The organism is Granulicoccus phenolivorans DSM 17626 = NBRC 107789 = JCM 15570, from assembly GCF_000423085.1.
GTDB classification, from domain to species: domain Bacteria; phylum Actinomycetota; class Actinomycetes; order Propionibacteriales; family Propionibacteriaceae; genus Granulicoccus; species Granulicoccus phenolivorans.
This window is the reverse complement of sequence record NZ_AUHH01000007.1, coordinates 1-56200: the sequence shown is the minus strand read 5'-3', so window position 1 is coordinate 56200 and position 56200 is coordinate 1. Positions and strand designations below refer to the sequence as shown.

Sequence of the window (56200 nt, the reverse complement as noted above, 5' to 3'; positions counted from 1 at the left end):
GGCTTGATCCCGTCCATCCCCTTGAGGATCTCGGTCAGGTCGGCCTGGGCATCGGCGCTGGCCGGGATCTGGGACAGATCGGTGTTGCTGAGCGCCTGGGTCAGCCGGGTCACGTCCTCGGCCGGGTCGGGGCCGGACAGCCCGGGCAGCGTCCCGCCCTTGGTGCAGCCTGCGAGCACCAGCGCGACGGTGATTGCCGCGCTGGCGGTGAGTACGCGTTGGGGGCTCAGCACGGGGCCACCCTACAGACCCGGGGCAATCGCTGCCGGTAATCCGCCGGCCCGGTTCAGCCGAGCAGGTCGGCGTACGCGGGGTGGTGTTCGGGACGGATCAGGGCGCGCAGGAACAGGGCCTGCTGGCGGGTGATATAGGTCTCCAGGGACATCTTCCGGGCGAAGTACCAGTGCTTGAGGGCCCAGGTGTGCGCCAGCACCATCGCGTCGTAGGCGGCCAGTTCCGGATCCACCTGGTGGAGTACGCCGGCGCGGACCCCGGCCCGGATCGAGGCGACGATCGGGGCGAGATCCTGCAGTTCGAGGTCCTTGATCCGGGCCCGGGACACCTCGTTGAGCGCCCGGGTCTCGCGGTAGGACAGCACCGCGGAGATGCGGTTCTGGTCGGTTTCCCGGATGGCAGCCTCGAGGGCCGCGGCGACCTGGCGTACCGGATCGGGGCCGGCCTCGGCGATCGCGCGGGTGACCTGGTTCAGCAGGTTGGTCAGCACGTCCTCGATGATCGACAGCAGGATGGTCTCCTTGCTGTCGTAGTAGCGATAGATCAGGCCTACGCTGACCCCGGCCTCCTTCGCGATCGCCAGCATGGACACCGCGCGGGAGCCCGACCGCTCGATCAACCGGGTGGCTGCGGCGAGCAGTTGCTCGCGGCGCTGGGCGGCGACGAGGTTCGGCTCGGTGTCCTCAGGGGTGGCTGACTCCCCGGCGGGGGAGATCGGCGTGGTCTTCCCGGTCATGCCGTGAACATACATTCATTCCGGGGGTAATGCCGATCCGGGCGAAAATCAGGGGGCTCAGAAGGGGTTGCTTATACCCCTATGGGGTATAAGATCAAGACCATGGACATGTCGCACCAGATGGACCACGACCAAAAGATGGACCACGACCAAAAGATGGACCACGACCAAAAGATGGACCATGACCGGATGAGCCATGGGCAGATGGATCACGGGCAGATGGATCACTCGGGTCATGCCGGGCACATGGATCACTCCGGTCACGGTGGGCAGAAGGACCACTCGGGCCATGGCGGACACATGGATCATTCCGGTCACGGTGGGCACATGGATCACGTCGCGATGTTCCGACGGCTGTTCTGGATCATGCTCATCCTGGCGATCCCGACGGTGGCGTTCAGCCCGATGTTCGCCTCGATCCTGGGGTACTCGTTGCCGGACCAGCCCTGGGTGCAATGGGTCTCGCCGATCCTGGGCACCGTCATCTACGTGTGGGGCGGGCGGCCCTTCCTCACCGGTGGGGTCAGCGAGATCCGCTCCCGCAAGCCCGGGATGATGCTGCTGATCGCGATGGCGATCACCACCGCCTTCATCGCCTCTTGGGGTAGCAGCCTCGGTCTGCTGAGTCACGAACTGAACTTCTGGTGGGAACTGGCTCTGCTGGTGGTGATCATGCTGCTCGGCCACTGGGTCGAGATGAAGTCGCTGGCCCAGACCTCCTCGGCCCTGGACTCGCTGGCCGCGTTGCTGCCCGACGAGGCCGAAGTGATCGACGGTGAGCAGATCCGGACCGTGGCGCCGGCCGACCTGGCCATCGGGGACGTGGTGATCGTGCGGCCAGGTGCCTCGGTGCCCGCCGACGGGGTGATCATCGACGGCACGGCCAGCATGGACGAGTCGATGATCACCGGTGAATCCCAGACCGTGCGCAAGGGGCCCGAGGACGAGGTGGTGGCCGGCACCGTCGCGACCGACTCGGGGCTGCGCGTGCGGATCAACAAGATCGGCGAGGACACCGCCCTGGCCGGCATCCAGCGCCTGGTCGCCGACGCCCAGGCCTCGTCGTCGCGGGCCCAGCGGATCGCCGATCGCGCCGCCGGGTGGTTGTTCTGGTTCGCCCTGGTGGCAGCCGTGATCACCGTCATCGTCTGGTCGCTGGTGGGCCGGCCGGACCAGGCCATTATCCGCGCCATCACCGTGCTGGTGATCGCCTGCCCGCATGCCCTGGGCCTGGCCATCCCGCTGGTGGTGTCGATCGCCACCGAGCGGGCCGCCAAGGGTGGCGTACTGATCAAGGACCGGTTGGCCCTGGAATCCATGCGGAACGTCGACACGGTCCTGTTCGACAAGACCGGCACCCTGACCAAGGGCGAGCCGACCGTCACCGGTATCGAACCGGCCCCCGGGCACGACGCCGACGAGGTGCTGGCGCTGGCTGCCGCCGCGGAGATGCCCTCGGAGCATCCGCTGGCCCGGGCGATCGTGGCGGCTGCCGCGGCGCGCGAGCTCGAGGTGGCGCACCCCCAGGACTTCTCCTCCTCCCCGGCAGTCGGGGTCCGGGCCGAAGTCGCCGGCCGGATCATCGAGGTCGGTGGACCGAACCTGCTCGAGCAGCATGCCGCGGCCGAACTTCCGGTGGCCGACCAGTGGCGGGCCCAGGGTGCGATCATCCTGCACGTGCTCGCCGACGGCACGGTGATCGGGGCGCTGCGACTGGCCGATGAGATCCGGCCGGAGTCCCGCGAGGCGGTGGATGCCCTGCACAAGCTCGGGATCCAGGTCGTGATGATCACCGGCGACGCCCAGGCGGTCGCGGCCACCGTGGCCGAGGAGCTCGGCATCGATCGGGTGTACGCCGGGGTCCGGCCCGAGGACAAGGAGGCCAAGGTCGCCGAGTTGCAGGCCGAGGGGCGCCGGGTTGCGATGGTCGGCGATGGGGTGAACGACGCCCCGGCGCTGGCCCGCGCGGATGTGGGGATCGCGATCGGCGCGGGTACCGATGTAGCGATCGGGTCGGCCGGGGTGATCCTGGCCTCCTCCGATCCCCGGTCGGTGCTCTCGGTGATCGAACTGTCCCGCGCGACCTATCGCAAGATGGTGCAGAACCTGTGGTGGGCGGCCGGGTACAACCTCATCTCGGTGCCGCTGGCGGCCGGGGTGCTGGCCCCGATCGGGTTCGTGCTGCCGATGAGCGTGGGCGCGATCCTGATGTCGCTGTCGACGATCGTGGTGGCGCTCAACGCGCAGCTGCTGCGGCGGCTGGACCTGTCCCCGGAGGCCTCGGCGCAGCGGATCCTCCAGCGCTGAGCCGCCGGCGCCCGGTGCGGTGGCCCCGGTGGGCCGATCTTGACTCCAGTCGGGTCGAATCGGCCGCACGGGCCCCGGCAGCGGCCTCTGGTGGCAGGATCGGCCCACGTGACGGCGCGCACATCGCCGTGACGGCTGGCTTGTCCCCTGAAAATTGTCCCCTTGACGGCCTGCGGTTCACCCGGACCAGATGTCACACTGGCACGTATGCCAATCAGCCCCAGGTGCGTACAGGTGATCGTGACCGAGGACGTGGCGCGCGCCCTTGACGTCGCGGCACGTCGATGGCCGGCCGCGTGTCGCGGTGAATTGCTGGCGCGACTGGCGGTGGAACGGGCCGAGGAGATCTCCCGGGCCCGCGAGCGCCGGGCCCATCAGGTGGTCCAGTTACTGGATCAACTCGACGGAGCGCTCCCGCCGCAGGTCCTGGCCGATCTCGAGGACTGGGACCAGTGACCCGCGACGGGAGACGGCTCAGTGCCCGAAGACGTCGGAGTCCTGCATCGGCTCCGCCGCGGGACCGGCCTGCAGCTTCGACAGTTCGGCGATCTCCTCGGGGGTGAGGCTGAAGTCGAACAGGTCCAGGTTCTCGGCCTGCCGGCCCGGGTTCCCCGACTTCGGCGCGGTCGCCGCGCCCAGATCAATGTCCCAGCGCAGGATGACCTGGCTCGGGGTCTTGCCGTACTTGTCGGCCAGATCCTTGATCGCGGCCTCCTCCCGCAGGCCGTTGTCGCGGCCCAGCGGGCTCCAGGCCTCGGTGGTGATCCCCTTCGACGCGTGGTACTCCCGCTCGGCGGCGCGGTCGTAGTAGGGGTGCATCTCGATCTGGTTCACATCGGGGGTGACGCCGGTGGCGGCGAGGATCCGCTCGATGTGCGCCGGCTTGAAGTTGGACAGGCCGATCGCGCGGGCCAGGCCCTGCTCCTTCAACTCGATCAGGGTCTCGAACGCCTTGACATACAGGTCCTGATCCGGGTTCGGCCAGTGGATCAGCAGCAGGTCGACGTAGTCCAGCCCGAGCCGCTCCAGGTTCCCCCGGGCGCCGGCGGCGGCGTCCCCGTGCCACTTCCGGTTGAACTTGGTGGTCACGAACAGTTCGGAGCGATCGATCCCCGATTCGCGGACCGCCTTGCCGACCGGGGCCTCGTTCTCGTAGTTCTCCGCGGTGTCGACGTGGCGGTAGCCGAGGTCGAACGCGCTGCGGACCGCCCGCTCGCACTCCTGCTCGACCATCGGCCAGGTCCCCAGGGCCACCTGGGGCATCTCGACGCCGCTGGCCAGGGTCAGCGTGGGGGAAAGATTCGTCATCAGGACTCCTGTCGTCGGTTCCCGGGAAACACTACTCATCCGCGTGCCCGCCGGTCAGGTTCCGACCCTGGGTCAGTCCAGCAGGGCCTGGAGTGTGCTGGTGAGCACGGCGGGATCCTCGATGTTGACGAAGTGCCCCACCCCCGGCAGGTACTGCGCGTGGGCGTCCGGGGTCGCGTCGACGATGATCTGGGCGGCCTTCCAGGGGCAGGATTCGTCCAGTTCGCCGATCAGGACCTCGACGGGTCCGGTGATCGCGGACAGCCGGTCGGTCAGCCGCGCCGCCTTCAGCGACGCCATGGCGCGGGCGCCGTTGGCGTACCCCCGGCCGTCGCCGATCGCCTCGACCCGCAGCGCGACCTGATCGGCCCAATCGGCCGGGCGGCGCAGCACGGCCGTCTCGAGGTTGGCCCGCACGGCCTCGGCGGCGTACTCGGGACCGCGGTCCTCGACGTCCTGGGCGAGGGTGCGATACAGCTCGGCCGCCCGGGTGCCGACCACACTGGAGGAGCACACCACCACGGTGCGGCGGATCAGTGGGTCGGGTTTGGCCGCCGCAGCCAGGACGATCGCTCCGCCCATGGAGAAGCCGACACAGGTACTCGGCCCGGCGACCTCGGCCAGAAAGCCGCTCAGGTCGTCGGCCAACTGATCCAGCGTGCCGTCGGCCGCGCCGAGCGAGGACCGGCCGTGGCCCCGCACGTCCACCGCGTAGACTCGGCGCTGCGCCGCGAAGTGGGACAGCTGCGCCTGCCAGGTCCGCGAGTCCTCGCCGAGGCCGTGCACGAACACCAGGGGGTCCCCCTCGCCTCCCTCCGGTCCGGCGGTGCGGAAGGCGATGTCGAGGTCGCCGATGTGAACGGTGCGGGGAGAATCCATGCGATCAGTCTGGCGGTGCCGGTACGCCGCCGCGCACCCGCCCCCGCGGCGGGCACCCCGGTCGGCGAACGGGCTTCCGGCGGCGCCGTTTGTTAGGCTGAGCAGCGACCCGCCCAGGGTTCGCGGACGAGGGAGCTGTACCCGCACGGACAAGACGGCCACCGAAGGGAGTTTTGTCTGTCATGGCGTGGATCATTCTGATTGCGTCCGGCGTCCTCGAGGCGGTGTGGGCGATCGCGCTGTCGGCGTCCGACGGCTTCAAGAAGCCTCGCCCCACCATCGTTTTCGTCGTCGCGATGGTGGTGAGCATGCTCGGCCTCGCTTTCGCCATGCGGGAGTTGCCGACCGGTACCTCCTACGCGGTCTGGGTCGGGGTCGGGGCGACGTTGACGGTTGTCTGGGGCTTCGCGACCCGGCAGGAGCAGCCGACGCTGGCGCGCATCCTGCTGCTGGTCCTGCTGGTCGGCTCCGTGGTCGGCCTGAAGGTGGTGAGCTGACATGCGAGCTTCGCTGGCGTGGCCGGTGCTGCTGATCAGCGCGGTCTTCGAGGCGGTCTGGGCCACCGCGCTCGGGCTGTCGGCCGGGTTCACCCGACCGATTCCGACCGTTGTGTTCCTGGTCGGGCTGACCTGCAGCATGCTGGGGCTGGGTTGGGCCGCCCGGCACATTCCGATCGGGACGGCGTACGCGGTGTGGACCGGGGTCGGCGCCGCGCTGACGGTGGCGTACGCCATGGCGACCGGCACTGAGACCATCTCGGTGGGCAAGGTCATCTTCCTCACCGGGATCATCGCCGCGGTGGTGGGGCTCAAGCTGGTCCCGAGCAAACCCGTCGCACCGGCCGACCGGGACTGACCCCGGACCCGGCCCGCTGCAACGGGCCGGACTCAGTGCGGCGGGTGCAGGGCGGTGTGCGGGGCGCCGAGCTGGTGCAACAGCGCATGGGCCACCGAGGCGTCGGCCAGTCGCCAGTGGGCGTACCGGCCCTCCACCCGGCGCAGCAGGATCCCCGCATCGGCGAGTCGGCTGAGCGCCTTGGTGGCATTGTTCGGGGTGATTCCGGCGGCCTCGGCCAGCACCCCGGTGGTCGCTCCCGGGGCGGCGTGGATGGCGAACAGCAACTGCAAGCGGGTGGGGTCGGCCAGGGCGGCGGTCAGCGCCTGGGCGTCCGGTCCGACGGCGGCGCTGGCCGAGGACGCGGCGGCCAGGTGGCCCGCGGGCCCGGGCTGCGCTGATTCGGGATGCACGCCGCCTCCGTCCCGTAATGTGTGCCTCGACAGGCATACATTATCGAGGGGGCCCTGGATGCAGCGTAGGACATTCCTGCTCGCCGGTGCGGCGCTGGCGGTCGCTGCCGTCGCGGGAGTCAGTGGCTGCAGCACCAACGAGGCGGGCACCGACAATCCGGTCGACCGGTTGACCCTGGCCGAGGGCACCGAGCCGGCCAGCCTGTCCCCGTTGGCCGCCATGTACGGCCTGGCCGACAAGTTCTACGAGGGCCTGTACACGATCTGGGGCGAGGGCAAACTGCAGTGGGCGCTGGCCGATGCCGACGCCGTCGCGAACAGCGACAACACCCGCTGGGAGGTCCGCCTCGCCGGCGGTCGCCGCTTCTCCAGCGGTGCGGAGGTGACACCGGCCGACGTGGTGGCGACCTACCGCGCGATCATCGATCCCGCGGTCGGCTCCCCGCTGGCCGGGCATTTCACCATGCTCAGGTCGGTCACCGCGCACGACTGGAAGATCGCCTTCGAGCTGTCCGAACCGTACGCCGGCTTCGACACGCTGCTCACCGTCGGCATCGCGCCCGCCGATCTGATCAGCCAGCCCGTCGACAGCTCACCGCTGGTGCACACCCCCGTCGGGTCGGGCCCGTACCAATTGGCCGACTGGCGCGCCGGTGAGTCGCTGGTGCTGGAACCCAACCCGCACTATCGCCAGAAGCTCCCGATCCCGCACCTGATCATCGCCTTCGTCCCCGACCAGAACGCGGTGCTGCAGCGGGCCGCCGCGGGATCGATCCAGGGCGCCCAGGTCGCCCCCGCGCTGGCGGCGACCTTCGACCGGCGCGGCTGGGAGGTCTGGCGCAACGCCTCGGCCGACGTGCGCGCGGTCACCTTCCCCCGCAACCATCCGGGGCTCAAAGATCCCCGGGTACGCCGGGCGCTGAACCAGGCGGTGAACCGGGACGCGATCCTCAAGGGGGTGCAGCACGGCTACGGGCAGGTGGCCTACACCCCGTTCACCGCGGCGCAGGGGGAGGTGTTCGACCCGGACGCGCGCTTCGGTTACGACACCGCGGGCGCCCAGGCCCTGCTCGACGAGGCCGGCTGGCCCCGCGGCGCGGACGGGAACCGGGTCAACGCGCAGGGGCAGTCGCTCGGCTTCCGGCTGATGTACTTCGCCGACGACATCGGCCGGCGCGACATGGCGGTCGCGGTGGCCGGCGATCTGGCCGCGATCGGGGTTCCGGTCGAGGTGGTCGCGGTGCCGCACGCCCAGGTCGGCGCCCGGATCCCCGATGACGCCCTGCTGTTCGCCGGGGGCGACATGCCCTATCACCCCGACCAGCACATCTCCCCGCTGCTGGACGGCCGGGGCGCGACCTTCGATCCGGCCGATCCGTACCGCAATCCCTCCGGGTACGCCAACCCGCGCATCGACGAACTGCTGCAGGTCGGCCGGGTGAGCTCGGGGGAGCAACGGACCCAGGCGTACCGGGAGATCCAGCAACGCTACCTGGACGATCCGGCGCTGCTGTGCCTGGTCGCGATCGACCACGTCTATCTCGCCGCCGGCCTGAATCAGTGGCTGGACGTGCAGCACATCACCGAACCGCACGAGCACGGTGCCGCCTGGGGGCCGTGGCGCAGCATCCAGTCGTGGCTGCGCAAATAGCCCGCCCGGCTCGGGGGCGGCCGGCGGCGTACGCGCGGGTGGTCGGGTTGCGGTTGCTTACCGGGGCGGCCGGCATCATCGGGGTCACCGTGCTGCTGTTCGCGCTGATCCAGTACGCCCCGATCGACCCGGTCGCGGCGTACCTCGGGGCCGCGAACGAGTTCGCCGACGGGCCGACCCGGGCCCGGATCGCCGAACGGCTCGGGACGCAGCTGCCCTGGTGGCAGCACTGGTTGGACTGGGCCGGCGGGGCATTGCGCGGCGACTGGGGCTGGTCGGCGACCTACCGCCGACCGGTCGCCGCCGTGTTCGCCGACCGGGCTCCCTGGACGGTCCTGCTCGGGGCCGGCGGACTGCTGCTCGCCGGACTGGCCGGCTGGGCCGCGGCCCTGGCGGCGGCGCGGCGTCCCGGGGGTGTTCTGGACCGGTTGCTCAATTCGTTGGCGGCGGTGGTGGCGGGTACGCCGGCGTTCATCCTCGCGCTGGCGGCGATCGCGGTGTTCGCGGTGAACCTGGGCTGGGCGCCGGCCGGGGGACTCACCGAACCGGGGGCCGCGCTGACCCCGGCCGAGGTCCTCGCCCATCTGGGACTGCCGATGCTGGTGGTCGCGGTCAGCGCCTGGCCACAGATCACCGTGCACACCCGGGCCGCGCTCAGCGATGCCTGGCAATCCGAGGCAGTCACCGGCGCCCGGGCCCGCGGCGTCGGCGAAGCGACCGTCCTGGCCCGCCACGTCGTCCCGCTCGCCGCCGGGCCGTCGGCGATGGTGCTCGCCGCCCGGATTCCGGAGCTGATCACCGGAACTGTCCTGGTGGAGTCGGTCTTCGGCTGGCCCGGGCTCGGGCAGGCGACCGTGCAGTCGGCCCTGGGCGGGGATTTCGCGCTGCTGGCCGCGCTCACCGTGGCCTCGGGCGCGGTGGTGGTCTCGGCGAATCTGTCCGGCGATGTGCTCGGCTGGGTGCTCGATCCGCGGACCCGCCCGACCGGGCGAAGCGGCCGGATCGCACCCCGACCGCCCGCCTCGACGTACGCCGACGCGGTGGTCGGGGATCCGGTGGTCGGGGATCCGGTGATCGCGGACCCGGAGGTGGCGCGATGAGCGGGCTGACCGCGCTGCGCTGGCGGTCGGTGCCCTGGCAACCGGGCCGGCCGGTCACCCCGTGGGCCGCCCGCGGACCGCGGCTGCTGGCGCTGGTGGTGCTGGCGCTGATCGCGGCGTGGGCGGTGTTCGGTGCGGTGGGGTATCAGCCGCTGGCGATCGACTACTCCCGGGCGTCGCTGCCGCCGAGTGCGGCGTACTGGTTCGGGACCGATCCGGCCGGCCGATCGGTGTTCGCCGCGACCGCGGCGGGGCTGCGGATCTCGCTCACCGTCGCACTGCTGGGGGCGGCCGGGGCGACCGTCCTGGGCCTGGTGCTGGGTACGGCGGCCGGCGCGTCCGGCGGGCGGGTCGATGCGGTGGTGGTGTGGCTGATCGACGTCGCCGGGACCGTGCCGCATCTGATCGCCGGCATCGTGATCGTGGTGTTCTTCCGCGGCTCGATCCCGGCGATGGTGCTCGCGATCGCACTGACCCACTGGCCCCAGTTGGCGCGGGTGGTGCGCTCGGCGCTGGCCGCGGCCCGGTCCTCGGAGGTGGTCTGGGGCGCGCTGGCGCTGGGCGCGACCCGGCTGCGGCTGGCCCGGCACTTTCTGGTGCCGGCGGTGGTGCCGCACGCCGCGGCGGCGTTCACGCTGATGATTCCGCATGCGATTTGGCATGAGGCGACGCTGAGTTTCCTCGGGGTCGGCCTGCAGCCGCACCAGCCCTCGCTCGGGGTGCAGCTGAATGTGGCCCAGCAGGCGATCTTCAGCGGCGCCTGGTGGCAGCTCGCGGTTCCGGTGGCGGCACTGGTGTCGGTGACCGTGGCGATCACCGCGCTCGCCCGGCCCGGGCGGGGGCGGAGCCTGTGACCGCGGGGTCGGTGGTCCCGGCGGGAGTGGCCGAGGTCGCCCGGACGCTGCCCCGGGTGGGCGTACGCCGGTTCGCGGTGCGGCTGCCACACCCGCGGCAGCGGGGGCGATGGGTGCCGGTACTGGGCCCGCTCGACCTGGACCTGGGGCCGGGGGCCACGGTGGTGACCGGTCCGTCGGGGGCCGGGAAGACGATGCTGGTGCGGGCGCTGTCCGGGCTGCTGCCGGCCGGTGCCCAGACCACCGGGACGCTCGCCGCGGAACTGGCCGGGCAGGCGTACGAACTGACCCGGCTGAGCGCGCACGGGTGGCAGCGGCTGCGCGGCCGACACCTGGGCGTCCTGACCGCCGAGGCGGGGTTCACCGCGACGCGGACCGTCGCGGCCCAACTGCGCGAGGCCACCCCCGGAGTGGATCTACCGGCGCTGGCGGCGCGGGTCGCGCTGTCCCCCGATCGGTTCGACCGGCGTCCGGATCAGCTCTCCGGTGGGGAACTGCGTCGGGCCGCGCTGGCCGCCGCCGTGGCCGCCGACCCCGAGGTGCTGCTGTGCGACGAGCCGACCGCCGGGCTCGATCCCGCGACGGCGTACGCGATCGCGGCGGCGATCGGGGCCCGCGCCGCGGCGGGCGCGCTGGTGCTCGTGGTCACCCACGATCCGGCGGTCGCCCGGGTGGTCGGCGAGTACGCCGCGGCCGGATCGGGCGCCCGGGTGATCGGGCTGGCCGACGGGCTGATCCAGCCCGGGGCCTGACCCGGACGGGACCGCTCCGGCCCGGGGCGTACTCGGGTCAGGCCTGCTGGGGCACCGCGGCGAACTCGCGCAGCAGCGCGGCGGTGAAGGCGGTGAGGTCGGCCGGGGTGCGGCTGGAGATCAGGCCACGATCGACCACGACCTCCTCATCGAGCCAGGTGGCGCCGGCATTGGTGAGGTCGGTCCGCAGACTCGGGTAGCTGGTCATCGTGCGCCCGTCGACGCCGTCGGCCTCGATCAGGATCCAGGCGCCGTGGCCGATCACCGCGATCGGTCGGTCGGTCTCCACGAAGCCGAGGACCAACTCCACCGCGTGGCGATCGGTCCGCAGGTGATCGGCGCTGACGACGCCCCCGGGCAGCACCAGGGCCGCGTACTCCGAGGCATCGACATCCTTGGCCTGGGCGTCGACGGTCTGGCTGTGGCCGTCCTTGCCGTGCACCGGTCCGTGCTTCGGCGCGATGAGCTGCGGCGAGCCCCCGGCGGCCCGGAGCATCTCCCACGGGCGGGCGAGTTCGAAATCCTCGTACCCGTCGGTGAGCAGGATCGCGATCTTCTTACCGGTGAGGTCGGTCATCGGTCCTCCTTCGGTGGGGCCGGGCCCGATGGGTCGCGCCCGGGTCTGGTTCCACGGTACGCCGGGCGGCGACGACCCGCGAGGGCGCGGGGATCAGGATTCGCGCAGCGCGGCGATCCGCTCGATCGCGAACTGGTATCCCTGGATCCCGCAGCCCACGATCACCCCGGCGGCGATGTCGGACAGGTAGGAGTGGTGGCGGAACGCCTCGCGGGCGTGCACGTTCGAGATGTGCACCTCCAGCAGCGGGCTCTCCACGGTGACCAGGGCATCCCGCAGCGCGATCGAGGTGTGCGTCCAGGCGCCGGCGTTGACCACGAAGCCGGCCGCCTCGGCCCGCCACTGGTGGATCCGGTCCAGCATCTCGCCCTCGTGATTGGTCTGCAGGAACTTCACCGCCAGTCCGTACCGCTCGGCGGTCTCGGTGCACAGGTGCTCGACCCGGGCGAGGGTGTCCGAGCCGTACACGGCCGGTTCCCGGGTGCCCAACAGGTTCAGATTCGGTCCGTTCAGGACGGCAATGAAATCGCTCACCCCGGCAGGCTACGGCCGGGCGGCCCGGCGCGGGAATAGGCTCGAGGCATGCGCTGGTCGACCCGTCGTCCGTGGCTGTTCCTGGTGCTGACCCTGGTGGCGTCGGTACCGTTCTATCTGCTCAATCGCCTCGACCTCAGCGTCCCGTTCGGGCTGCCGCCCAGCGTGGTGATGATCGTGGTGCCGTTCCTGGTGGCCGGGGGCCTGATCCTGGCCGATGACGGCCCCGCGGGCGTACGCCGGTGGCTGGCGTCGGCCTTCGATGTGCGGCGGATCCGGCGTACCCGGTGGTTGGTGGTGTCCCTGGCCATCGTGCCCGCGCTGCTGCTCGTCGCGTACGCCGTGGACCGGGTGCGCGGCGTCGCTGCGGGTGGATCGCCGGTGCACCCGGGGGTGGCGCTGCTGGTGGTGGCGGTGTTCTGGGTCGGGGCGATCTTCGAGGAGCTCGGCTGGACCGCGTACGCCACCCACCCGCTGCAGCAGCGCTACGGCGTCATCCCCGCGGGCCTCATCATCGGGGTGGTCTGGGCCGGGTGGCATGTCGTGCCCTACCCGGCGCAGGGTCACGACGTCGGCTGGATCGTGCTGCAGTGCGCCATCACCGTGGTCACCCGGGTGCTGATGGGTCTGCTATTCCGGCTGACCGACGAGACCAGTTTTCCGGCGATCGGGTTCCATGCGCTGCTCAATGCGACCCCGGAGTTGTTGCCCGGGGGCTACGCCGCCTTCGATCTGCGGGTCTATGCGGTACTCGTGCTCGTGGCGACGGTCGTGATCGGCCTGGTGTCGCTGCGGCCCGGCGTACGCCAACAACGGGTTCGCTGAGGCCGTCTCCGCAGCTCCTTCTCTGCACGTGAAAGTGAAATACCTTAGGGTCTAGATACCAAAAGGTACTGTACTGTAGGCTCGCTCTCGGAGCCGGGAGCTCCTCCACTTTCAACGTTGCAAGGGATCGAAAATGAAGACGAAGATCGCTATCGCCATGGCGGTATTGCTGAGCCTGTTTGTGAGTGCCTGCGGTTCGGCGACATCCGGCAGCAAGAGCGGTGGTGGCAGCGGCGAGACGATCAAGATCGCGGTCGTCTCGCCCACCAGCGGTTCGCTCGCCAAGACGGGCACCGACGCGGCGAACGCCTGGAAGACCGCCGCCCGGCTGTACAACGAGAAGGGCGGCGTCCTGGGCCGAAAGATCGAACTGATCCAGAAGGACACCGACGGCGACCCCTCCACCACCCTCCAGGGCGTCCGCGAGGCCGTCACCAAGGGCGGTGCCAAGTTCGTCGGGGGCGTGATGACTTCCCCGGAGAACGCCGCAGTCAGCGCGCAGGCCAAGGGCCTGGGCGTGGTCGCGATGAACGCGATCGGCAAGGACGACGTGCTGCGCGGCAAGCAGTGCTCCCCGAACCAGATCAACGTCGTGCAGAGCAACAGCATGTCGTTCAAGGCGATCGAGCAGGCGCTCAAGGACATGCCGGGGCAGAAGTGGGCCATCCAGGCCGTGGACTTCTCCACCGGGCACAGCGCTTCGGAGAAGTTCACCGAGGCGATCAAGGCTTCGGGCAAGGAAGTCGTGCTGCAGCAGTACGCCCCGCAGGGCACCACCGACTTCGGTCCCTACATCACCAACATCAAGAACTCCGGTGCCGACGCGATGCTCGCGGTGGTCTACGGCTCCGACCGTGAGGTGCTGGTGCAGCAGATGCAGCAGTTCAACCTGGGTTCGCAGGTGAAGACCGTGGTCGGCTCGGACACCTTCGTCGAGTCGCTGTTCCCGGTCATGGGCGACGGCATCATCGGCTACTACAACAACGTCGGTTACGACGTGAATGCCGACAACGCGATGAACAAGGAGTTCGTCCAGGCCTTCATCGCCGATCACGGCAACCAGCCCGAGTTCATCCCGGCCGACAACTACCTCGCCGCGCAGTTGCTCTTCGGCGCCATCGAGAAGGCCGGCTCGACCGACACCGACAAGGTGCTGGCCGCGTTGAAGGGAATGAAGATGGACACCATCGACGGTGAGGTGTCCATTCGCCCCGAGGACAATCAGGTGCTGCGCAACATGTACGTCGGTCGCGTCGTGAAGAAGAACGACAAGCTCGCCTACGAGATCATCTCCACCACCGGGCCCGAGGTCAGCACCCCGCAGGCCAACCCCGATTGCGTCATGTCGTGACGCCCGCCGACGCTCTTCTGGCAGGAACCACCTGATCATGGAACAACTCCTCAACGGCGTCGCCCTCGGCGCGCTGCTCATGGTGCTCAGCTCGGGCCTGGCGATGATCTACGGCCTGCGCGGAGTCGCGAACTTCGCCCACGGCGCGTTGTACATGCTGGGTGCCTACCTGGCGTACACGGTGACCGAACGGATCGGCTTCGGGCTGGCCCTGCTGGTCGTCCCGATCGCTCTCGCGCTGGTCGGCGTGGTCCTCGAGCTCGTCTTCTTCCGCCCGCTGCAGCACCGCTCGCACATCGAACTGGGCCTGGTCACCTTCGGCCTGGCCATGATGGGCGAACGCCTGGTCACCCTGATCTGGGGTGAGGGAACCCTGCGGGTGCTGCCGCCGGAGTTTCTGCAGGGGACCACGTCGATCCTCGGCAGCGACTACCCGACCTACCGGTTGGCGATCATCGTGATCGCGCTGGTGATGGCGGCGGTGCTGGTGCTGTTGCTCCGGTTCACCACGATCGGTCTGCACATCCGCAGCGCCAGTCAGGACATCGAGACCGCCGCCATCATGGGCATCGACGCCAACCGCGTCAGCCTGATCGTGGTCAGCGTCGGCAGCGCGCTCGCCGGCCTGGCGGGCACGTTGGCGGCACCGTACATCTCGCTCAACCCGGGCATGGGCGATGTCTTCCTGATCACCTCGCTCATCGTCGTCGTGGTCGGCGGGGTGGGCAGCATCGCCGGCGCCATGGTGGCCGGCATGGGCGTGGGCATCATCCAGACGATCGGCGCGGTCTACCTGCCGAGCTTCGCCGTACTGCTGCCGTACGTCCTGCTCGTGGTCGTCCTGCTGTGGCGGCCGCAGGGACTCGCCGGAAGGAAAGTGTGATGACGCTGTACTCAACACCGGACACCGACGCGGTCGTCGCGGCAGAGAACCGTCCGAAGGCCCTGCACCGCAATCGCAAGGGCCGTGGCATCGGTCTGGCCATCGGGGCCGGGCTGCTGCTGATCGGGCTGGTGGTCCCGTACGTGGTGAACGACAACTTCACCATGTCGCTGCTGGTGACCTCCTCGCTGATGAGCCTGATGGCGCTGGGGATCGGCTTCCTGGCCCGCTACCTGGGGTTGTTCAGCCTCGGCCACGGCGCCTTCTACGGGTGCGCGGCGTACGCGGTCGCGATCGCCACCACCAACTGGGGCTGGGGGCCGCTGCCCGCGGTCATCTTCGGCACGGTGTTCGGGGCGCTGGTCGCCCTGATCATCGGGGTGCTGGTGGTGCGGGCGTCGGGCTTCGGCTTCCTGATGCTGACCCTGGCGCTGTCCCAGGCGCTGTACCAGATGAGCAACCAGACCGTGATGCGGCCGCTCACCGGGGCCCACGACGGCAAGCTCATCACCTACACCGGCAACGCGACCTTCTTCGGGCTGTCGATGTCGGACATGATGGATCCCGGCCTGTTCTGGCCGGTCGCCTGGGTGGCCCTGGTGGTCACCGGAGTGATCCTGTGGCTGTTCGGGCGTTCCCGGTTCGGGACGACGCTGGAAGGGATCCGGGAGAACGAGGAGCGGATGCGCTTCTCCGGCTTCAACACCTTCCGGCCCCGGCTGGCCGCGTTCGTCCTGACCGGTGCCGCGGCCTCGTTGGGCGGCGCCCTGTTCGCCCTGAACGTGGGGTACATCTCGCCGGACATCCTCAGCTTCGGCAAGGCCGGTGACTCCCTGGTCGCCGCGCTGATCGGTGGCCTGGGGACGCTGGTCGGGCCGGTGCTGGGCACCTTCCTGTTCGTCTATGCGCAGGCGAACTTCAACTTCGGCGGCAACATCCACCTGCTCACCGGGGTGCTGCTGATCGTCGTGCTGGTGTTCGCCCCCGGCGGCATCACCGGGGCGCTGACCAAGCCGTACCGCTACTGGCGCGCGAAGTTGACCCAGCGCGGGAAGGGAGCCGAGAAATGAGTGTCTTCGAAGGATCCGGGGTCAGTGTGAAGTACGGGGCGGTGACGGCGCTGGACAGCGTCGACATCGCGCTGGAACCGGGCATCCTGCACGGGGTCATCGGTCCCAACGGTGCCGGCAAGTCGACGTTCATCGACGCCTTGTCGGGGCGCAAGCGGGTGTCCTCGGGCCGGGTGACGCTGGACGGGGAGGACATCACCCGACGCAGCCCGCGCTGGCGTCGTGGGCACGGGGTCTCCCGGTCGTTCCAGCGCACCAGCGTGTTCGGTTCGATGACGGTCCGCGAGCAGTTGGAGATGGTCGCCCGCAAGAATCACGAGCCCGATCTGGACGACGTGATCGAGACGCTGGCGCTCGGCGATGTCACCGAGCGGGTCTGTTCGGAGATCGCGTACGGCACCCAGCGGCTGGTCGACCTGGCCATCTCGCTGGTGGGACGCCCCCGGGTGGTCCTGCTCGACGAACCGTGCGCGGGGCTGGTCGCCGACGAGTCTGCCCAGATGCTCACCCACGTCCGGACCCTCTGCAAGGAACGCAACGTGGCCGCCATGGTCGTCGAGCACGACGTCGACGGGGTGTTCGGCAACTGTGACGTGATCACGGTGCTCAACCTCGGCAAGGTGCTGGCCACCGGTACGCCGGCGGAGATCCGGGCCGATGAGACCGTGATCAAGGCCTACCTGGGGAGCGCGGCATGAGCGTACCGATTCTCGAATTCCGCAATGTCACCTCCTCCTACGGCGGCGCGGTCATCCTGCGGGATCTCTCCTTCAGCATCCATGAGGGCGAGACCGTCGGGTTGGTCGGACGCAACGGCGCCGGCAAGTCGACCACGCTCATGTCGGTCTACGGGATCCCGACCGTGCGGGGCGACATCCTCGTCGGCGGCGTCAAGCTCAAGGGCGGGGCGCACCTGGCCACCACCCGCGGCGTCTCGCTGGTGCCCCAGGGCAAGCGGATCTTCCCGAACCTGACGGTCGAGGAGAATCTGGTGCTGGGCCGGGCCTCCCGGCGCAAGGGGACCTGGACGCTCGAGGCGATCTACGAGCTGTTCCCGAACCTGGCCCGCGGCAAGAAGCGGCCGGGAACCTCGTTGTCGGGTGGTGAGCAGCAGATGCTGGCGATCGGTCGGGCCCTGATGGCCGAACCGTCCCTGTTGATGCTGGACGAGCCGACCGAGGGCCTGGCCCCGGTGGTCATCGACACCATCATCGACGCGTTGAAGGAGATCCGGGAGCGGGGTACCGCCCTGCTGCTGGTGGAACAGCACATCGGGATGATCCAGAAGCTGGCGAGCCGGTTCATGGCGCTGCGCAGTGGCGAGTTGGTCGCCGACGGACCCATCGCCGATCTGGAGAGTCGCGAGGTGCAGGAGATGATTGCGTTGTAGTGACAGCTCCCTGTGATCCGCGACGCGGTCAAGGTGCCCACCGGGTCACCTTGGCCGCGTCGGCGTTTCCGGGCCGCCTAGGGTGGGCCCATGAGCAAAGACGGAATGACCCTGCGGGATGCGACCGACGTGCAGACCGCCCCGGTCGTCGCCCTCGGGCTGGTCGGGGGCTACCTGGCCGCCCGGGAAACCGGCATCCGGCCGCTGGGTGGCGTCCTTCTCGGAGCGGCCGGCGTCCTGGCCGGCCGGACCTGGCTGGCCAAGCGCGGCCCCGGAGCAACGGTCGCCCTGAGTGCGCTGTACCTGCTCGGGTTCGGCCTCTCCCACCCGCTGGCCAAGAAGATCGGCGCCTGGCCGTCGGTCGCGGTGGTGACCGCCGCCAACGTGGCGGCCAACCACCTGCTGGTCGACCGGGACCAGGACTGACGATCGAGCCGACCGCCGCGCTGCCGCGGCGGCCGGCTCAACGGGGTCAGGCGAGGCTGGCGGTCAGCGTGATCGGTACGCCGGCCAGTGCCTGGGAAACCGGGCAGCCCGCCTTGGCCTCCTCGGCGAGCTTGCCGAACTCCTCCGCAGACAGGCCGGGTACCTGACCACGGACCGTCAGCGCGATTCCGGTGATGCCCTTGCCGGCGACGAACGACACCGCCGCCGAGGTGTCGAGCTGGGTGGGCGGAGTGCCGTTCTTGGCCAACCCGTTGGAGAAGGCCATCGCGAAACAGGTGGCGTGCGCGGCCCCGATCAGTTCCTCGGGGGAGGTGGTGCCCGCCGCGGACTCCTCGGCGCGGGCCTTCCAGTTGGCCGGGAAGGTCCCCAGCCCGGACGTCTCCAGGGTGGTCGTTCCGCTGCCGGAGATCAGGTCTCCCTGCCACGAAGCGCTGGCCTTGCTGACGATGGTGTTCGGCATATCTCCGCCTTCGGTGGATTCCGCCCGCACACCAGTGTCCGGGCGCTCACCCGCCATGCTAATCGGGCCCTCAGAAGACCACGCGGGCGGTACGCAGGCCCGCGGCCGGCGCGGGGTCTCCCTCGGTAACCAGGGCGCATTCGTCGGAGCGGCCCGACAGCAGCCGCATCAGTGCCGTGGCGTCCTCGGTGACGGTGGCCACAGGCTCCCCGGCGCCGATGGCCCAACAACCGCCGCCCCGACCGGTGAGCTCCAGGATGAATGAGGGGCCCCGCCAGCCCAGGTCCAGATCGCGAACCACCTGGGCGATGATCGCCGCCTCGGCGCCCGACTCCGGCAGGGGGATCCCGGTGGCCCGGTGCAGGTCGATGCGATGCAGCCAGGTGTCGCGGTTGTAGATCACGTCGTACAGATAGGCACCGGTGGCTCCGGGGCGCAGGCCGGCCACCCGGGGCATTCGCATCACCCGCATCACCCGGGGCTGGTGGCGGCGCCCGGCCGGGGCCCGCTCGGCCCAGTGCCGCAGATCGGCGCCCAGGGCGGACTCGTCGAGGTCGGCCCGCTCGGCGATCTGGGCATCCCCGACGAAGTCCACCCAGTTGCGCTCACCCCGGCTGCGCAGGGCTCCGCTCAGTCCGGCGTACTGGTGCCGCAGCGCGACCCCCGTCCGGCTGGCTTCCTCGGCGGCCCCGGCGAGGTGGGCGACCAGGTCGCGGACCCGCCAGGCGGTGCAGTCGGTCGGCCGGTGCCAGTCGGCCGGTGCCAGGGCGTCGACCATGGTGAGCAGGGCCGCATATTCGGTAGAACTGTCGTGCTCGGCCTGGGCCGGACTGGGCACAGGGACGTTACTCGCCCGCTTGGTGAAGGTGATCATTCCGGACTCCTGGGTGCGTAGTACGTGAGGAACATCCCGGCGATGTCGTCGAGGTGTTGCGAGGACCGGCCCGCGTCGAGCGGGACCCCGGGCTCGTTGGAGAGTTGTTGGCTGACGATTCCGGCGCCGAGGGTGGCGAAGATCTGGGTGAGTTCGCCCGGATCGACCTCCGGGTCCAACTGGCCGGCGCGCTGGGCCCGGATGATCACCTGGGCGGTGAGCTCCAGTGCGGCCACCGCGGGGGCGAATGCTTCGGGGGAGGGCTCCCAACCCGCGATCGGGCGCCACTGCATGAGTTGGGCATAGCCGGGATTGGCCAGGGACCAGGCAACGAACTCGCGCAGCCCCTCGGTGAGCGCCCGGGCCGGGTCGACGGGGTCCTCGGCCAGGTGCTCGCTCTCCCGCACCAGTTCGGTCCACCCGCGTGCGAACAGTTCGTCGCACAGGGCCGCGCGGTTGGCGAAGTAGCCGTAGAGGGAGGGAGTGCGGACCCCGACCCGGCGGGCCACCGCCCCGAGGGTCAGTCCGGCCGCGCCTTCTTCGGCGATGACGTCGAGGGCTGCCGCGACGATCCCATCAATCGTGCGGGCCCGCCGCTCCGCGACCTTTCCCATGGGCACCAGTATTCTCCTAACACCCTTAGGAGAACAAGAGTGTGGGCCGATTTTGCCACCAGCCGAGCCGGATCGGCCGATCGGGCCCGGTTGAGGTGGACTGGAGTCACTTTCGGGACACGATCGGGATGATCCCGTCTCCCAACCCGTGCATCCGCCGTGATTCTGCGGATAGATTCATGGCATGTTCGGATCGCAGAAGCAGAAGCAGATCGATGAGCTCCAGAAGCGGGTTCGCGACCTCGAAGGTTTGGTCGACCTGCTTGCCGAGCGGGGGAACGTGCCCCGGGGGGAACTCGAGGCGTTGCGCGGGCAGCACCGCATCCCGGAGGCATCGCGGGTGCTGATCCAGCAGGGCAAGACGATTGAGGCGATCAAGGTCTACCGCGAGCGCACCGGCGCCGGGCTGCGGGAGGCCAAACAGGCCATCGACGAATATCGCGACCGTCGTTCCTGATGTAGCAGAAACCGCGAGAGTCCAGTCAGGGCCGGTTTCGGGGCCCGGTCGCGGTGTTTGCTGCATCCAGAACGACGGTCAGCCCCGGAGCCGGGCCCGCGGCGCCCGGGAATAGGGTGAGGGCACCCGAGCCGAAGGAGCACCCGTGTCCGAAACCGCACAGCCCTGGCAGGACGAATCGCTGGAGCCCCGAGAGCGCGCACGCCGCCTGGTCGCGGCGATGACCCTCGAACAGAAGATCGCCCAGCTGCACGGTGCGATGGAGACGGTCAACATCTACGCGCTGAGCAACGCCGCCTTCGAGGCCGGCGAGGACCTGGACCAGTTGACCACCCAGATCCGGATCGAACGCCATGTCGAGGCGATCGACGAGCTCGGCATCCCGCGGTTCCGGATCACCAACGGACCGGTCGGGGTCGGCATGGGCGACGGCTACCCGAGCCCGCCGGCCACCTCCCTGCCGATGACGATCGGCCTGGCCGCCGGCTTCGACGCCGACCTCGCGCGCAAGTACGGCGACATCATCGGCTCGGAGACCGCCACCCTCGGCCAGCACGTCTTGGAGGGCCCCGGCGTCTGCCTGCATCGCACCACGATCGCCGGTCGCAACTTCGAATACTTCTCCGAGGACCCGTACCTGTCCGGGGTGATGGGTGTCGAGGTGGCCAAGGCGATCCAGGCGCACGACGTGATCGCCATGGGCAAGCACTTCGTGGTCAACGATCAGGAGTACGAACGCTTCCGCGCCAGCGTCGAGGTCGACGACCACGTGCTGCGCGAGCTGTACCTGCTGCCGTTCGAGATGTTGGTCAAGGACGCCGAGATCGCCGCGATCATGAGCTCCTACAACCGGATCCGCGGCGTGTACGCGACCGAGTATCACTACACCCTGACCGACATTCTGCGCACCGACTGGGGCTTCCAGGGCTACGTGCAGTCCGACTTCTGGTCCGCCCGCTCGGCGGCTCCGTCGCTGAATGCCGGCATGGACCACGAGATGCCGGATGCGAAGTGGCTGAACGAGGCGAACGTGAAGGCCGCGCTGGAGGACACCAGCCTGGAGATCGAGACCGTGGATCGGGCCCTGGTCCGCCGCTACACCCAGATGTTCCGGTTCAACCAGTTCACCCGCCCGTACGCCCCCGGCGAGATCGACGCCGCCGCGCACGGGGCGATCAGCCGGGAAATCGGCACCCAGATCGCGGTTCTGCTGAAGAACGACCCCGTCGCCGGTCGGCCGGTGCTCCCGCTGGACCCGCAGGTCGGCACCATCGCGGTGATCGGGCAGGCGGCGTACGTGGACCAGGCGTGCCTGGGCGGCGGCGGCTCCTCCAAGGTCGACCCGCTCTACACCGTGACCCCGTTGGATGGGCTGCGCGACGTGCTGTCCGACCTCGGTTCGAGCGCCGAGCTGACCCCGGTGATCGTGGCCGACGACCTGGCCAACCTGGCCGAGGCGCGGGCGGCCGCGGCGGGCGCCGACGCGGTGGTGCTGATGGCCGGACTGGTCGCGACCGAGGGCCAGGACCAGAACGACGCCACCATGCTCAATGACCAGAACACCATGCTGGCCGAACTGCTCGGGGCCAACCCGAACACCGCGGTGGTGCTCAAGGACTCCAACCCGATCCTGATGCCGTGGATCGACCGGGCGCCGGCGGTCCTGGAGGTGTGGAACCAGGGCAGCGAGGACGGGCACGTGGTTGCCGACCTGCTGTTCGGGGTGGCGAACCCGTCCGGCAAGGTGCCGACCAGCTACCCGCGTACCGCCGAGGACACGCTGTACGCCAACAACCCCGAGCGCTATCCGGGCACCGATGAGGGCGCCGGCTACCCGGTGATCCGCTACAGCGAAGGCCTCCAGATGGGCTATCGCTGGTTCCAGGGGCAGGGGATCCAGCCGCTGTTCGGGTTCGGGCACGGCCTGTCGTACACCACCTTCGAGCTGAGCGGGGTCGCGGTGGACGCGCCGCAGGCGGCGGCCGGGCCGGTCACCGTCCGGGCGACGGTGACCAACACCGGCAGCGTCGCCGGCGCGGAGGTGGTGCAGGTCTACCTCGGCATCCCCGTCGCCGGCCAGCCGCCCAAGCGCCTGGTCGGGTTCGCGAAGGTGTCGGTGGCGGCCGGCGAGTCCGCGCCGGTGGAGATCGTGATCGATCCGGCGGCGACCAACCACCCGTTCGGGGTCTGGGATGTCGTGGCGCACGATTTCGTGATCCGGCCCGGGGCGTACGCGGTCCACGTCGGCACTTCCGCCGACGACACCCCGCACACCTTCACCGTCACCGTCGAGTGAGCCGGCCTGCGCGAGTGAGGTGACGAACTGCGGTCCGGTCGGGGCCGCCGCGTGGCAGCATGACGTCATGGGAGAGCCTGACCCGACGATGCAGCCGGGGATCGAGACGATGCAGCCGGGGATCGAGACGATGCAGCCGGGGATCAAGACGATGCAGCCGGGGATCGAGAAGTACGCACTGCTGGCCGACCGGCAATCCGCGGCGCTGGTGGCCGAGGGCGGGATCGACTGGTGGTGTCCGCCCCGGTTCGACGCCCGGGCGGTGTTCGCCCGGCTGCTGGGCGGGGCCGACAACGGTCGCTGGGTGCTGCGTCCGGTCGCGGGTCGGGTGACCGGACGCGGCTACCGGACCGGCAGTTTCGTCCTGGACACCGACTGGGCGGGTCCCACCGGGACCGCGGTGAGCACCGATTTCCTGTGTGCCCGGGTCGCCGGCTTCGACGGCATCGGCGAGACGCTGATCCGGCGGATCACCTGCACCGCCGGGAGCATCGAGGTGGACTCCGAACTGGTGATGCGCTTCGACTACGGCCGCGTCCGGCCGTGGGTGCGGCGGCGCCGGGATGCCGGTGGGAACCCGGTGCTGCACGCCCTGGCCGGACCGGATTCGCTCACCCTGCACGGCCCGGCGCTGGCCCCCGACGGGTACGTCCATCGGGGCCGGCATCGCCTCACCGCCGGGGAGAGCCTGACCTGGACGCTGGCCTGGCTGCCGGCGTACGCGGGGGTGGCCGAGGCGCTCGAGGTGGACCCCGAACTGGAGCGGGCGGTCGAGCACTGGCGGGCCTGGCGCGATTCGGTCCCGCTGAGCTGCGGCTATGCCGAGGCGGCCGCCGACTCGCTGACCGTGCTGCGGGCGCTCACCTCGCGGCGGACCGGCGGGATCGTCGCGGCACCCACCACGTCCCTGCCGGAGCTGATCGGCGGTGAGCGGAATTGGGACTACCGCTACACCTGGCTGCGGGATTCGGCGTTCACGATCCAGGCGCTGGTCGGGCACGGGCACCATCGGGTCGCCGTGCACTGGCGCGATTGGCTGCTGCGCGCGATCGCCGGGGATCCGGAGGACCTGCAGATCATGTACGGCCTGGACGGGGAGCGGCAGTTGCCCGAGCAGACGCTGGATCATCTGGCCGGCTATCGCGCGTCCCGGCCGGTCCGGGTCGGCAATCAGGCGTACACCCAGTACCAGGCCGATGTGGTCGGGGAGATCATGATCGCGCTGGATCAGCTCCGCCGGGCGGGCCTGGAGAACGGGGAGGGCGAGTTCGCCTGGGCGTTGCAGCTCAACCTGCTGGACCTCACCGAGCGACGCCTCGACGTGCCCGATCGGGGCATCTGGGAGGTACGCGGGGACCCGCAGAAGTTCACCCACGGCCGGGTGATGATGTGGGCCGCCTTCGACCGGGGCATCCGCGCAGTCGAGGAGCACGGGCTGACCGGGCCGGTCGAGCGCTGGCGTGGGCTGCGCGAGCAACTGCGCACCGAGATCCTGACCCACGGCGTACGCGCCGGAGCGTTCGTGCAGCACTATGCGACCGATGAGGTGGATGCGGCGCTGCTGCAGATTCCGCAGACCGGCTTCGTCGCCGCCGACTCCGACCTGATGCGGGCCACGGTGACCCGGATCGAGCAGGACCTGCTGGATCCGCACGGGTTCGTCCGGCGCTACCGCCCGACCGGGGCCGACGGGCTCAGCGGCGGGGAGGGGGCGTTCGTGATGTGCTCGTTCTGGTTGGTCGAGCAGTACGCCCGGTCCGGCCGGCGTACCGACGCGGTCGCGCTGATGGAGAAACTGCTGGCCACCCGCAACGATGTCGGGCTGCTGGCCGAGGAGTACGACGCCGAATCCGGGCGGCTGTTGGGCAACTTTCCGCAGGCGTTCAGCCACCTGGCGCTGGTCCGGGCCGCCGAAGCGCTGGGGTGAGCGGCCGCCCTGGGCCCGTGCGTCAGGGTGCGACGGGATAGTGGCTGCGGATCGCGATCCGGTTCCAGGCGTTCATCACGATCGCCAGCCAACTCACCGCCGAGATCTGGTGCTCGGTGAGGGAGCCGTTGTCCCAGTCGGTGCGTTCGGGGACCGAGAGGCGGGTGACCTCCTCGGCCAGGCCGAGCGCGGACTGTTCCTGGTCGGTGAAGTACTGCGATTCCCACCAGGCAGCCAGGACCGCGAGCCGGTCGGCGGTCTCGCCCTTGGCGATCGCGTCCCGGGTGTGCATCCGCAGGCAGAACGCGCACCCATTGAGCTGGGAGACGCGGATCTTGACCAGTTCGGCAAGTTTCGGGTCGAGGCCGGCGGCGAGGAAGGCCTCCTCGGCCTGCTTGTTCAGGTCGATCACCGCGGCGTAGGCCGCCGGGTGCTGTTTGCTGAGGTTGACATGGCGCATAGGGTCAGCCTGTTAGGGCGGTCGGATCAGGTCTGCGCCGGGGCGTCCGTGCGGGCCGCCCAGGAGGCGAGGAAGCGCAGCGCGGCGTAGGTGGGACTGTCCGGCGGCGCGGTCCACATGACCAGGGACTGCTCGGAGTCGTGGGCCTCGATCAGGGTGTCCCAATCGAGGACGAGCTCGCCGGCGACGGGGTGGTTGAGTGTTTTGGTGCCGGTGGTCAGGCTGGCCACCCCGCGCGCGGCCCACCACTGTGCGAACTGCCGGTCGAGCACCGACAGTTCGCCGACCAGGGCGGTCAGCCGGGGATCGTCGGGGTACTTGGCCGCCTCCATCCGCAGTTGCGCCACCGCGGTCTGCGCGACGGTTTCCCAGTCGGCGTACAGCGCACGCAGCACCGGATGGGTGAACAGCAGGCGGGTGTAGTTGCGGTCCTTGGCCGGAATCTGGCCGAAGTCGACCATCATCGCCGCCGCGAGGCGGTTCCACGCGAGGATGTCCATCCGCCGGCCGAGCACGATCGCGGGGGTGGTGGACAGGTCGTCGAGCAGGCGCTGCAGTTGCGGCTGGACGCGCTGCTTGACCTGCCGCGGGGCGCGGGTGGACGGCTTGCCGGCCAGGCTGAACAGGTAGCGCCGCTGGTCCTCATCGAGTTGCAGCACGTCGGCCAGACTGGCCAGCACGGGTGCGGACGCCTTGATCCGGCCCTGCTCGATCCGGGTGTAGTAGTCGGTACTGATCGCGGCCAGCGAGGCGACCTCCTCGCGACGCAGACCGGGGACGCGGCGGGGCCGCGTCGGGTCGGGCAGACCGGCGTCGCGCGGGCTCAGGTCGGCCCGGCGGGCCTTGAGGAAGGTGCCGAGCTCGTTCATGTTGGTGTCGCCAGCCATGCGTTCAGTGTTCCACTCTCCCTGGCCGGGGTGAGGGGGAGGAAATCTTCCCAGGACCGAATCCTCCGCTGTCGCGGTCCGGGGATCGGCGGGATGATCGGAGGGCGAGTACGCGAGGAGGATGGGCGATGACGGACACGATGCGGGCGTTGATTTCGGGCCGGGGGCCGCGGTGGGTGCTGGCCGAGGTGCCGGTCCCAGCCGGGTGAGGGGCAGGTGCTCATTCGCAACCGGGCCTCGGCGACCAACAACGCCGATCTGCCGATGCTGGATGAGGCCGATCCGACCACTGGTGGGCACGGTCGGGAGTTCGTCGCCGGGTTCGAGTACGCCGGGGAGATCGCCGCGGTCGGCGCCGGGGTGGAGCGCTGGCAGGTCGGGGACCCGGTGCTGGGCACCTTCCCGGGCGCGTTCGCGGACTATCTGGTGGCCGATGCGCGCTTCGTGCAGCGGCGGCCGGTCGGGCTGGCGCCGGAGATCGCGTGTGCGCTGCCGACGGCGTTGTTGACCGAGTTCGGTGCGCTGCGGGTGGCCGGGTTCGCCGCGGGGAAGAGTGTGCTGATCACCGGTGCGTCGACCGGGATCGGGCTGATCGGCGTACAGCTGGCGAAGGTGCTCGGGGCGTCGCAGGTGATCGCGACCACCCGGACCGCGGCCAAGACCGACCTGCTGACCGGGCTCGGGGCCGACGTGGTGATCGTCACCGCCGACCAGGACCTGCCCGAGGCGGTGCTCGAGGCGACCGACGGGAAGGGTGCCGATGTGGTCCTGGATCACATCGCCGGCCAGACGTTTGCCCAGTGTCTGCCCGCGACGGCGGAGGACGGGCACGTGGTCAACATCGGCCGGCTGGCCGGGCCCGCGTCGAACATCGACCTGGACGCCCTGTCGTACCGGCACCTGACGGTGCACGGGGTGTCGTTCGGATTCTCCCGGGACTGGGAGACGGTGCCGATTCTGCAGGCCGAGGAAGCCGAGGTGCTGCCCGCGGTGGCCGCGGGGAAGATCCGGCCGGTGATCGACCGGACCGTCGGGGTTGCGGAGTTCCAGCAGGTCGACGACCGGCTCCGCTCGGGTGCGGCGGTCGGGAAGATCGTGCTGACCTTCGACGGGGAGTGACCCAAGCCGGGCGCGACGCGTCCGATCCTGCCACCAGAAGCCGGAAACCGCCGATTTGGCCCCCGTTCGGCCCGACTGGAGTCAAAATCGGCCCACGAATGCACGGGCGACCCGAGACCCTCAGTTGGGCGTCGCCCGCCGAATGACCAGGTACCCGCTGACGGCCAACACCACCGCAAGTCCGAGCCGCAGGGCCCCTGGAACCAAGTGAGGATGGCAGGCAGGCTGCGGGTGAGTAGCGCGATCGCGAGGACCGCGACTGCCAGGAGCACCGAACTCCCCGCCGTGAGCGAGCGGCCGCGAGTCGGCGGCTCGCGAGCGAAGTGGGCCGATCCTGCCACCAGAGGCCGGAAATCCGCTGATTTGCCCTTTTCGGCCCGTCTGGAGTCAAAATCGGCCCACCAACCGCCACAGACCCTTGTTCGCGGCCGGTTGTGCACGGGAATCAGTTGGTTCTGCGTAGCCCAAAGCTCCAGGAGGGCGCTTTACCGGTCGGACCCGGTCCGGAACCGGTCTCAGATCGACAGCCCCAAGGAGCGGAGGAAGCCGTCGACCTGGGTGGTCAGTTCGCCGGGCAGACCGAGCCGGGTGTCGACGTCGCCGTGTCCCAGGTCCACCGATACGACCGTCGCGGTCGAGCCATGTGCGCGTACCACCTCGGCGAAGCCCTCGGCCTGCGGGCAGACCTCCGGAATACCGCCATTGGGGGCACAGATCAACAGCACCGGCGGCGGCGTACCGGCGATCACCAGCGTGGGCGAGGCCGCTCGTTGCAGGTCCGGTTTGCCGGCGAAGACCGGGTCGTAGAGATCGAGGTGCGGGGCCGCCATGATCCGGGTCACATCGAACGCGGCACCGTCGAGCGAGACCGTTCCCAACCACGGCGATGCCCCCGCCCGCTCCCGGTACGCCGGATCGGCGGTGACCAGCGACACCAGGTGCCCGCCGGCCGAATGCCCCATCAGCACGATCCGATTCGGGTCACCGCCCCAGTCGGCCGCATGCTTCTGCACGTACGCCAGGGCGGCCGCCACATCATCGGCCTGGGCCAGCGGATCCACCTGCGGGGAGAAGCGGTAGTTCGTCGACGCCACGACGAACCCGGCGGGTAAGTAGTGCGCGACCTTGTTGTCGACCACCGCGGTCTTGTCCCCGGCCACCCAGGAACCGCCGTGCACCATGAGGATGATCGGTGCCCCCGAAGCCCCGGCGGGCGCGTACACATCCAATCGATGCCGCGGATCGGTCCCGTACGCCAGATCGCGATGCCTCACTGTTTCCGTGCGGGTCGACCCGGGCACGTCGGGCGCGGGCGCCTGGCTCGCGCACGCGGTGAGCAACAGCGCCACGGCGATCGCCATGACCCATCGAGCCAACCCCATCCCGCGCATGCGCCCATGCTAGGCAAATCCGGCCGACACTGAGATGCCTGCCCCCGATGCGTACGCCGGACCCCGAGGGCGGAAATCCACGATGCGAGCGCTTTGGGGATCCCCCTGTTGCGTGGACGAAGTCGGGGAGCGCCCCGGCGAACACTGCGTGGTTCCTGCGTCACTTCTTAGGTAGGCCGCCATGGTCACTGTTTCCCTCGAACATTCCCCGACCCCGGCTCCGGCCTCCAATCGCGTGGACGCGGATGCGTTTACGCCACAACCGCGGGCCTTCTCCGAGGTCTCCAAGGACGCGAAGGCCGCCGGTCTGTTCCAGCGCACCCCTTGGTTCTACGTCACGGTGGGCGCAGCGATCGCCGTGGTCCTCGCCGCCTGCATCACGATGTTCCTGGTCCTGGGCGCCAGCTGGTTCCAGCTCATCATCGCCGGCGTCCTCGGCATCGTCTTCACCCAGATCGCCTTCATCGGGCACGAGGCCGGCCATCGCCAGGTGCTCCGGGGCGGCCGCGCGAACACACGTCTGGCCCGACTGCTGGCCGGGAGTGTCGGGCTCAGCTTCGACTGGTGGAACACCAAGCATTCCCGGCACCACGCGAACCCGAATCATGTGGGCAAGGATCCCGACATCGAGATCGACACCATCTCCTTCGTCACCGAGGACGCCGTCAAGGCCCGCGGAATCCACCGCTGGATCACCGGCCGCCAAGGCTGGTTGTTCTTCCCGCTGCTCACCCTCGAGGGCCTCAACCTGCACTTCCTGAGCTTCAAACACCTGTTCTCGACCAAGAAGATGCGCAAACGTCATCGCTACAGCGAACTCGCGATGCTGTTCGGCAGGTTCGCGCTGATCGCGATCCCGCTGTTCCTGCTCCTCCCGCTCGGGATGGCCTTCGCCTTCCTCGGGGTGGAACTGGCCGTCTTCGGCATCTACATGGGGGCCGCCTTCGCGCCGAACCACAAGGGCATGCCTATCGTCGACGGGGACGCCCGGCTCGACTTCTTCACCAAGCAGGTACGCACCTCACGCAACATCAGGGGCGGCTGGTGGGCGACCACCCTGCTGGGTGGGCTGAACTACCAGGTCGAACACCACCTGTTCCCCTCGATGCCGCGGATCCACTTGGCCAAGGCCCGCAAACTCGTCCGGGCCAAGTGCGCCCAACTCGACGTGCCCTACACCGAGGTCTCCCTGGGCCGCTCGTACGCCACGGTGATCGAGTACCTCAACGAGGTCGGCCGGGCGGCCCGCGATCGGATCGCGCCAGCGCTGCCGGCGCCGGTCCGGTCCTAGCGAGCCGCAAACGGCGGAGGACCACCGATCGGGCTGAAATGCAGGCCGGCCAGCTGCCACTGCCCGTCGTCGCGGATCAACACCTGGGTGACCCGGAATTTCCCGTCGGCCGGATGGCCCGCGTAGCTGCCCCGCTGGGTCTGGACGCCGATCGCAATAGCCGTGTCCCCGAACTCCTGCACCTCGACGTCGCTCCACTGCACCTCCTCCAGCTTCAGCGCGCGGTCGCCGCGATAGCGATCCAGCCACTGCTCCCGATCGAGGACGAATCCGACCGGCCCGACCAGTCGAAAGCCCGTCGCTCCGAGGCGATCGAGTGCGGCCGCATCCCCGGCCTGCTCGGCGGCCACCCAGCGGCGTCCGAGGTCAAGAATTTCCTGCTGTGTCATCGTCTGCTCCTTCCCCACGGGGCCGACACCGGCCCCTCGACGATGATCCGGCGTACGCCCCGCCCGGCGCCTCAGTCCATGGGCGGATCTTCGGTTCTGCTTGCGGGTGGGCGCCGCGGCGCGCCGAGCGTGGTTCCCTGAATTCACCGGCGATTCCCGCCGAATCGGGCCTCCCGTGCCGCGCGTGAAGCGAGGAGACTGGATCGTGGCACGACCTGCGTACGCCGGTGGTCCGGGGTCGCTGCGCGCACCTGACACTGGAAGGACAAGCCAATGCAAGAGCTGATGGTGGACTACATCTCCTCTCTCGACGGCTTCGGGTCGGCCGACGGCTGGCCCGGGTTGTGGGGGATGGGTGGCCCGGAGTACCTGGCGTGGCTGGGCGAGGTGAGCACCCAGCCGTACGACGTGCTCCTCGGCGCCACGACCTATCGGATGTTCGCCGACTTCGCCGATTCCGGGGTGGACTTTCTCGACGACCTCACCGCCCGACAGAAACTCGTGTTCTCCCGGACCCTGCAGGCGCCCCTGCGTTGGGCCAACAGCACCCTGGTCGCGCACGACGCCGTCACCGCGGTCCGGGAGTTGAAGCAGTCCAGCACCGTGCCGCTGCACACGATCGGGAGCCCGAGCCTGTGCGGGTCGCTGCTGAGGGCCGGTCTGGTCGATCGGTACCGGGTCGTGGTGTTCCCGGTGGTCAACGGCGCCACCGGGCACGACCGGATCTACGACGGGTGGCCCGACGTACGCCTGGAACTGGTGCAATCGCGCACGCTGGACGGCCGACTGCAGCTGTTCGAGTTCATTCCCACTGTCCTCGACGGGCCACCCGAGGCTTCCTGAACCCGGAGGGCGCCATGCGTCACATCATCTGCCAATCCTTCGTCAGCCTCGACGGCGTCATCAATCACATGGACCGCTGGCATTTCGACTACACCGATGCCGAGGCCGAGGCCATTGCGCTGGAGCAGCTGCGTGCCAGTGCCGGCCTGCTCATGGGGCGCGGGACCTATGAGGTCTACGCCGCCACCTGGCCCGGCCGGACCGGCACCTATCCCGAGCTGATCAATCGGCTGCCCAAGTATGTGGTGTCGAGCACCCTGGGCGAGGCGACCTGGAACAACACCCGGATCATCTCCGCGGCTCCGGCCCAGGCGATTCGAGCGCTCAAGGAGGAGGACGGCCCGCAACTGCTGATGCACGGGTACGGGCCGCTGGCAAAGATGCTGCTGGCCGAGGGGCTCCTGGACGAGTTGCAGCTGTGGGTGCATCCGGTGTTGGCCGGCGTCGGTTCCGGGGACGATCTGCTGCTGCGCGAGGGGCTGAATCGGGTGCTCCGGTTCGAGCAGGCCAGGCCGCTCGCCTCCGGGGTCGTCATCCTGGCGTACCGCAATCCGGAGTCGGAACGGGGTGGCTGACTGTCCCGATCCGATGAGGTTACGGGTCGGTAGAACCAGGGGGACCCCGGCGGTAAGAAAAGTAACACGAGTGCTAGCGTGTGGGTATGGGTACGCGAGACAGTTCCGGTCGACGCTGGATCAGCACGGTACGACTCGGGCCCAAGTCGCAGATCGTGATCCCCAAGGAGGTTCGCGACATGTTCGGACTCAATCCCGGCGACACGCTCCTGCTGCTGGCCGACACCGAGCGAGGAATCGCTCTGGTCAACCCGGCAGAGCACGCCCAACTGATGGACAAGCTCCTGGGCGGCCCGCCGCCGGACGGGGGCGAAGAGCAATGAGCTCGCAGGTGGTGCTGGTCAATGTCGGGCTCGCGGTTGCGGGCCTCGTGGTCGTCTCCGGCGTCCGGGTGCTGATCACCGTCGTCTCCACCAAGGACTATTTCACCAAACACGTGCGGGTCGCGGAATCGGTGGGCTTCCGCGAGCGGCGGATCCACATCCGCGACGGACTCGAACTCAATGTCGCCGAAGGCCCGGGCGACGGCATCCCGCTGCTGATGATCCCGGGCCAGGGGAGTTCCTGGCAGGAGTACGCCAAGGCGCTGCCCCACCTGATCGACACCTACCGGGTCCTGGCCGTCGACGTGCACGGTCATGGCCGCAGCACCTGGAACCCGGCGGACTACTCGGCGGTGCAGATCGCCGATGACCTGGCCATCCTGATCCGGGAGGTGTTCGGGGAGCCCGCGGTGGTTGCCGGGCACTCCTCCGGCGGGCTGATCGCCTCGGTCATGGCAGCCCGGCACCCGGACCTGGTGCGCGCGGTGTTGTTCGAGGATCCGCCGTTCTTCGCGACCGAGCCCGACCGGGTGCCGGGGACCTACGTGGGGATCGATTCCTATCCGGCGGCCATCTCGTTCCTCGCCCAGGACACCGAACGGGACTGGGTGTGCTGGTACCTGCCGCGCAGCTACTGGAAGAAGATGTTCGGTAATCTCTGGCCGGTCCTGACCAAGCCGGTGATCCGGCAGCGTCGGGCCGATCCGGAGTGCATCCCGGTCGTGCGGTGGGTGTCGGTGCAGATCAATCGCATCTGGGAGAGCCTGAGTCATCCCTACGATCTGCGCTTCGGCCAGGGGTTCTTCGACAACTCCTGGTTCGCGGGCTTCGATCAGGCCGAGACGCTGGCCGCGATCACCTGCCCGACCACCTTTCTCAAGGCCACCACGCGCTACAACAAGGACGGCATTCTGTTGGCCGCACTCAGCGACGAGGACTTGGCCCGGGTGGAGGAACTGCTCCCCGACAACCGCACCGTCCGGGTCCGCGGCGGGCACGACATTCATTTCGCCCACACCAAGGCGTATGTGAACGCGCTGATCGGGCTCGCCCGGCGCCTGCCGTCGGTCCAAAAGGCCGGGTGACCGAGCCGGTGCGCGGGGGTGACTGCTGATGGTGTCCCGATCCTGCCACCAGACGGCCGAAACCCGCTGATTTCTCCCCTTTGGGCCCGTCTGGAGTCAAAATCCGCCCACCAACGCTGGGGAACCCTGAACAGACCGAGGCCGGCCACCGCAACGGTGGCCGGCCTTGTGGGATCAAAGGCACAGCGCGCGCCACCTTCGGAGCATCACTGATGCGGAAATGGTTTCATCGCTGATGCTATGCTGGTTTCGTGCGGACAACGGTAAGACTTGACCCGGAAGTTGCGGCAGCCGCCGAGCGGCTGCGTCGGGAACGTCACATCGGCTTGGGGGAGGCGGTGAACGAGCTTGCCCGCGCCGGCCTTGTGCAACAGAAGCAGACCACGCCCTTTCAGCAACGCACGGCCAACGTCGGGTTGAAGCTTGAGGTGACCGATGTCGCGGACACCCTTGAGTTGCTCGACCAGTACGACGCTGAGGATGCCGGGTGATCGTCGACGCCAACGTGCTGCTGTACGCAGTCGATACGGGGTCGCACTTCCATGACCAAGCCCTGTCATGGCTCGAGGGTGCGATGAACGGCGTAGAACGGGTTGGGTTTCCCTGGGTCTCGCTGATGGCATTTCAGCGCATCATCACCCATCCCCGGCTGAGTGTGAACCCCTTGACCCCGGCAGATGCCTGGGGCTATGTCACAGATTGGCTGGATGCCGATCAGGCCTGGGTGCCGCAACCGGGCCTGCGGCACCGCGAGATCCTGGGCCGACTCCTCACCTCCGGCGACCTGCGCGGAAACCTGGTGACCGATGCGCACCTGGCCGCGCTTGCCATTGAGCACGGGACTGCGATCTGCTCCTTCGACAGCGACTTCGCCCGCTTCGAGGACCTGACCTGGATCAACCCGGGCCGCCGCTGAGCCTCGGAGCGAGACCCCGCTCCCGTGGCCGGTGGGGCGCCGACGTTGCAGCGACTTCGTCAGGCAGTTCGTCAGGCAAGGGGCCTCCTGGCGAAACCGACCAGGATGGGCAAAAACGTTTTGCCTGGTCAGACTGGGTGGAGCTAAGGGGACTCGAACCCCTAACCCCCTGCTTGCAAAGCAGGTGCGCTACCAATTGCGCCATAGCCCCGTGAACCGAAGATCCATGCTAGATCCTCGGTCCGCATCCGAGCAACTCGCTCAGGGTAGCTTCGGCTGCTTCCCGGACGGGTCGTCGTACTTGCCCCCGGTCGGCTTGGAGTCCCCGGCGGCGAAGATCAGATTCGCGATCGGGATCAGGCCGAGCCAGCCGGTCTGATTGGTGTCGTGCAGCCGGCGTACCATCAACGCCGCCATCGGCACGATCGTGCCGAGCCACACGATGGTGTACAGGCTGGAGAACAGGAACGCGGCCCCGAACGCGTCGGCAGCACTGAAGGCGCTGGAGATCACGTTCAGCACGAACAACACCACCGCGTACGCCGCGAAGCCCCACCAGAACTCACTCTTGGACGCCCGGCCGTAGAACGTCGCGTAGTTCTTGAACATCAGCTTCACCGCGGTCACCGCGTCGACCTTCGGGCGGTCCGGGCCGTACGCCGGGGAGGCCGCGTTGTAGGCCGGGGGATAGGCGCCGTACGGCGCCGGTTCCATCCCGTAGCCGGGCTGCGGATACTGCTGGGGGTAGCCCTGCGCCGGATATCCCTGCGCGTTGTAACCGGGTTCGGGGTAGCCCTGCTGTTGCGGATAGCCCTGCTGCTGGGGGTAGCCGGCCTGCAGGTTCGGGTCGTCGTACTGGGAGTAGTCCACGTAGCCCTGTTGGGCCGCGCCCGGCTGGGCGTACGGATCCGCGGCGGGCTGGGCATACGGATCGTGACCGACCGGGCCGGTGTGCTCGTACCCACTCGCCGAGCCGTAGGAACCCGCCGAACCGTACGAACCCGCCGATCCGGTGGAACCCGGCGAACCGTAACCACCCGGCGCCGCCCCGTAGGTTCCGGCCGAGGACTGGGGCGTACCCGGCAGATCCAGATTCTGCGCCGGGTCGGTGCCGTAGGAGGTCTCCGAGGGTCCCTGCTGCGGCTGCCCACCCGGGTAGGGGTCGTACGCCTGGGGGTCCGCCGCCCGCTGCGGCTGCGGGTGCCCGGCCGCCTGCTCCGGACCGGCCGCGTGCTGGGGACCCGCCGCGTGCTCCGGGCCGGCCGCCTGCTCCGGACCGGTTGGGGGCACAGCGCTGTCCTGGGGGTGCGTCCCACCCGCGGGGTAACCCTCCGGGTCATGCTGTCCCGGGTAGGGCTGCTGCGGGTCCTGGGTGCTCATCGCTGTTCTCCTCTGCGGAATAACGTCGGGGTGGACTGCGACGAGGGTCCCACGCCGGGCACCCTGTTTCCACCTCAGGTCTTGAATTCTGCCACTGCGCCGATGTCGAATCGGTATCGGTCGACTCCGGCTCGTACTCTGTACTACGGACGGCCACGCGTGCTATAGCCGCGGCCGCGGCCGGAGTCACCGGTCGACCTCTGCCGCGACCCTCGCGCGGAGGACCGGGACATGGAGGAGATCGATGGCAGACGCGCCCACCACGGCCAAGCGGGGCAAACCCCGTAAACCGCGCAAGCAGGTGCACCCTGCCCGTCGCTGGGCCGTGCGCATCCTGAAGTGGGGCGGCATCGCCGCGATCGTTGTGCTGATCGCCGGGGTGATTGCGGCCGGCGTGATCTACAAGAACACCAAAATTCCCGACCCCAACAAGGAATTCCAGACGAACACCACGTTCGTCACGTACGCCGACGGCTCCCCGATGGGCAACTTCGCCATCCAGAACCGCCAGTCGATCCCGTACGCCGAGATGCCCGAGTCGATGAAGCAGGCCGTCGTCGCGGCGGAGAACCAGACCTTCTGGACCGACCGTGGCTACTCGGTCACCGGCATGATCCGCGCCGCACTCACTATCGCCCAGGGCGGTGACGTACAGGGCGGCTCCACGATCACCCAGCAGTACATCAAGATCCTCTACCTGACCTCCGACCGGACCTTCACCCGTAAGTTCAAGGAACTCTTCCTCGCGGCGAAGATGGGCAACGAGGTCCCCAAGGAGCACATCCTCGAGGGCTACCTCAACACGATCTATTTCGGTCGCGGCGCGTACGGCGTCCAGGCCGCGGCCAAGGCGTACTTCAACGTCGACGCCAAGGACCTGACCGTCCAGCAGTCGGCTTTCCTGACCACGGTGCTCAACAACCCCTCCGCGTTCGATCCCAGCGTCCCGGAGAACCAGCAGCGGATCATGGATCGTTACCGCTACGTCCTGCAGTCGATGGCCCAGATGGGCAACATCACGATGGATGAGGCGAACCAGATGGCGGAGAAGCTGCCCGACTTCCCCGACATCCCGGTGAACGAGCGCTACCGCGGCCCCAAGGGTTACCTGATGAAGATGGTCGAGAACGAGCTGGCCGCCCAGGGCATCGACCAGGCCAGCCTGTACGGCGGCGGCCTCACGGTGACGACCACGATCGACCCGACCGCCCAGGATGCCGCCGTCGCGACCGCGGAGAAGTACAACGCCCAGGTTGTCAAGAACGCCGACAAGAAGGAACTGCAGAATCCCAAGCTGCTGCACCCGGCGATCGCCTCGGTCGACAACAACACCGGCGCCCTGATCGCCCTGTACGGCGGTCCGGACTACATCGCCGACTCCCGCAACTGGGCCACCACCCCCCGGATGAGCGCCTCCTCCTACAAGGCCTTCGCGCTGGCCGCGGGGCTGAAGGACGGCTACAGCCTGAACGACACCTTCTCCGGGAACACCTTCACCCCCAAGGGGGACAAGGTCCCGGTCCGCAACGAGAACAACCACCAGTACGGCGATTCGGTCGACCTGCGCGAGGCCACCGCCAAGTCGATCAACACCGCCTTCGTCGACATGACGGTGCAGATGGACCACGGCTCGGAGAAGATCGCCCAGGCCGCCCAGGACGCCGGGGCGCCCCGGGGGCCGGGGTGGGACACCAACACCTCCCGGATCTCCCTCGGGGTCGCGGAGGTGAGCCCGTACTACATGGCCGCGGCGTACTCGACCTTCGCCAACAACGGCCGCGCGATCACCCCGCACATCGTCGCGGACGTGAAGGACGCCAAGGGCGCCACGGTCTACACCGCCAACACCCAGGGCCGCCAGGCCTTCGACCAGGGCATCGCCCGCGACGTCACCTACGCGCTGTCCAGCGTGGTCACCGAGGGCACCGGCTCCCGGGTCGCCGCCCTGAACCGGCCGGTGGCCGGCAAGACCGGCACCGCCGGCGTCGGCAACGATGTGCTCACCTCCTGGTTCGTCGCCTACACCAAGCAGATCTCGACCGCGGTGATGTTCGTCGCCGGGGACCAGGGCAACTCCGACCTCGATCCGTACGCCCGTGCCGGCGACACCACCTTCTTCGGCGGCACCTACCCGGCGATGATGTGGCTGGACTTCATGCGCGTGGCCACCAAGGGCCAGGAGGTGCTCGACTTCGACAAACCGGCCTACGTCAACACCAGTCGGCGCAACTCGACCCGGACCGCCGCGCCGCGCTCGGCCGCCCCGAGCACCGCACAGCCCAGTACCAGCCGGTCCAGTGCGGCACCGACCTCGCAGCAGCCCACCCAGGCGCCGACCACGACGCAGCCGCCGCAGACGACTCAACCGCCGCAGACGACTCAACCGCCACAGACCACGCAACCGCCACAGACCACCCAGCCGCCACAGACCACGCAGCCGCCACAGCAGACGCAACCCCAGCAGACCCAGCCGCAGTCCACGGGGAACGCCGGGAATGCGAACTCCGGCAACCAGAATGCTCCCGGGCAGGTCAAGAAGTCCCAGGCTGCTGCGACCCCCTGACCCGGCAATCGCCGGGCCGCTGGCTACGCCTTGATTGCCCGACCCCGTTACGCTGCTACGAGTCCGCTCCCGTGGCGGGCCGGCAGACACGGACAGGCAGGCAAGGAGGGCGAAGCGGATGAAGCCGGACCTGGTCGACCCGTTCGTCGAGGCGGGGAGACGGCTGTTCGGTCCCCCCGGCCGGCACATGGGCCGGATCTCCCATTGGATCAGCGCTCCGGTGGTCGGGCTGATCGTGGCGATCGTCACCTGGCTGCTCACCATCGCCAAGGCGCTGCCCTGTGTCCAGACCGACCCGGGCCACCTGCCGAGCGCCTTCGGGCTGCAGTGCTACTCCGACATCCCGCTGCTGTTCCAGAACCGCGGCCTGATCGAGGGCAACACGCCCTACATCGACCACGGCGCCTACCAGGTGCTCGAGTACCCCGTCGGCACCGGCTGGTTCATGGAACTGGCCCGGTTGATCGGGGTCGCGTTGGGTATGCCGGTCGGCGCCGGGATGGACCCGGTCAAGGTGATCGAGGCGACCAACACCTTCTACGCGGTGAACATGGTCCTGCTCGGCGCATTGTTCTTCCTGACCGTCTGGGCGCACTCCCGCAGTGTCCCCGGGCGCTCCTGGGACGTGCTGATCCTCGCTGCCTCGCCCCTGGTCATCCTCACCGGGCTGGTCAACTGGGACATGCTCCCGGTCGCGTTGACCGCGCTGGGAGTCCTGTTCTGGGCCCGGGAACGTCCCGGCCTGGCCGGGGTGATGTGGGGCCTGGGGATGGCGGCCAAGCTCTATCCGCTGTTCCTGCTCGGGCCGCTGCTGTTGTTGTGTCTGCGGGCCCGCAAGATGCGCGAGTTCTTCACCACCTTCGGGGCCTTCGCCCTGTCCTGGGCGCTGGCGAACTTCCCCACCTGGTTGCTGGCCCCGCAACAGTGGCTGGAGTTCTGGACCTTCAACTCCGACCGCGGCGGTGACTTCGGCTCCCTGTGGTATGTGTTCGCGCTGGCCGGCGTACCGCTGGACGATGTGAACTTCACCTCCACCGGCCTGTTCGTCCTCGGCTGTGTGGCGATCGCCGCCCTGCTCCTGCTGGCCCCGCGGCGGCCCCGGATCGGGCAGGCGATGTTCCTGGTCCTGGTCGTCTTCGCGATGACCAATAAGGTCTACTCCCCGCAGTACGTGCTGTGGCTGCTGCCCTTCGTCGCGCTGGCCCGCCCCAAGTGGCGCGACGTGATCATCTTCACCATCGGGGAATGGCTGTACAACCTGGCCATCTGGGGCCACCTCGGCGGCTATATCGGGCCACCGGACGGGGGACCGGACAAGATCTTCTGGGCCGCGACCGTGCTCCGGTTGGGCACCCAGGGCTATCTGTTGGTGCTGGTGGTCCGCGACATTCTGTACCCCAAGTACGACGTGGTCCGTCGGGTGATCCTGGACCGCCGCGACCTCCCACCCGGATCGGCCGGATCGGCCGGACCCGCCGAGATCGATGATCCCAGCGGCGGCGTACTCAATCATGCGCCGGACGCCGCCTGGCACACCGCGGTGCGCCACTACCTGACCGGCCTGCTCGCCGGGGAACGGCGGCTGCTGCCCGACCCGGCGACCGCGAACGGGCGTCTGGCCTCCTGGCTGACGCTGGGCGGCACCTGGTTCTCCTCCCGGCTGGTGATCCTGGTCCTCGCGATCGGGTACGGGATCTCCACCGGCCAGGGCTTCCTCGCGGTGACCGACAACTGGGACGCCGAACACTTCCTCGGAATCGCCGCGAACGGCTACGAGATCGTCGGCGAGAATGCCAAACGGATGGCCTTCTTCCCCGGTCTGCCGTTGCTGCTGAAGCCGTTCATGCTGATCGGGATCCCCGGTCAGGCCGCCGGCATCCTGATCTCGGTGATCGCCTCGCTCGTGGCCGCCCTGGCGCTGCGCCGCCTCGGTGGGGTGTGGGCCGCGGTACTGTGGCTGGTCGCGCCGACGATGATCTTCCAGGTCATGCCCTATACCGAGTCGCTGTTCTGCGCCTTCGCCTTCTGGGCCTGGTACTTCGCCCGCAAGGACAAGTGGTGGGCGGTCTGTCTGCTCGCGATGGGTGCGATGGCGACCCGCGTCTCCGGGCTGTTCCTGATCGCCGGGCTGGGCATCATGATCCTCACCCACCGCGAACCCGACGGCCCCACCCTCGCCGTCCGGCTCGGCCGGATCGTCAAGCGCGCGGTCTGGCTGATCCCGCCGGCCGCGGTGTTCTTCGCGTACATGCTCTACCTGTACGCGATCACCGGGAACTGGCGGGCCTGGCTGGATGCGCAGCAGAGCGGGTGGGTGCGCGGCTGGACCTGGCCGTGGCAGAACTTCCTCAACACGCTTCCGGTGATCGTGCCGGGGGCGTACCCGGATCACCCGGGGTGGGAGTGGATCTTCCGCTTCGAAGTGGTCTCGATGGTGGTCGGGCTGCTCGCCGTCGGCTTCCTGATCGCCCGGAAGCAGTGGGCCGAGGCGACCTGGATCGGGCTGCAGTTGATCAGCTTCTCCACCTCCTACTGGTTGTTCTCGGTCAACCGGGCGGTGCTGCTGTGGTTCCCGGTCTGGACCATCGCCGCGGAACTGATCACCCACAAGTACCGGCGCCGCTCGACGACCATTACCGTGCGGGTGCTGACGATCCTGTGGTTGATCGGGTCGATCGGGGTCGGCCTGTGGTGGGCCGGGATGTTCTACACCCACCAGTGGACCAGTTGAGGTGAGCGAGTTCGCCGCCGCCGTGCGAACCGCACTCGCCGCGGCCGGCGACCCGCGGCGGGCGGCGGCGCAACAGCGCTACATGAAGTCGGACCTGCCCTTCCACGGGGTCGCGGTGCCCGAGGTGCGCCGGCTCACCCGGGCGCTGCTCGCGGAGTATCCGATCCCCGATGAGACCGTCTGGGAGGCGACGATCCGGGAGCTGTGGGACCCGGCGACGCATCGGGAAGAGCGCTACGCCGCGCTGGCGGTGGCCCGGTATCCACGCCATCGGCGCTGCGCCTCCCGGCTCGCGGCGCTGGCCTGCTATGAGCACCTGATCGTCAGCGCGGCCTGGTGGGACCTGGTCGACGATGTGGCCCACCTGCTGGAACTGGTCCTGGAAACGCACCCGGAAGCGGCCGACACGATGCGGGACTGGTCGCGGCGCCCGGATCTGTGGCTGCGCCGCGGTGCGATCCTGTGCCAGCTCGGCCGCGGTCCCGGGACCGATCCCGAACTGCTGGCCTACTGCATCGAGGGGTCGATCGGCGACCCGGACTTCTTCGCCCGCAAGGCCATCGGCTGGGCGCTGCGGCAGTACGCCCGCACCGACCCCGGCTGGGTCGAGGGTTTTCTGGCCGGACATCCGGAGCTGGCGCCGTTGTCGGTGCGGGAAGCGCGGCGGGCCCTGCGCTGACCCGGCCGGAGTGGGCCGATAGTGACTCCAGAGGGTGCGATCGGGCCGAATTCGACCCGATCCGGGCGTCTGGTGGCAGGATCGGCCCACCCACCGGTCCAGCCCGGGTGGTTCAACGCAGCGACGGTCCAAGAGCCTGCTGGTGATGAAGCAACAGAAGTTCGACATACTGTTCTATATGACGATATTTCGTTATCTGCTACGCTCCGTCCATGTCGAATAGCAGCGTGGCTGTCGGAATCTCGGTCGATGTCGACCTCGAGGCGAACAAGCAGATGAAGGCCAATCCGCAGCGCCACCGGGACGGCGGGAGAGTGCCGGTGCTCACCCCGGCCGCGCTCACCACCGAACTCGGCGACCGGGTGGCCGGGGTGACGACCGCATGAGCGAACCGCAGAAGTGCCCCTTCGACCTCGCCCGGATCAACAGCGAACCCCACGCCGACCGGGCGTACGCAGCCGCGCGCGCCGAGCACGGGCCGGTCTTCCGGGCCGACGACCTGGGCGAGTATGTCGCGGTGCTCGGTTACGACCAGGTCCGCGCGGCCGCCGGGCAGCATGACGAACTGTGTTCCGGACAGGGCGCCACGATCCCCGGGCTCGGGGTGGGCCAGGCGATTCCGACCGAGGTCGACGAGCCGGAGCACCGTCGCTATCGCCGGTTGCTGCAGCCCGAACTGCGTCCGGACCGGGTTTCGGCCCAGGAGGCCCGGATCGTCGAGATCGTCGATGGGATCATCGACGGCTTCATCGAGGAGGGCCGCGGCGATCTTCGGGAAATCGCCGAACAGTTGCCCGCACTGATCATTGCGGGGATTCTCGGAGCGCCGCAGCGCGCCCAGGAGATGCTCGAGGTCTCCGACCTGCTGAACCGCGCGGCGGGGCGTACCGATGACGCGGCAAAGCAGGCCAAGCAGCGGTACGCCGCGTTCATCGAGGAACTGGTCACCGACGCGGAGAGCGACCCCGAATCCCAGGGGCTGCTCGGCCTGATCTCGCGGGCCGACCTGACCCACGACGAACGGGTCCGGATGGGGATCAGCCTGGTGATCGCCGGGCACGAAACCACGGTCAACGGCATCAGCAGCCTGCTCTGGTCGCTCGGCGAACACCCCGAGACCAAGAAGCGGGTGATCGCCGATCCGGGGTTGCTGCCCAGGGCGGTCGATGAGGCCCTGCGGCTGGAATCGCCGATTGCGATGATGGGTCGGACCGCCACCGAGCCGGTCACCCTGGCCGGGGTCGAGATCGGCGTCGGGGAGAAGGTTGGCCTCTTCTTCGGGGCGGCCAATCTGGATCCGGACCGGTTCCCCGATCCGGGCACGTTCGACATCGATCGCAGTGCTGCCCAGTCCCACCTCGCCTTTGGGCACGGGATCCATCGCTGCGTCGGGGAGCACTTGGCGAAGCTCGAGATGCGGGTCGCCGCCGAGGTCGTCCTGCGCCGGATCCCGGACTATCGCATCGACGGTGAGGTCCGGGTCGGCGCCAACATCGCCATGAATCGGGGGCTGATCTCGGTCCCGGTGATCTTCACCGCCAAACAACTCGGAGGTGTCTCCCGTGGGGAATGACGAATCGGTCCATGACTACGTGGTCGTCGGTCTCGGATCCGCTGGGGCCGTGGTCGCCGCCGGGCTGGCGGCCCGGGGCTATCGGGTCCTCGGCCTGGAGGCCGGCGGTACCGACCTGCAGCCCCAGATCGCGTTGCCGGCGGGCATGATGAAGATGCCGCGCAAGAACTACTGGCCCTATCAGGTGGAACCGGATGCGACCCGCAACGGCAAGCGGGACATGTGGGCCTCGGGGAAGGTGCTCGGCGGCGGCAGCGCGGTCAACGCGATGCTCTGGGTCCGGGGACACCGCGACGATTTCGACGAATGGGCCGAGCTGGGGGCCACCGGCTGGGACTACGAGTCGCTCCTTCCGCTGATGCGCGAACTCGAGACCAGCAACGACCACCACGGTCCGACCCGCGGCGAATGGGGGCCCCAGCAGGTGTCCCGGGTGCGACTGGATCACCCGGTCGTCCGCAGTTTCATCCAGGGGGCGACCGAGGTCGGCTTCCCGTACCGCGACGACTACAACGCCGACGAGCAGGTCGGGGTCGCCTGGTCCCAGCTGTCCCAGCAGCACGGCTTGCGGCACACCAGTGCCCGGGCGTTCCTGGGCCCGGCCGCCCGGAAATACCGCAACCTCCGGGTGGCCACCCATGCCGTCGCGCGCCGAATCCTGTTCGACGGGAACCGGGCCTCCGGGGTCGAGTACCTGCGCCGGGGCCGGGTCCATCGGGCCATTGCGACCAAGGAAGTCATCGTCTGTGCGGGCGCCATCGCCACACCGGCGCTGCTGCTGCGCTCGGGCGTCGGCTCGGCCGACAGCGTGGCTGCCCTGGGCGTACCGGTCGTCGCCGACGTGCCCGGCGTGGGCCGAAATCTGCAGGAACACACCACCGTCCGGCTGCAGTACCAGGTCAACATCCCGACGCTGAACCAGGAGATGACTCCGGCGGGTGTGGTGCGCGGCGGCTACCAGTTCCTGGCCCATCACAGTGGCCCCGCGACGGCGCCGCTGGCCAACGCCGTGCTGTTCGGTCGCCTCGATGGGGCATCGACCGGGCGGGCAGACTACCAGGTGATGTTCGCCCCGCTGTCCCTGGCGGTCCGGCCGGACGGCAACGCCTCCAAGCAGAACGTGCAACTGGCCGACAACTCGGTGATCTCGGCCCTGGTGGCGCTGCTGCATCCGCGGGCGCGCGGGTCGGTGACGGTCCATTCGACATCGCCCGACGAACTGCCCGAAATCAAGCTGGAGTATCTGTCGCAGGAGCAGGATGTCGCCGACATGATCGCGGCGGCGCGGCAGGTCCGGGAGATCTTCACCGCCAGCCCGCAGATGCGCGCACTGGTGACCTCGGAGGACTTCCCAGGGGTCGAGGTACGCAGCGACGAGCAGTGGCAGACCTTCCTGCGGGAGAAGATCCAGAACTGTGCGCACTGGGTCGGGACCACCCGGATGGGCTCCCCGGAGGATCCGGACGTGGTGGTCGATCCGGTCCTGCGGGTACGCGGGGTCGACGGCCTGCGGATCGCCGATGCGTCGGTGATGCCCACGATCACCTCCGGAAACACCAACGCGCCCGCCATCCTGATCGGCGCCAATGCCGTCCGGCTGGTCACCCGGGCCTGATCCGGACACGCGGCGAGCCCTGCGCTGACCCTGCCGGTGCGCCCTGCCCGGCCGGTCGGGTGGGGTGCGCCGGCCGGAGTGGGCCGATAGTGACTCCAGAGGGTGCGATCGGGCCGAATTCGACCCGATTCGGGCATCTGGTGGCAGGATCGGCCCACTCACCGGTCGAGCCCGGGTGTCAGCCGGCAGCGCGGACCGTTGACGGACTTTCAGAACTTGCCGAAGAAATGAACGCCCACACAGAAGTCGGCCGACATCGGTGCCGGGCACCGGGACATCCCGAGTCAGGCGACCTCGGGCTGCCGGTCGCCGGAGAGCAGAATCTTGAGAATCAGCTTCAGGTCCTCGCGGGCCTCGGTCATCTCGCCGTCGTGCCGGATCAGGTCGCTGAGGGTGGCCTGGCGGTGCATCGCGGCCAGCATCCGCATGGCCGTCTCGACGGGCACATTCAGTTCCATGTCGAGCGCCGCCAGGGCCCGGGACATGATCTCGACGAGTGCCTCCTCGGTGGCATCCTCCATCGACCGATATTCCTCGGCGAGCTCGGGGGTGCGAGCGGCGTACAGGCGGATCTCCTCGCCGAACAGCAGCTCGGCCGTCCGGTTCTGCCGCAGGCTGAGGAACAGGTCCACCGCGGCGCTGACCAACTGATCCTGGGCGGCGCTCTGCAGCGGGCTCAGGTCCAGCCGGGCCACCGCTTCCCGGGAGGCGGCGACGGTGGTCTCCCGCTCGCGCCGCATCACCTCGACCACGACCTGATGGATGGTGCTGAAGTTGGAGTAGAAGGCTCCTCGGGTGAAATTCGCCCGTGAGCAGATGCTCTCGACCGAAGCGCCGGCGATGCCGTTCTCGGCGAAGACCTCCAGGGCCGCGTCGAGCAGGCGTTCGCGGGTCAACGCGCGGCGCGCGCTGACCTTGATGCCCTCGGTCACTGTTTCCCCTTCCGCAAGGCCACGTTCCAGGCTACCCAGGTTTTCGGATCGATGTTAAGTCATCTCTCAGCTAACCCTGATCCTGGATGTGGAATGAGACTTTACTCAGGGTTCGGGCTGCTCCTGGGTGTAGCCGGCGAAGAGCTTCGCGTATTCCGCCAGGGCCGCTCGGGCCGTGGCGCTGTCGCGACTGACCAGCCAGCGGTTGGTCACTCCCGACAGCGCGCCGAGCAACATTTCCGCCAGCAGGTCGTCGGGCAGGCTCGACCGGACGCCGGTGAGTTCGATGAACTGGCGCAGCATCGTCCGGGCGAGGGTATGAGTGGATCGCCCGTCGGCCATCGAGAGCTCGCGCAGTTCCGCGTCGCGCTGGGCCAGCACGGTGAGCTCGGCGATCACCACCTGCGCCTGGGGGTCGGCCTCGACCTGGTCCCAGTACGCCAGGAAGATCGCGAGGATGGTCTCCCGGACGTCCGCGGAGGCGTCGATCTGCGCCCACACCTCCGCCAGGCCGCCGGTGATCTGGCCGGTCAGCAGTTCGGCGTACAACTCCTGCTTGGAGCGGAAGCAGTAATGGAAGGCCCCGTGCGGCATGCCGGCCTCGGCGCAGATGGCGCGGGTGGTCGCGGCGGCGACGCCTTCGCGCTTCATCAGGGTCCAGGCGCCCTCGATCAGCAGCGCCCGCCGCTCGGACACGCTGAGGCGCGGGCGGTGCGGGGCGGGGGTCTGGGCAGCGGACATGTCGAGAACGCTAGCATTGCCGGCGCCGAGTTGGGCGGTTGACTTGGTCAGTTGGCCAAGTCCGCGGATCGGTTCTAGGCTGGGTCCCGTTCTGCCCGGGACGCGTGTGTACGCAGGAGGCTCGATGTCCACGACCCTGTACGAGTTGGGGCGCTGGTGTTTTCGCCATGGCCGTCGCGTTCTGGCGATCTGGCTGGGGGCCGCGGTCGTGCTCGGGGTGCTGGCCTTCGGGGTCGGCGGCAAGTTCGACGACTCCTTCACCATCCCGGGTACCGAGTCCCAGACCGCGCTGGACCAGTTGTCGATGACCTTTCCGCAGGCGGCCGGAACCGCGGCGAATGTGGTGGTCGCGGTCCCGCCGGGGCGTACGGTCGACGACCCGGCCGTCCGGCAGGCGATCGAACGGATGGTCACCGACCTCGAGGGCATCGACCACGTCGACATCGTCACCAGCCCGTACTCCGACCTGGTCACCGGCCTGATCAACCCCGACCGCACCGCCGCGATGATCAACGTCTCGGTCGGCCTGCCCAGTACCGAGATCACCGACGCCTATCGCGCCCAGCTGCTCGAGCACGGCAAGCAGTACCGGACCTGGCTGCCCGACGCGCAGGTCGAGATGGGCGGGCAGGCCTTCTCGGTGGAGATCCCGACGCTGTCCGCGGTGGAGGGGATCGGGGTCCTGGTCGCGCTGGTGGTCCTGCTGCTCACCCTCGGGTCGATGCTGGCCGCCGGGATGCCGCTGCTCACCGCGATCCTCGGTGTGGGCATCTCGATGCTGATCCTGCTGATCGCCACCGGGCTGACCAGTATCAACTCCACCGTGCCGATGCTGGCGGTGATGCTCGGGCTGGCGGTCGGGATCGACTACGCGCTGTTCATTATCTCCCGGCACCGGGAACAACTCGGGCACGGCATGGCCACCGAGGAATCCGTCGCCCGGGCCGTGGCGACCGCCGGATCGGCGGTGGTGTTCGCCGGTACCACGGTGATCATTGCCCTGGTCGGCCTGGGGGTCGCCGGCATCCCGTTCATCACGGTGATGGGCATCTTCGCCGCCGTTGCGGTTGCGACCGCGGTCTGCATCGCGCTCACCCTGCTGCCGGCCCTGCTCGGGCTGGCCGGGGAACGGCTGCGCCCCAAGGTACGCACCGGCAAGCGGGCCGCCGCCCGGGCCGCGAAGGTCGCCGCCGCGAAGGCCGCCGGCCAACCCCGGCCGGGACCGGCCCGGGCCTGGGTCGGCATCGTCACCCGGGTGCCCTGGCTGACCATCGTGATCGTCGTGGTGGGCCTCGGCGCGTTGGCGATCCCGGCCAAGGATCTGCATCTGTCCCTGCCGAACTCCGGGCAGCACGAAATCTCCGCCCCCGACCGGATCACCCACGACCTGACCGAGCAGAAGTTCGGCCCCGGCTACAACGGCCCACTGATCGTGACCGGCGAGATCATCCAGTCCACCGACCCGCTCAAGCTGGCCGCCGACCTGCGGGCCGAGGTGGAGGCGGTCCCGGGCGTGGCCAAGGTGCTGCTGGCCACCCCGAACCAGAACGCCGACACCCTGATCGTGCAGGTCATCCCCGCGTACGCCCCCGACGACCAGCGCACCGCCGACGTGGTCCAGGAACTGCGCAACCGCCAACCCGAGTGGGCCCGCACCCTCGGCATCCGGACCGCCGTGACCGGCATGACCGCGGTCCAGATCGATGTCTCCACCCAACTGGGGAATGCGCTGGTGCCGTTCGGGATCTTCGTGGTCGGGCTGTCGCTGATTCTGCTCACCATGGTGTTCCGCTCGATCGCGGTTCCGCTGAAGGCCACCCTGGGCTTTCTGCTGTCGGTCGGCGCGGCCTTCGGCGCAACCACGATCGTGTTCAACTACGGCATCGGCAAGGAAATCATCAACCTGGAGAAGCCGATGGCGGTCATCTCCTTCCTGCCGATCCTGCTGATGGGGATCCTGTTCGGGCTGGCGATGGACTACGAGGTCTTCCTGGTCTCCCGGATGCGGGAGGAGTACGCCCACGGCAAGTCGGCCCGGGAGGCGATCCGGCACGGGTTCGTCGGCTCGGCCACCGTGGTCGTCGCGGCGGCGGTGATCATGTTCGCGGTCTTCGCGTTCTTCGTCCCCGAGGGGATGGGGCCGATCAAGGCGATCGCGTTCGGGCTGGCGGTCGGGGTGGCCGTCGACGCGTTCCTGGTCCGGATGACGCTGGTTCCGGCGGTGCTGCAACTGCTCGGGGACCGGGCCTGGTGGCTGCCCCGCTGGCTGGACCGGGCCCTGCCCAGTTTCGACGTCGAGGGCGAATCGCTCGCCCACGTGCTCGCCGAGCGGGCCTGGCCCAGTCCCGAGGACACCCACGTGGTGATCACCGAGAACCTCACGGTGGAGCATCGGGAACGACCCCTGTTCGCCGGAGTCGACCTGCGGCTGCAGGCGGGCGAGAAGCTGGTCGTGCAGGGCCCCGGGGGCCCGCGGACCGCGCTGCTGCTGGGCCTGGCAGGCCGGGTCAAGAGCCTCACCGGCCGGGTCAAGGTGGCCGGCCTGGTGCTGCCGCAGGAAGCCGGGAAGGCCCGCCGTCGGGTCACCTACCTCAGCGCGCCGAGTGCCGCGCAGCTGGGGCGTACGCTCGACCGCGGCACTCCCGACCTGCTGATCCTCGACGACGTCGACGCGCTGACCGACCCCGACACCCGGGCCGTGATCGCCGACCTGAGCATCCGCGAGGACCTCACGATCATCCTGGGCGTCAGCGATCTCGCGCGCGCCGACGACCTCATTGCCGGTGAGCACTATCGGATCGAACTGCTCCCGGCCCCGGCGGCCACCCCGGCCGCCCCGGACGACACCCCTGCACGGGCCGACACCCCCGGCCCGGAGGACACCCCCGCTGCGGAACTCGAAGGAGCCACCCGATGAAACTGGAACGCGCCCTGAATCCGCGGCCGGTGCGCTGGTACACCCTGCTCGGGATCGTGCTGATCCCGATCCTGGTCCTGCTGACCTTTGTCGGCGCGACCTGGGGTTCGCAGGATCGCTGGCACCGGGTCGAGGCGGCCGTGGTCAACAACGACGAGATGGTCACCATCAACGGCCAGGCGGTCCCGCTGGGCCGCCAGCTCGCCGCCGAGCTGACCAAGCGTACCGATTCGAACCTGAACTGGGTCCTCGCCGATGAGTCGAACGCCCGCGCCGGGATCGAGTCCGGCCGCTTCGTGGCGGTGGTGACGATTCCGAAGGGGTTCTCCGCCGCGGCGACCTCCTATGCCGGGGATCCGGCGCAGGCGCACCAGGCGGTGGTCTCGGTGGAGACCTCGAAGATCAGCGGGATCGCCGACACCACGGTCGCCCAGCAGGTCTCCGACTCCGCCCAGCACGCCCTGAACACCACGCTCACCGAGACCTATCTGGACAACATCTACCTCGGCTTCAACGAGACCGGCAAGCAGTTCCAGACCGTCGCCGACGCGGCCGGGCAGCTGGCCGACGGCGGCAAGCAGGTCTCCGACGGGATCCACCAGAGCGCGCAGGGCGCCGGGCAGTTGTCGACCGGGCTGGACCAGGCCGCCACCGGGGCCGCGTCTGCCGCCACCGGGGCCGGCCAGCTCGCCGACGGCGTACGCCAGAGCTCGGCCGGAGCCGGACAACTCGCCGACGGGATGGGCCAACTGTCCCAGGGCAGTCCGCAACTGCGCAGTGGGGCCGGACAGCTCGCCACCGGCGCCGATCAGCTCGCCACCGGGATGGAGACGATGGCCGGCCAGACCCGGAACCTGCCCGGGCAGACCCAGCAACTCGCCGGGGGAGCGCGCCAGCTCGCCACCGGCGCCCAACAGCTCTCCGACTCGGTGAACCGGGGCAGCAACGGACAACCGTCGCTGCGTACCGGCGTCACCCAGTACGTCGCCGGGGTGAACCAACTGGTCGACGGGATGGCTCCGCTCACCCAGGCCCTCGGGAACGCCCCGCAGATGACCCCCGACCAGGTCCGCCAGGCGCAGCAGGCCCTGGGCCAGGTGCAGTCGGGGACCCAACAGTTCGCCACCCAGCTCGAGGGCCTGGCCGGCGCGCAGTGCCCGGCCACCCCGGACCTGACTGCCGAGCAGCGGCAGGGCTTCTGCGCCGGCTGGCAGCAGGCGGTCGGGGCGCTGAACACCCGGGATCCGCAGACCGGCCTCACCCCGGTCCAGTACGCCAAGCAGATCGGTGGCTCCGCCGAACTCGGCCAAGCGCTGACCAGCGCGCAGCAGCTGATGACGCTGTTGCCCGAACTGCAGCAGAACGCCGGGCGGCTCAGCGAGCTCAAGTCCGGCGGCGCCCAGCTGGTCAGCGGCGTGAACCAGCTCGGGACCGGGACCGAGCAACTGGCCACCGGCGCCGGGCAGCTTGCCGACGGGACCGAACAGCTCGCCGGGGGACTGGTCCAGCTCAACGACGGGATCCAGCAGTCGGCGACCGGGTCCCGGCAACTCGCCACCGGGGCGAGTCAGCTGGCGACCGGGGTGAACCAGTACACCGCCGGGGTCGACCAGGCCGCCACCGGCTCCCGGCAACTCGCCGACGGGATGGGGCAACTGTCCACCGGCGCCGATCAGCTGTCCGGCGGGATCAGCCAGCTCTCGACCGGAATCAGCGCCGCGGCAGAGGGCCAGCGGCAGTTGGCCACGGGGTTGACCCAGCTCGATACCGGCGGCAAGGACCTGGCCGATGGGCAGCGCCGGCTCGCCGACGGGCTGGCCGACGGCGCGACCAAGATCCCCTACTACAACGACAACGCCCGGGCCAACCTCAAGGAGGTCGTGGCCAATCCGATCGCCCGCACCGGGTCCGGGCTGGTGCCCGACGCCGCCTGGCTCACCCTGGTCCTGGTGCTCGCGCTGTGGCTGGGGGCGCTGGGGACCTATACCGTGCTGCAGGCGATCCCGAGCCGGCTGGCCACCTCCACCGACCCGAACTGGAAGGCGGTTCTGAAGTCGTTGCTGCCGGGGCTGGGGATCATGGCCACCCAGGCGGTCGCGCTCACCGTGCTGGCCTCGATCGTGCTCGATCTCGGCCCGGGCAAGGGCTTCGCGACCCTGGCGTTCCTATTGGTGGCCGGGGTTGCCTTCGTGCTGCTCAACCACGCCCTGGTCGCCTGGTTCGGTGGCTGGGGCCGGTTGATCGCCGGGGTCCTGGCCGCGATCACGGCGGCTGCCGGGCTGCTGTCGGCGGTGCCGGCGGTGTTCGATGTGCTGACCGCCCTGTCACCGCTGACCCCGGTGCTGCACGGGGTGCGCGCGATCGTGACCGATTCCACCGGGGTCACCGGGTTCGTGCTCGGCACCCTCGGCTGGCTGATCCTCGGCCTGGCCGCCTCGGTGCTGGCGGTGCTGCGGCGGCGTACGGTCAACCTGGCGGGGCTGCTGCGGTCCAGGCCGGGTTGGGCGGCCGGGTGACAGGCAGGCCCGAGTAGACCTCAGCCGACGCGGCGGGTCAGCTGGTAGCCCTGGTCGTCATAGATGATCTCCCAGCGGGTCCCGCGATGGATGGTGGCGCCGTACTCCGCCCCGTTCACCTGGGTGTTCCAACCGCCGTTGACGTTGTCGATCACCAGGTAGTCGGCCGGGGGATTGCCCTGCTGGCCGATGAAGTACACGTCGTGGTGGTCGACCAGATGGTTCATCAGCGACGAATCGCTCTCCACCACGGCCCCACCCGGCACCCGGTCGATCAGCGCCGCGGCCGCCTGCTGACGCGGACCGGTGAACTCCCAGGTCGCCGGTTTGGTCAACTGCCACAGCGGTAACTGGTTCGAGATCGCCACCGCGAAGGTCAGCACCACCGCCGCGCCGTGCTTGGCGTACCCGCGCCAGAACGCCACCTTGGAGTCCTGCAGCTTCGCGATCCCTTCGGCGGCGGCCACATAGGCGATCGGCATCAGCATCAGCGAGTAGTGCCAGGTCTGGCCCCAGTGCCCCTCGTTGCCCGACAGGAACCGCCAGCCCAGCGTCGGCAACAGCGCCAGCGCCAGGTTGCTGCGCAGGCAGAAGAAGCCGGTGCAGGCCAGCAGCAACAGCACCGTGGCCATCTTCTGTTCGTTGCTGAGAATCTCCGCGAGGGTGCCGATCGGGTTGGACACGACATCGGTGAGGGACACATTGTCGGCGTAGTCGTACTTCCCCCGCGGATTCAGCGCCGGCAGGATCACGAACATCGCCAGCACGAACCAGAGCAGCCCCCAGGCGCTGAGCAGACCACCGAGCAGCCACCGCCTGGTCCGCAGCACGAGCACCACCCCCAGCATGAGCACGGTGAGCCCGAGGTCCTCCTTGACGAAGACCAGCAGCCCGAACCAGATCGCCGCCGCGACCGGGCGTTGCTTGATCAGCAACCACAGCCCGATCGCCAGGATCGGCGCACCCATCGCGACCTCGTGGAATTGCACCGCTGCCGCCTGCTGGACCCCCCAACTGAACGCGTACGCCAGCCCGATCAACCAGCCCCCGACCCGGCCCAGCAGCAGATCGGCGGATTTCGTCACGAAGAAGGCCGACACCGCCAGCAGCAGCGCTTGGCACGCCATCAGGGTGAACGCCGAGGGCAGCACGGCGTACACCGGCGCCAGCAGCACCAGGATCGGGTGGAAATGGTCGCCGAGAATGTTGTAGTCGGCGCCCTTGATGTGCACGATCGGCGGTTGGAAAGAGGCGTACTGCTGGATGATCTGGGTGAAGATGCCCAGATCCCACGACGGTGACTGATAGCGCAGCCACTGGGTGGCCGCCAGGGTGAGGTACGCCACCGCGGCCAGGGCGAGGACGGTCCAGGCGCTGGCCGGTTGGGCCGCGAGCAATTCGCGGGTCCGGATGGCGAGGCGTCGCAGATTCGTGGGCATCAATCCTCCTGGACGGGCACGGGCAGTCTGACCCCTGGAGCGGGGCCTGTCCAATCGGGCTCGCCGCCCGGCCGGCAGGATTCGGGCCGACCCGCGGGTCGGGATCGATGGGCCGGCCGTGAGCCGGCAGCAGATGCCGGTAGCGTGGTGTTCTTTTCGATCACGTTCGTTGTTCCGCTCTGCGTAACCCGCGCGCCTACACTGGCGACGTGCAGTGGCTTGAATTTGAATCATTGGTGAACGCGCGCGACGTCGGTGGGATCCCCACTGTCGACGGGGGCACGATCAGATCCGGGCGGCTGCTCCGCTCGGACAATCTGCAGGCGCTGACGCCGGCCGACATCCAGCATCTGCGGCAGCTCGGGCTGACCGATGTGATCGACCTGCGTACGGCCTTCGAGGTGCATCACGAGGGCAATGGGCCGCTGGTCGGCGCTCCCGGGATCCACTTCCATCACTACTCCTTCATCAAGGAGCAGTACGGCAACGACCAGGAGACCCTGGAACAAGCCGTCCCGGACAACACTGAGGCGGTTCCGGCCGCCACTCTGGCGGCGGCCCTGCCGAGCGCGGCGCCGGCCGAGGCGCCGGGCAAGCAATTGCCGTTCATCGGGCGTACCTTCGCCAAGGTCACCGCCGATCCGATGGCCTCGCACTACCTGGCCTACCTGACCGAGCGGCCGGAGTCGGTCCTGGGTGCTCTGCGGGCGGTCGCGAACGCGAACGGCGCGGCCCTGGTGCACTGCGCCGCGGGCAAGGACCGCACCGGAACCACGGTGGCGCTGTCGCTGCTGCTGGTCGGCGCCGAGCCGGACGCCGTGGTCGCCGACTACGCGGCCAGCAGCGAACGGATCGACCGGATCATCCAGCGGCTGATCGGCACCGAGACCTACTCGAATCTGAAGGATCGGCCGCTGTCGAGTCACCGGACCGAGCCCGAGTCGATGCGCCAGTTCATTCACTACGCCGACAATGAGTACGGCGGCGTCGCCGGTATGCTGGGCCGAATCGGCTGGACCGAGGCGGACACCGACAGGATGCGCGCCCGCCTGCTCGGCTGATCCCTTCGATCCGGGGGATCGCGGGCACGGGGTCGAGGAGCGAGGGGTCCGGAAGCGATGTCGATGAGCCAGCGCAAGACGATGCTGTTGGTCGGCATCCCGATGCTGGTCGTGGTCATCATCCTGGGCGTCGTCACCGCGCTGGTGATCGACAACAACCGCAAACGCGGGACCGGCCCCGGCGGCACGGCCTCACCGGTCGAACAGATCTCCGGTACGCCGGGCCCCCAGCCGCCACCGGAGGTGCTGGACCGGACCCGATCGGGCGTACGCCGCGTGGTTGCGCTCACCTGCGGCGGCACCGGGATCGGCACCGCGTTCCGGTTCGGGGAGTATCTGGTGACGACCCAGCGGGTCGTGGACCAGGCCGTCGCGGTCGGGATCGTCGTGGACGGGCGGACCGTCTCGGCCGACGTGGTCCGGGCCGACCCCGCCACCGGGGTGGCGCTGTTGAAGCCGGCCGGTGCGGTACCGGGCTACACCTTCACCTTCGGGCAGCGCCAGATCGCGATCGGCAACCAACTCCAGTTCAGTGGCTTCCCCTCCGGCGCCGGCACCCGCGGCACGTGGCAGGCGGTCAGCGGTACCGTCACCCAGGACGCCAAGGTGACCACCGCCGGCGGCGCCACCCTGCAACTGCGGACCCTGGCCGAGCCGCTGGATCCGGGCCTGGCCGGTGCCCCGGTGCTGGATGAGACCGGTGGCCTGCTCGGGATGGCGTACGCCAACCCCGACCACCCTGAGGTGAACCAGGTGGTCGGGCTGGACTCGATGGCCGATGCGCTGCTCGCCCCGGCAGGACCCTCGGCCACCCCGGCGACCTGTGCCACCCCGGCCGGGCCCAGGGTCGATGTGGTCGTCGGCGGCTCGGGCCCGGACTCGTCTCGGCAATTGGCTGGTCATTTTCTGACTGCGGTGAATGCCGGCGACACCGATACTGCCTATGGACTGCTCACCCCGCAACTGCAGCAGAACATCGACAAGGCCACCCTCGCCCGCACCTGGGCGGGGAAATATGCCCTGAACGCAGCCCTGAGCGAGGGGCCCGACCTCCAGCTCACCTTCGACCGGCTGCAGTCGGGCGCGCCCACCTGCCAGCGGGTGGTGGTCCGGATCTCCGAGGTGCAGGGGAAGCTCAACGTGTGGGACTCGGCGAACCCGACTGCGTGCAGCTGACCCGCCCGGCGCGGTGGCCGGCCGGGTGGTGGTGACCGGGTGGCCGGGTGGTCGTGACTGGGTGGTGGTGACTGGGTGGACCGGCCGGGTTGCGCTGATCCGGTGGGCCGATCCTGCCGCCAGTCGGGTCGTTTCGGCCGATTTCGGGGTTCGAACGCACAGTAGTGGCAGGATCCGCCCACGCGGCCGCTGCGCCTCCCGGGCCGTGGGTCCTGGCGCTCTTCGCGAGTCCCGGTCCGGGCGCGGGTCGCGGGTCGAAGTGCGAGGCACGGGTCCTGGTGCTGTTCGCAGGTCTTCGTGCGGTTCGCAGGGCGCGGTGCGGTGCGCGGGTCCTGCAGGGCCAGCGAACTCCATGGCGGCCGGCGAATCCCCATGACGGCCCGCGAAACCTTATGAGGGCCGCGGTCACGCGCTTGGTCTCGCCAGTGCGCAGGGTGAATCCGACCGCGTGAAGCTGACCCGCTGTGCCGGCGCGGTGGTCGTGGCCCGGTGGGTTGGCCCGGTGGTGGTGACTGGGTGGGCCGGCCTTGTGGTGGTGACCGGTGGGTTGGCCCGGTGGTGGTGACTGGGTGGGCCGGCCTTGTGGTGGTGCCTGGGTGGGCCGGCGGGGTGGCGCTGATCCGGTGGTCCGATCCTGCCGCCAGTCGGGTCGTTTCGGCCGATTTCGGGGTTCGAACGCACAGTAGTGGCAGGATCCGCCCACGTGGCCGCTGTGCCTCCGGTCCGCGGGTCGACGTGCGGGTCACGGGTCGAAATGCGGGTCGCGGGTCGGCGTGGTGTGCGCGGGTCCTGCAGGGCCAGCGAACTCCATGGTGGCCTGCGAAA

The 56200-nt window shown here is 69.3% G+C and carries 53 protein-coding genes, 1 tRNA gene, 1 pseudogene and 1 riboswitch (1 of these 56 cut by a window edge); of the genes and pseudogenes, 36 read left to right on the top strand and 19 right to left on the bottom strand.

Annotated elements, in window-relative coordinates; all coding sequences use genetic code 11:
* Both G531_RS19975 and G531_RS0102725 read right to left on the bottom strand, forming a co-directional pair.
* A protein-coding gene (locus G531_RS19975) for a penicillin-binding transpeptidase domain-containing protein (protein WP_051214959.1) crosses the window boundary here: on the bottom strand, window positions 1–233 show its start. 1663 nt of this gene lie to the left of the window's left edge; the window shows 233 of its 1896 coding nt (coding positions 1–233); it begins with the start codon at window positions 231–233; its stop codon lies beyond the left edge, outside the window.
* Window positions 234–286: 53 nt separating this feature from the next.
* Entirely contained in the window at window positions 287–970 is a 684-nt protein-coding gene (locus G531_RS0102725) for a TetR/AcrR family transcriptional regulator (RefSeq protein ID WP_081683769.1), read from the bottom strand.
* Window positions 971–1072: 102 nt separating this feature from the next.
* Between G531_RS0102725 and G531_RS19970 the strand changes: the two genes are divergently transcribed.
* Together G531_RS19970 and G531_RS0102715 are read left to right on the top strand one after the other, a co-directional pair.
* Window positions 1073–3277 (top strand): heavy metal translocating P-type ATPase, encoded by a 2205-nt coding sequence (locus G531_RS19970; RefSeq protein ID WP_245630454.1) that lies wholly within the window; start codon window positions 1073–1075, stop codon window positions 3275–3277.
* 207 nt (window positions 3278–3484) lie between these two features.
* The gene (locus tag G531_RS0102715) at window positions 3485–3733 is read left to right on the top strand and encodes a hypothetical protein (RefSeq protein WP_145978637.1); all 249 of its coding nucleotides are present in this window, start codon (window positions 3485–3487) and stop codon (window positions 3731–3733) included.
* An 18-nt stretch (window positions 3734–3751) separates the two neighbouring features.
* Here the strand turns inward: G531_RS0102715 and G531_RS0102710 are convergent, their stop codons facing one another.
* Both G531_RS0102710 and G531_RS0102705 read right to left on the bottom strand, forming a co-directional pair.
* Window positions 3752–4585, bottom strand: coding sequence for an aldo/keto reductase (locus G531_RS0102710; RefSeq protein WP_026926074.1), 834 nt, complete (start codon window positions 4583–4585; stop codon window positions 3752–3754).
* 72 nt (window positions 4586–4657) lie between these two features.
* Window positions 4658–5464: an alpha/beta fold hydrolase gene (locus tag G531_RS0102705; protein WP_026926073.1), complete on the bottom strand. Its 807-nt coding sequence runs from the start codon at window positions 5462–5464 to the stop codon at window positions 4658–4660.
* A gap of 101 nt (window positions 5465–5565) precedes the next feature.
* A riboswitch (guanidine-III (ykkC-III) riboswitch) is annotated at window positions 5566–5627 on the top strand.
* Between the two features lie 19 nt (window positions 5628–5646).
* Here G531_RS0102705 and G531_RS0102700 point away from each other — a divergent pair.
* Together G531_RS0102700 and G531_RS0102695 are read left to right on the top strand one after the other, a co-directional pair.
* Window positions 5647–5961: a DMT family transporter gene (locus G531_RS0102700; protein ID WP_026926072.1), complete on the top strand. Its 315-nt coding sequence runs from the start codon at window positions 5647–5649 to the stop codon at window positions 5959–5961.
* Window position 5962: 1 nt separating this feature from the next.
* Window positions 5963–6319: a DMT family transporter gene (locus G531_RS0102695; RefSeq protein ID WP_245630455.1), complete on the top strand. Its 357-nt coding sequence runs from the start codon at window positions 5963–5965 to the stop codon at window positions 6317–6319.
* Between the two features lie 32 nt (window positions 6320–6351).
* Here the strand turns inward: G531_RS0102695 and G531_RS26070 are convergent, their stop codons facing one another.
* Window positions 6352–6711, bottom strand: a complete 360-nt coding sequence (locus G531_RS26070) for an ArsR/SmtB family transcription factor (protein WP_026926070.1) — start codon at window positions 6709–6711, stop codon at window positions 6352–6354.
* Window positions 6712–6769: 58 nt separating this feature from the next.
* On the opposite strand from G531_RS26070, the gene G531_RS19965 reads away from it, so the two are divergent.
* The 4 genes from G531_RS19965 to G531_RS19955 are packed head-to-tail and all read left to right on the top strand — an operon-like array spanning window position 6770 to window position 11068.
* A complete protein-coding gene (locus G531_RS19965) occupies window positions 6770–8362 on the top strand; it encodes an ABC transporter substrate-binding protein (RefSeq protein WP_051214958.1) in 1593 nt (530 codons plus the stop codon).
* Complete coding sequence (locus G531_RS19960; RefSeq protein WP_162143133.1) at window positions 8347–9462, top strand: ABC transporter permease; 1116 nt, start codon at window positions 8347–8349, stop codon at window positions 9460–9462. Before G531_RS19965 ends, G531_RS19960 begins: the two co-directional genes overlap by 16 nt.
* A complete protein-coding gene (locus G531_RS0102675; protein ID WP_081683767.1) occupies window positions 9459–10316 on the top strand; it encodes an ABC transporter permease in 858 nt (285 codons plus the stop codon). The genes G531_RS19960 and G531_RS0102675 overlap by 4 nt, the downstream gene beginning before the upstream one ends.
* Entirely contained in the window at window positions 10313–11068 is a 756-nt protein-coding gene (locus tag G531_RS19955; RefSeq protein WP_051214956.1) for an ATP-binding cassette domain-containing protein, read from the top strand. Before G531_RS0102675 ends, G531_RS19955 begins: the two co-directional genes overlap by 4 nt.
* A 37-nt stretch (window positions 11069–11105) precedes the next feature.
* Here G531_RS19955 and G531_RS0102665 read toward each other — a convergent pair whose 3' ends face one another.
* Together G531_RS0102665 and aroQ are read right to left on the bottom strand one after the other, a co-directional pair.
* A complete protein-coding gene (locus tag G531_RS0102665; protein WP_026926068.1) occupies window positions 11106–11645 on the bottom strand; it encodes a type 1 glutamine amidotransferase domain-containing protein in 540 nt (179 codons plus the stop codon).
* 93 nt (window positions 11646–11738) lie between these two features.
* On the bottom strand, window positions 11739–12179 hold the full coding sequence (gene aroQ, locus G531_RS0102660) for a type II 3-dehydroquinate dehydratase (RefSeq protein ID WP_026926067.1): 441 nt from the start codon (window positions 12177–12179) through the stop codon (window positions 11739–11741).
* 48 nt (window positions 12180–12227) lie between these two features.
* On the opposite strand from aroQ, the gene G531_RS24285 reads away from it, so the two are divergent.
* The 7 genes from G531_RS24285 (at window position 12228) to G531_RS0102625 (ending at window position 18124) form a co-directional block, all read left to right on the top strand.
* A complete protein-coding gene (locus G531_RS24285; protein WP_051214955.1) occupies window positions 12228–13004 on the top strand; it encodes a CPBP family intramembrane glutamic endopeptidase in 777 nt (258 codons plus the stop codon).
* A 133-nt stretch (window positions 13005–13137) separates the two neighbouring features.
* A complete protein-coding gene (locus G531_RS0102650; RefSeq protein WP_026926066.1) occupies window positions 13138–14355 on the top strand; it encodes an ABC transporter substrate-binding protein in 1218 nt (405 codons plus the stop codon).
* Window positions 14356–14392: 37 nt separating this feature from the next.
* Window positions 14393–15238: a branched-chain amino acid ABC transporter permease gene (locus tag G531_RS0102645; RefSeq protein WP_035757050.1), complete on the top strand. Its 846-nt coding sequence runs from the start codon at window positions 14393–14395 to the stop codon at window positions 15236–15238.
* A complete protein-coding gene (locus G531_RS0102640) occupies window positions 15238–16308 on the top strand; it encodes a branched-chain amino acid ABC transporter permease (RefSeq protein ID WP_026926064.1) in 1071 nt (356 codons plus the stop codon). The genes G531_RS0102645 and G531_RS0102640 overlap by 1 nt, the downstream gene beginning before the upstream one ends.
* Window positions 16305–17006 (top strand): ABC transporter ATP-binding protein, encoded by a 702-nt coding sequence (locus tag G531_RS0102635; protein ID WP_026926063.1) that lies wholly within the window; start codon window positions 16305–16307, stop codon window positions 17004–17006. Before G531_RS0102640 ends, G531_RS0102635 begins: the two co-directional genes overlap by 4 nt.
* Window positions 17003–17698, top strand: coding sequence for an ABC transporter ATP-binding protein (locus G531_RS0102630; protein WP_051214954.1), 696 nt, complete (start codon window positions 17003–17005; stop codon window positions 17696–17698). The genes G531_RS0102635 and G531_RS0102630 overlap by 4 nt, the downstream gene beginning before the upstream one ends.
* Before the next feature lie 90 nt (window positions 17699–17788).
* The gene (locus tag G531_RS0102625; protein WP_035757046.1) at window positions 17789–18124 is read left to right on the top strand and encodes a hypothetical protein; all 336 of its coding nucleotides are present in this window, start codon (window positions 17789–17791) and stop codon (window positions 18122–18124) included.
* A 46-nt stretch (window positions 18125–18170) separates the two neighbouring features.
* On the opposite strand, the gene G531_RS0102620 is transcribed toward G531_RS0102625, so the two are convergent.
* The 3 genes from G531_RS0102620 to G531_RS24275 form a co-directional block, all read right to left on the bottom strand.
* Window positions 18171–18605: an OsmC family peroxiredoxin gene (locus G531_RS0102620; protein WP_026926060.1), complete on the bottom strand. Its 435-nt coding sequence runs from the start codon at window positions 18603–18605 to the stop codon at window positions 18171–18173.
* A gap of 70 nt (window positions 18606–18675) precedes the next feature.
* Window positions 18676–19479, bottom strand: coding sequence for a maleylpyruvate isomerase family mycothiol-dependent enzyme (locus G531_RS24280; protein ID WP_051214953.1), 804 nt, complete (start codon window positions 19477–19479; stop codon window positions 18676–18678).
* On the bottom strand, window positions 19476–20093 hold the full coding sequence (locus G531_RS24275) for a TetR/AcrR family transcriptional regulator (RefSeq protein WP_051214952.1): 618 nt from the start codon (window positions 20091–20093) through the stop codon (window positions 19476–19478). Before G531_RS24275 ends, G531_RS24280 begins: the two co-directional genes overlap by 4 nt.
* 184 nt (window positions 20094–20277) lie before the next feature.
* Between G531_RS24275 and G531_RS0102605 the strand changes: the two genes are divergently transcribed.
* From G531_RS0102605 to G531_RS0102595, 3 genes are all read left to right on the top strand, one after another.
* The gene (locus G531_RS0102605) at window positions 20278–20550 is read left to right on the top strand and encodes a ribosomal L7/L12 family protein (RefSeq protein WP_026926059.1); all 273 of its coding nucleotides are present in this window, start codon (window positions 20278–20280) and stop codon (window positions 20548–20550) included.
* A gap of 145 nt (window positions 20551–20695) precedes the next feature.
* Window positions 20696–22846, top strand: a complete 2151-nt coding sequence (locus G531_RS0102600) for a beta-glucosidase family protein (protein WP_026926058.1) — start codon at window positions 20696–20698, stop codon at window positions 22844–22846.
* A 67-nt stretch (window positions 22847–22913) separates the two neighbouring features.
* Window positions 22914–24773 carry a glycoside hydrolase family 15 protein gene (locus G531_RS0102595; protein ID WP_245630456.1) on the top strand — a complete coding sequence of 620 codons (1860 nt, stop codon included), beginning with the start codon at window positions 22914–22916 and terminating at the stop codon, window positions 24771–24773.
* Window positions 24774–24795: 22 nt separating this feature from the next.
* Here G531_RS0102595 and G531_RS0102590 read toward each other — a convergent pair whose 3' ends face one another.
* Both G531_RS0102590 and G531_RS0102585 read right to left on the bottom strand, forming a co-directional pair.
* The gene (locus tag G531_RS0102590) at window positions 24796–25233 is read right to left on the bottom strand and encodes a carboxymuconolactone decarboxylase family protein (protein ID WP_026926056.1); all 438 of its coding nucleotides are present in this window, start codon (window positions 25231–25233) and stop codon (window positions 24796–24798) included.
* A 26-nt stretch (window positions 25234–25259) separates the two neighbouring features.
* A complete protein-coding gene (locus G531_RS0102585; protein ID WP_026926055.1) occupies window positions 25260–26120 on the bottom strand; it encodes a helix-turn-helix domain-containing protein in 861 nt (286 codons plus the stop codon).
* A 216-nt stretch (window positions 26121–26336) separates the two neighbouring features.
* Between G531_RS0102585 and G531_RS19935 the strand changes: the two genes are divergently transcribed.
* Complete coding sequence (locus G531_RS19935) at window positions 26337–27239, top strand: quinone oxidoreductase family protein (RefSeq protein ID WP_211221753.1); 903 nt, start codon at window positions 26337–26339, stop codon at window positions 27237–27239.
* A 515-nt stretch (window positions 27240–27754) separates the two neighbouring features.
* On the opposite strand, the gene G531_RS19930 is transcribed toward G531_RS19935, so the two are convergent.
* Complete coding sequence (locus tag G531_RS19930; protein WP_051214951.1) at window positions 27755–28630, bottom strand: alpha/beta hydrolase; 876 nt, start codon at window positions 28628–28630, stop codon at window positions 27755–27757.
* Window positions 28631–28811: 181 nt separating this feature from the next.
* On the opposite strand from G531_RS19930, the gene G531_RS19925 reads away from it, so the two are divergent.
* The gene (locus G531_RS19925) at window positions 28812–29921 is read left to right on the top strand and encodes a fatty acid desaturase family protein (protein ID WP_051214950.1); all 1110 of its coding nucleotides are present in this window, start codon (window positions 28812–28814) and stop codon (window positions 29919–29921) included.
* On the opposite strand, the gene G531_RS0102565 is transcribed toward G531_RS19925, so the two are convergent.
* Window positions 29918–30310, bottom strand: coding sequence for a nuclear transport factor 2 family protein (locus tag G531_RS0102565; protein ID WP_051214949.1), 393 nt, complete (start codon window positions 30308–30310; stop codon window positions 29918–29920). The two genes, G531_RS19925 and G531_RS0102565, sit on opposite strands and share 4 nt — an antisense overlap.
* Window positions 30311–30583: 273 nt before the next feature.
* On the opposite strand from G531_RS0102565, the gene G531_RS0102560 reads away from it, so the two are divergent.
* The 6 genes from G531_RS0102560 to G531_RS0102535 all read left to right on the top strand — a co-directional run bounded on the left by G531_RS0102560 (window position 30584) and on the right by G531_RS0102535 (window position 34052).
* Window positions 30584–31153: a dihydrofolate reductase family protein gene (locus G531_RS0102560; protein ID WP_026926053.1), complete on the top strand. Its 570-nt coding sequence runs from the start codon at window positions 30584–30586 to the stop codon at window positions 31151–31153.
* 14 nt (window positions 31154–31167) lie between these two features.
* Window positions 31168–31728, top strand: coding sequence for a dihydrofolate reductase family protein (locus G531_RS0102555; protein ID WP_026926052.1), 561 nt, complete (start codon window positions 31168–31170; stop codon window positions 31726–31728).
* 86 nt (window positions 31729–31814) lie between these two features.
* Window positions 31815–32051, top strand: coding sequence for an AbrB/MazE/SpoVT family DNA-binding domain-containing protein (locus G531_RS0102550; RefSeq protein ID WP_026926051.1), 237 nt, complete (start codon window positions 31815–31817; stop codon window positions 32049–32051).
* On the top strand, window positions 32048–33136 hold the full coding sequence (locus tag G531_RS19920) for an alpha/beta fold hydrolase (RefSeq protein ID WP_051214948.1): 1089 nt from the start codon (window positions 32048–32050) through the stop codon (window positions 33134–33136). The genes G531_RS0102550 and G531_RS19920 overlap by 4 nt, the downstream gene beginning before the upstream one ends.
* Before the next feature lie 251 nt (window positions 33137–33387).
* On the top strand, window positions 33388–33627 hold the full coding sequence (locus tag G531_RS0102540) for a hypothetical protein (protein WP_026926050.1): 240 nt from the start codon (window positions 33388–33390) through the stop codon (window positions 33625–33627).
* On the top strand, window positions 33624–34052 hold the full coding sequence (locus tag G531_RS0102535) for a type II toxin-antitoxin system VapC family toxin (RefSeq protein ID WP_026926049.1): 429 nt from the start codon (window positions 33624–33626) through the stop codon (window positions 34050–34052). The genes G531_RS0102540 and G531_RS0102535 overlap by 4 nt, the downstream gene beginning before the upstream one ends.
* A gap of 138 nt (window positions 34053–34190) precedes the next feature.
* On the opposite strand, the gene G531_RS0102530 is transcribed toward G531_RS0102535, so the two are convergent.
* Window positions 34191–34263 (bottom strand) — tRNA-Ala (locus G531_RS0102530).
* A gap of 50 nt (window positions 34264–34313) precedes the next feature.
* Window positions 34314–34697: pseudogene (locus tag G531_RS27055) on the bottom strand (DUF805 domain-containing protein); the annotation flags it as partial.
* A gap of 979 nt (window positions 34698–35676) precedes the next feature.
* On the opposite strand from G531_RS27055, the gene G531_RS0102520 reads away from it, so the two are divergent.
* The 6 genes from G531_RS0102520 (at window position 35677) to G531_RS19900 (ending at window position 44593) form a co-directional block, all read left to right on the top strand.
* On the top strand, window positions 35677–37995 hold the full coding sequence (locus G531_RS0102520; RefSeq protein WP_081683765.1) for a transglycosylase domain-containing protein: 2319 nt from the start codon (window positions 35677–35679) through the stop codon (window positions 37993–37995).
* 118 nt (window positions 37996–38113) lie between these two features.
* Window positions 38114–40726 (top strand): glycosyltransferase 87 family protein, encoded by a 2613-nt coding sequence (locus G531_RS24265; protein ID WP_051214946.1) that lies wholly within the window; start codon window positions 38114–38116, stop codon window positions 40724–40726.
* Between the two features lies 1 nt (window position 40727).
* Window positions 40728–41405, top strand: coding sequence for a DNA alkylation repair protein (locus tag G531_RS0102510; RefSeq protein WP_026926047.1), 678 nt, complete (start codon window positions 40728–40730; stop codon window positions 41403–41405).
* A gap of 212 nt (window positions 41406–41617) precedes the next feature.
* Window positions 41618–41791, top strand: coding sequence for a hypothetical protein (locus G531_RS25585; protein WP_155827926.1), 174 nt, complete (start codon window positions 41618–41620; stop codon window positions 41789–41791).
* Window positions 41788–42978, top strand: coding sequence for a cytochrome P450 (locus G531_RS19905; RefSeq protein ID WP_051214945.1), 1191 nt, complete (start codon window positions 41788–41790; stop codon window positions 42976–42978). Before G531_RS25585 ends, G531_RS19905 begins: the two co-directional genes overlap by 4 nt.
* Complete coding sequence (locus tag G531_RS19900) at window positions 42968–44593, top strand: GMC family oxidoreductase (RefSeq protein WP_035757037.1); 1626 nt, start codon at window positions 42968–42970, stop codon at window positions 44591–44593. The genes G531_RS19905 and G531_RS19900 overlap by 11 nt, the downstream gene beginning before the upstream one ends.
* Before the next feature lie 284 nt (window positions 44594–44877).
* Here the strand turns inward: G531_RS19900 and G531_RS24260 are convergent, their stop codons facing one another.
* A complete protein-coding gene (locus G531_RS24260) occupies window positions 44878–45525 on the bottom strand; it encodes a TetR/AcrR family transcriptional regulator (RefSeq protein ID WP_051214944.1) in 648 nt (215 codons plus the stop codon).
* 105 nt (window positions 45526–45630) lie between these two features.
* Window positions 45631–46266 carry a TetR/AcrR family transcriptional regulator gene (locus tag G531_RS24255; protein ID WP_051214943.1) on the bottom strand — a complete coding sequence of 212 codons (636 nt, stop codon included), beginning with the start codon at window positions 46264–46266 and terminating at the stop codon, window positions 45631–45633.
* 124 nt (window positions 46267–46390) lie between these two features.
* Here G531_RS24255 and G531_RS19885 point away from each other — a divergent pair, with 124 nt between their 5' ends.
* Complete coding sequence (locus tag G531_RS19885) at window positions 46391–49183, top strand: MMPL family transporter (RefSeq protein WP_051214942.1); 2793 nt, start codon at window positions 46391–46393, stop codon at window positions 49181–49183.
* Window positions 49180–51699, top strand: a complete 2520-nt coding sequence (locus G531_RS19880) for a YhgE/Pip domain-containing protein (protein WP_035757034.1) — start codon at window positions 49180–49182, stop codon at window positions 51697–51699. The genes G531_RS19885 and G531_RS19880 overlap by 4 nt, the downstream gene beginning before the upstream one ends.
* A gap of 20 nt (window positions 51700–51719) precedes the next feature.
* Here the strand turns inward: G531_RS19880 and G531_RS19875 are convergent, their stop codons facing one another.
* On the bottom strand, window positions 51720–53138 hold the full coding sequence (locus G531_RS19875; protein ID WP_051214941.1) for a DUF2079 domain-containing protein: 1419 nt from the start codon (window positions 53136–53138) through the stop codon (window positions 51720–51722).
* A 209-nt stretch (window positions 53139–53347) separates the two neighbouring features.
* Between G531_RS19875 and G531_RS0102465 the strand changes: the two genes are divergently transcribed.
* Window positions 53348–54199: a tyrosine-protein phosphatase gene (locus tag G531_RS0102465; protein ID WP_026926046.1), complete on the top strand. Its 852-nt coding sequence runs from the start codon at window positions 53348–53350 to the stop codon at window positions 54197–54199.
* Between the two features lie 63 nt (window positions 54200–54262).
* Complete coding sequence (locus G531_RS0102460; RefSeq protein ID WP_169796223.1) at window positions 54263–55375, top strand: S1 family peptidase; 1113 nt, start codon at window positions 54263–54265, stop codon at window positions 55373–55375.
* The last annotated feature ends 825 nt before the right edge of the window (window positions 55376–56200 follow it).

Excerpts from the sequence above, each read along its gene's own strand:
- G531_RS0102605 (WP_026926059.1), top strand. The coding sequence starts at position 20,278 with ATGTTCGGATCGCAGAAGCAGAAGCAGATCGATGAGCTCCAGAAGCGG.
- G531_RS0102620 (WP_026926060.1), bottom strand. The coding sequence starts at position 18,605 with ATGCCGAACACCATCGTCAGCAAGGCCAGCGCTTCGTGGCAGGGAGAC.
- G531_RS24275 (WP_051214952.1), bottom strand. The coding sequence starts at position 20,093 with ATGGGAAAGGTCGCGGAGCGGCGGGCCCGCACGATTGATGGGATCGTC.
- G531_RS0102710 (WP_026926074.1), bottom strand. The coding sequence starts at position 4,585 with ATGACGAATCTTTCCCCCACGCTGACCCTGGCCAGCGGCGTCGAGATG.
- G531_RS25585 (WP_155827926.1), top strand. The coding sequence starts at position 41,618 with ATGTCGAATAGCAGCGTGGCTGTCGGAATCTCGGTCGATGTCGACCTC.
- G531_RS19875 (WP_051214941.1), bottom strand. The coding sequence starts at position 53,138 with ATGCCCACGAATCTGCGACGCCTCGCCATCCGGACCCGCGAATTGCTC.
- G531_RS0102555 (WP_026926052.1), top strand. The coding sequence starts at position 31,168 with ATGCGTCACATCATCTGCCAATCCTTCGTCAGCCTCGACGGCGTCATC.
- G531_RS0102695 (WP_245630455.1), top strand. The coding sequence starts at position 5,963 with ATGCGAGCTTCGCTGGCGTGGCCGGTGCTGCTGATCAGCGCGGTCTTC.
- G531_RS0102625 (WP_035757046.1), top strand. The coding sequence starts at position 17,789 with ATGAGCAAAGACGGAATGACCCTGCGGGATGCGACCGACGTGCAGACC.
- G531_RS19905 (WP_051214945.1), top strand. The coding sequence starts at position 41,788 with ATGAGCGAACCGCAGAAGTGCCCCTTCGACCTCGCCCGGATCAACAGC.
- G531_RS0102560 (WP_026926053.1), top strand. The coding sequence starts at position 30,584 with ATGCAAGAGCTGATGGTGGACTACATCTCCTCTCTCGACGGCTTCGGG.
- G531_RS0102590 (WP_026926056.1), bottom strand. The coding sequence starts at position 25,233 with ATGCGCCATGTCAACCTCAGCAAACAGCACCCGGCGGCCTACGCCGCG.
- G531_RS0102565 (WP_051214949.1), bottom strand. The coding sequence starts at position 30,310 with ATGACACAGCAGGAAATTCTTGACCTCGGACGCCGCTGGGTGGCCGCC.
- G531_RS0102550 (WP_026926051.1), top strand. The coding sequence starts at position 31,815 with ATGGGTACGCGAGACAGTTCCGGTCGACGCTGGATCAGCACGGTACGA.
- G531_RS24285 (WP_051214955.1), top strand. The coding sequence starts at position 12,228 with ATGCGCTGGTCGACCCGTCGTCCGTGGCTGTTCCTGGTGCTGACCCTG.
- G531_RS0102725 (WP_081683769.1), bottom strand. The coding sequence starts at position 970 with ATGACCGGGAAGACCACGCCGATCTCCCCCGCCGGGGAGTCAGCCACC.
- G531_RS24265 (WP_051214946.1), top strand. The coding sequence starts at position 38,114 with ATGAAGCCGGACCTGGTCGACCCGTTCGTCGAGGCGGGGAGACGGCTG.
- G531_RS0102715 (WP_145978637.1), top strand. The coding sequence starts at position 3,485 with ATGCCAATCAGCCCCAGGTGCGTACAGGTGATCGTGACCGAGGACGTG.
- G531_RS0102460 (WP_169796223.1), top strand. The coding sequence starts at position 54,263 with ATGAGCCAGCGCAAGACGATGCTGTTGGTCGGCATCCCGATGCTGGTC.
- G531_RS0102640 (WP_026926064.1), top strand. The coding sequence starts at position 15,238 with ATGACGCTGTACTCAACACCGGACACCGACGCGGTCGTCGCGGCAGAG.
- G531_RS0102700 (WP_026926072.1), top strand. The coding sequence starts at position 5,647 with ATGGCGTGGATCATTCTGATTGCGTCCGGCGTCCTCGAGGCGGTGTGG.
- G531_RS0102645 (WP_035757050.1), top strand. The coding sequence starts at position 14,393 with ATGGAACAACTCCTCAACGGCGTCGCCCTCGGCGCGCTGCTCATGGTG.
- G531_RS0102630 (WP_051214954.1), top strand. The coding sequence starts at position 17,003 with ATGAGCGTACCGATTCTCGAATTCCGCAATGTCACCTCCTCCTACGGC.
- G531_RS19925 (WP_051214950.1), top strand. The coding sequence starts at position 28,812 with ATGGTCACTGTTTCCCTCGAACATTCCCCGACCCCGGCTCCGGCCTCC.
- G531_RS0102665 (WP_026926068.1), bottom strand. The coding sequence starts at position 11,645 with ATGACCGACCTCACCGGTAAGAAGATCGCGATCCTGCTCACCGACGGG.
- G531_RS0102595 (WP_245630456.1), top strand. The coding sequence starts at position 22,914 with ATGGGAGAGCCTGACCCGACGATGCAGCCGGGGATCGAGACGATGCAG.
- G531_RS0102635 (WP_026926063.1), top strand. The coding sequence starts at position 16,305 with ATGAGTGTCTTCGAAGGATCCGGGGTCAGTGTGAAGTACGGGGCGGTG.
- G531_RS24255 (WP_051214943.1), bottom strand. The coding sequence starts at position 46,266 with ATGTCCGCTGCCCAGACCCCCGCCCCGCACCGCCCGCGCCTCAGCGTG.
- G531_RS0102585 (WP_026926055.1), bottom strand. The coding sequence starts at position 26,120 with ATGGCTGGCGACACCAACATGAACGAGCTCGGCACCTTCCTCAAGGCC.
- G531_RS19920 (WP_051214948.1), top strand. The coding sequence starts at position 32,048 with ATGAGCTCGCAGGTGGTGCTGGTCAATGTCGGGCTCGCGGTTGCGGGC.
- G531_RS19970 (WP_245630454.1), top strand. The coding sequence starts at position 1,073 with ATGGACATGTCGCACCAGATGGACCACGACCAAAAGATGGACCACGAC.
- G531_RS19965 (WP_051214958.1), top strand. The coding sequence starts at position 6,770 with ATGCAGCGTAGGACATTCCTGCTCGCCGGTGCGGCGCTGGCGGTCGCT.
- G531_RS0102675 (WP_081683767.1), top strand. The coding sequence starts at position 9,459 with ATGAGCGGGCTGACCGCGCTGCGCTGGCGGTCGGTGCCCTGGCAACCG.
- G531_RS19885 (WP_051214942.1), top strand. The coding sequence starts at position 46,391 with ATGTCCACGACCCTGTACGAGTTGGGGCGCTGGTGTTTTCGCCATGGC.
- G531_RS0102705 (WP_026926073.1), bottom strand. The coding sequence starts at position 5,464 with ATGGATTCTCCCCGCACCGTTCACATCGGCGACCTCGACATCGCCTTC.
- G531_RS24280 (WP_051214953.1), bottom strand. The coding sequence starts at position 19,479 with ATGATCACCTTCACCAAGCGGGCGAGTAACGTCCCTGTGCCCAGTCCG.
- G531_RS19930 (WP_051214951.1), bottom strand. The coding sequence starts at position 28,630 with ATGCGCGGGATGGGGTTGGCTCGATGGGTCATGGCGATCGCCGTGGCG.
- G531_RS19880 (WP_035757034.1), top strand. The coding sequence starts at position 49,180 with ATGAAACTGGAACGCGCCCTGAATCCGCGGCCGGTGCGCTGGTACACC.
- G531_RS0102650 (WP_026926066.1), top strand. The coding sequence starts at position 13,138 with ATGAAGACGAAGATCGCTATCGCCATGGCGGTATTGCTGAGCCTGTTT.
- G531_RS0102520 (WP_081683765.1), top strand. The coding sequence starts at position 35,677 with ATGGCAGACGCGCCCACCACGGCCAAGCGGGGCAAACCCCGTAAACCG.